This is a genomic window from Streptococcus sp. HMSC066E07, from assembly GCF_001814695.1.
GTDB classification, from domain to species: domain Bacteria; phylum Bacillota; class Bacilli; order Lactobacillales; family Streptococcaceae; genus Streptococcus; species Streptococcus hominis.
In genome coordinates this window covers 1-56,050 of record NZ_KV817455.1, presented here as the reverse complement: position 1 = coordinate 56,050, position 56,050 = coordinate 1, and the positions used below count along the sequence as shown (strand labels likewise).

66 protein-coding genes and 3 pseudogenes are annotated in these 56,050 nt (G+C 37.0%); 32 read left to right on the top strand and 37 right to left on the bottom strand.

The features are described 5' to 3' along the window. Nucleotides 1–842: 842 nt before the first annotated feature. Nucleotides 843–1,226, top strand: coding sequence for a hypothetical protein (locus HMPREF2984_RS06880; RefSeq protein ID WP_004224143.1), 384 nt, complete (start codon nucleotides 843–845; stop codon nucleotides 1,224–1,226). Between the two features lie 103 nt (nucleotides 1,227–1,329). Continuing rightward, entirely contained in the window at nucleotides 1,330–1,683 is a 354-nt protein-coding gene (locus tag HMPREF2984_RS06875) for a hypothetical protein (RefSeq protein WP_004224146.1), read from the top strand. A 125-nt stretch (nucleotides 1,684–1,808) separates the two neighbouring features. Here the strand turns inward: HMPREF2984_RS06875 and HMPREF2984_RS09755 are convergent, their stop codons facing one another. From HMPREF2984_RS09755 to HMPREF2984_RS06825, 12 genes and pseudogenes are all read right to left on the bottom strand, one after another. Continuing rightward, the gene (locus HMPREF2984_RS09755; protein ID WP_180363942.1) at nucleotides 1,809–2,405 is read right to left on the bottom strand and encodes a hypothetical protein; all 597 of its coding nucleotides are present in this window, start codon (nucleotides 2,403–2,405) and stop codon (nucleotides 1,809–1,811) included. Then, a pseudogene (locus HMPREF2984_RS09750) lies at nucleotides 2,377–2,529 on the bottom strand (hypothetical protein); the annotation flags it as partial. The pseudogene HMPREF2984_RS09750 and the gene HMPREF2984_RS09755, both read right to left, overlap by 29 nt. Before the next feature lie 121 nt (nucleotides 2,530–2,650). Further along, the gene (locus tag HMPREF2984_RS06865; RefSeq protein ID WP_004224153.1) at nucleotides 2,651–3,535 is read right to left on the bottom strand and encodes a ketopantoate reductase family protein; all 885 of its coding nucleotides are present in this window, start codon (nucleotides 3,533–3,535) and stop codon (nucleotides 2,651–2,653) included. Between the two features lie 97 nt (nucleotides 3,536–3,632). Next, complete coding sequence (locus tag HMPREF2984_RS09970; RefSeq protein ID WP_080554318.1) at nucleotides 3,633–3,707, bottom strand: hypothetical protein; 75 nt, start codon at nucleotides 3,705–3,707, stop codon at nucleotides 3,633–3,635. Between the two features lie 13 nt (nucleotides 3,708–3,720). Continuing rightward, nucleotides 3,721–3,951: pseudogene (locus HMPREF2984_RS06860) on the bottom strand (DUF3847 domain-containing protein); the annotation flags it as partial. Nucleotides 3,952–4,099: 148 nt separating this feature from the next. Beyond that, entirely contained in the window at nucleotides 4,100–4,918 is an 819-nt protein-coding gene (locus HMPREF2984_RS06855; RefSeq protein ID WP_022525158.1) for a class I SAM-dependent methyltransferase, read from the bottom strand. A gap of 34 nt (nucleotides 4,919–4,952) precedes the next feature. Then, the gene (locus HMPREF2984_RS06850) at nucleotides 4,953–5,420 is read right to left on the bottom strand and encodes a hypothetical protein (RefSeq protein WP_224785088.1); all 468 of its coding nucleotides are present in this window, start codon (nucleotides 5,418–5,420) and stop codon (nucleotides 4,953–4,955) included. A gap of 85 nt (nucleotides 5,421–5,505) precedes the next feature. Next, nucleotides 5,506–6,444 carry an alpha/beta hydrolase gene (locus tag HMPREF2984_RS06845; protein ID WP_003041966.1) on the bottom strand — a complete coding sequence of 313 codons (939 nt, stop codon included), beginning with the start codon at nucleotides 6,442–6,444 and terminating at the stop codon, nucleotides 5,506–5,508. A 38-nt stretch (nucleotides 6,445–6,482) separates the two neighbouring features. Next, the gene (locus HMPREF2984_RS06840) at nucleotides 6,483–7,250 is read right to left on the bottom strand and encodes an alpha/beta fold hydrolase (protein ID WP_004224168.1); all 768 of its coding nucleotides are present in this window, start codon (nucleotides 7,248–7,250) and stop codon (nucleotides 6,483–6,485) included. A gap of 30 nt (nucleotides 7,251–7,280) precedes the next feature. Next, nucleotides 7,281–7,898, bottom strand: coding sequence for a class I SAM-dependent methyltransferase (locus tag HMPREF2984_RS06835; RefSeq protein ID WP_004804271.1), 618 nt, complete (start codon nucleotides 7,896–7,898; stop codon nucleotides 7,281–7,283). Nucleotides 7,899–7,927: 29 nt separating this feature from the next. Next, nucleotides 7,928–8,674, bottom strand: coding sequence for an alpha/beta hydrolase (locus tag HMPREF2984_RS06830; protein WP_003041915.1), 747 nt, complete (start codon nucleotides 8,672–8,674; stop codon nucleotides 7,928–7,930). Nucleotides 8,675–8,791: 117 nt separating this feature from the next. Beyond that, nucleotides 8,792–9,547, bottom strand: a complete 756-nt coding sequence (locus HMPREF2984_RS06825) for a P-loop NTPase fold protein (RefSeq protein ID WP_003041884.1) — start codon at nucleotides 9,545–9,547, stop codon at nucleotides 8,792–8,794. Between the two features lie 701 nt (nucleotides 9,548–10,248). Between HMPREF2984_RS06825 and HMPREF2984_RS09470 the strand changes: the two are divergent. Then, a pseudogene (locus tag HMPREF2984_RS09470) lies at nucleotides 10,249–11,557 on the top strand (transposase). An 86-nt stretch (nucleotides 11,558–11,643) separates the two neighbouring features. Here the strand turns inward: HMPREF2984_RS09470 and HMPREF2984_RS06810 are convergent. Next, complete coding sequence (locus tag HMPREF2984_RS06810; protein ID WP_070670859.1) at nucleotides 11,644–12,495, bottom strand: ImmA/IrrE family metallo-endopeptidase; 852 nt, start codon at nucleotides 12,493–12,495, stop codon at nucleotides 11,644–11,646. Nucleotides 12,496–12,501: 6 nt separating this feature from the next. After that, a complete protein-coding gene (locus HMPREF2984_RS06805; protein WP_049533221.1) occupies nucleotides 12,502–12,864 on the bottom strand; it encodes a helix-turn-helix domain-containing protein in 363 nt (120 codons plus the stop codon). 656 nt (nucleotides 12,865–13,520) lie between these two features. On the opposite strand from HMPREF2984_RS06805, the gene HMPREF2984_RS06800 reads away from it, so the two are divergent. The 8 genes from HMPREF2984_RS06800 (at nucleotide 13,521) to HMPREF2984_RS06770 (ending at nucleotide 18,750) form a co-directional block, all read left to right on the top strand. Further along, nucleotides 13,521–14,330 carry a spr1630 family ClpXP-sensitive toxin gene (locus HMPREF2984_RS06800; protein WP_232008244.1) on the top strand — a complete coding sequence of 270 codons (810 nt, stop codon included), beginning with the start codon at nucleotides 13,521–13,523 and terminating at the stop codon, nucleotides 14,328–14,330. A gap of 28 nt (nucleotides 14,331–14,358) precedes the next feature. Then, nucleotides 14,359–15,528, top strand: a complete 1,170-nt coding sequence (locus HMPREF2984_RS06795) for a spr1629 family repressor/antitoxin (RefSeq protein ID WP_049533219.1) — start codon at nucleotides 14,359–14,361, stop codon at nucleotides 15,526–15,528. Beyond that, a complete protein-coding gene (locus tag HMPREF2984_RS09905) occupies nucleotides 15,529–15,657 on the top strand; it encodes a hypothetical protein (RefSeq protein ID WP_257362728.1) in 129 nt (42 codons plus the stop codon). A 105-nt stretch (nucleotides 15,658–15,762) separates the two neighbouring features. Beyond that, nucleotides 15,763–15,999: a hypothetical protein gene (locus HMPREF2984_RS06790; RefSeq protein WP_049533218.1), complete on the top strand. Its 237-nt coding sequence runs from the start codon at nucleotides 15,763–15,765 to the stop codon at nucleotides 15,997–15,999. Further along, nucleotides 15,996–16,223, top strand: a complete 228-nt coding sequence (locus tag HMPREF2984_RS09955; RefSeq protein WP_070670856.1) for a TetR family transcriptional regulator — start codon at nucleotides 15,996–15,998, stop codon at nucleotides 16,221–16,223. Before HMPREF2984_RS06790 ends, HMPREF2984_RS09955 begins: the two co-directional genes overlap by 4 nt. 114 nt (nucleotides 16,224–16,337) lie before the next feature. Continuing rightward, entirely contained in the window at nucleotides 16,338–16,652 is a 315-nt protein-coding gene (locus HMPREF2984_RS06780; RefSeq protein ID WP_049533216.1) for a hypothetical protein, read from the top strand. A 22-nt stretch (nucleotides 16,653–16,674) separates the two neighbouring features. Further along, nucleotides 16,675–17,085 carry a DUF961 family protein gene (locus HMPREF2984_RS06775; protein ID WP_049533215.1) on the top strand — a complete coding sequence of 137 codons (411 nt, stop codon included), beginning with the start codon at nucleotides 16,675–16,677 and terminating at the stop codon, nucleotides 17,083–17,085. A gap of 6 nt (nucleotides 17,086–17,091) precedes the next feature. Further along, nucleotides 17,092–18,750 carry an FtsK/SpoIIIE domain-containing protein gene (locus tag HMPREF2984_RS06770; RefSeq protein ID WP_070670865.1) on the top strand — a complete coding sequence of 553 codons (1,659 nt, stop codon included), beginning with the start codon at nucleotides 17,092–17,094 and terminating at the stop codon, nucleotides 18,748–18,750. Nucleotides 18,751–19,501: 751 nt separating this feature from the next. On the opposite strand, the gene HMPREF2984_RS06765 is transcribed toward HMPREF2984_RS06770, so the two are convergent. From HMPREF2984_RS06765 to HMPREF2984_RS06750, 4 genes are all read right to left on the bottom strand, one after another. Further along, a complete protein-coding gene (locus HMPREF2984_RS06765) occupies nucleotides 19,502–19,870 on the bottom strand; it encodes an EXLDI protein (RefSeq protein ID WP_003042548.1) in 369 nt (122 codons plus the stop codon). A 26-nt stretch (nucleotides 19,871–19,896) separates the two neighbouring features. After that, the gene (locus tag HMPREF2984_RS06760; RefSeq protein WP_049533341.1) at nucleotides 19,897–20,514 is read right to left on the bottom strand and encodes a DNA alkylation repair protein; all 618 of its coding nucleotides are present in this window, start codon (nucleotides 20,512–20,514) and stop codon (nucleotides 19,897–19,899) included. A gap of 64 nt (nucleotides 20,515–20,578) precedes the next feature. Next, nucleotides 20,579–20,701: a hypothetical protein gene (locus HMPREF2984_RS06755; RefSeq protein ID WP_257362727.1), complete on the bottom strand. Its 123-nt coding sequence runs from the start codon at nucleotides 20,699–20,701 to the stop codon at nucleotides 20,579–20,581. Between the two features lie 22 nt (nucleotides 20,702–20,723). Then, on the bottom strand, nucleotides 20,724–21,026 hold the full coding sequence (locus HMPREF2984_RS06750) for a helix-turn-helix domain-containing protein (RefSeq protein ID WP_070670854.1): 303 nt from the start codon (nucleotides 21,024–21,026) through the stop codon (nucleotides 20,724–20,726). 646 nt (nucleotides 21,027–21,672) lie between these two features. Between HMPREF2984_RS06750 and HMPREF2984_RS06745 the strand changes: the two genes are divergently transcribed. The 20 genes from HMPREF2984_RS06745 to xerC all read left to right on the top strand — a co-directional run bounded on the left by HMPREF2984_RS06745 (nucleotide 21,673) and on the right by xerC (nucleotide 36,981). Beyond that, complete coding sequence (locus tag HMPREF2984_RS06745) at nucleotides 21,673–22,665, top strand: replication initiation protein (protein WP_070670852.1); 993 nt, start codon at nucleotides 21,673–21,675, stop codon at nucleotides 22,663–22,665. Then, nucleotides 22,662–22,865, top strand: coding sequence for a DUF3173 family protein (locus HMPREF2984_RS06740; protein WP_000998327.1), 204 nt, complete (start codon nucleotides 22,662–22,664; stop codon nucleotides 22,863–22,865). The genes HMPREF2984_RS06745 and HMPREF2984_RS06740 overlap by 4 nt, the downstream gene beginning before the upstream one ends. Then, nucleotides 22,852–23,991, top strand: a complete 1,140-nt coding sequence (locus tag HMPREF2984_RS06735) for a tyrosine-type recombinase/integrase (RefSeq protein ID WP_070670850.1) — start codon at nucleotides 22,852–22,854, stop codon at nucleotides 23,989–23,991. The genes HMPREF2984_RS06740 and HMPREF2984_RS06735 overlap by 14 nt, the downstream gene beginning before the upstream one ends. A 245-nt stretch (nucleotides 23,992–24,236) precedes the next feature. Continuing rightward, nucleotides 24,237–24,503 (top strand): type II toxin-antitoxin system Phd/YefM family antitoxin, encoded by a 267-nt coding sequence (locus HMPREF2984_RS06730; RefSeq protein WP_049533166.1) that lies wholly within the window; start codon nucleotides 24,237–24,239, stop codon nucleotides 24,501–24,503. Further along, nucleotides 24,496–24,750, top strand: a complete 255-nt coding sequence (locus tag HMPREF2984_RS06725) for a Txe/YoeB family addiction module toxin (RefSeq protein ID WP_049533167.1) — start codon at nucleotides 24,496–24,498, stop codon at nucleotides 24,748–24,750. Before HMPREF2984_RS06730 ends, HMPREF2984_RS06725 begins: the two co-directional genes overlap by 8 nt. Nucleotides 24,751–24,805: 55 nt before the next feature. Continuing rightward, on the top strand, nucleotides 24,806–26,038 hold the full coding sequence (locus HMPREF2984_RS06720) for a replication initiation factor domain-containing protein (RefSeq protein ID WP_059221296.1): 1,233 nt from the start codon (nucleotides 24,806–24,808) through the stop codon (nucleotides 26,036–26,038). Then, nucleotides 26,016–26,402 (top strand): hypothetical protein, encoded by a 387-nt coding sequence (locus HMPREF2984_RS06715; protein WP_070670848.1) that lies wholly within the window; start codon nucleotides 26,016–26,018, stop codon nucleotides 26,400–26,402. The genes HMPREF2984_RS06720 and HMPREF2984_RS06715 overlap by 23 nt, the downstream gene beginning before the upstream one ends. A gap of 19 nt (nucleotides 26,403–26,421) precedes the next feature. Next, nucleotides 26,422–26,658, top strand: coding sequence for a hypothetical protein (locus tag HMPREF2984_RS06710; protein ID WP_000456039.1), 237 nt, complete (start codon nucleotides 26,422–26,424; stop codon nucleotides 26,656–26,658). Next, complete coding sequence (locus HMPREF2984_RS06705) at nucleotides 26,655–27,209, top strand: conjugal transfer protein (protein ID WP_070670847.1); 555 nt, start codon at nucleotides 26,655–26,657, stop codon at nucleotides 27,207–27,209. Before HMPREF2984_RS06710 ends, HMPREF2984_RS06705 begins: the two co-directional genes overlap by 4 nt. A gap of 9 nt (nucleotides 27,210–27,218) precedes the next feature. Continuing rightward, the gene (locus HMPREF2984_RS06700; RefSeq protein WP_070670845.1) at nucleotides 27,219–28,211 is read left to right on the top strand and encodes a conjugal transfer protein; all 993 of its coding nucleotides are present in this window, start codon (nucleotides 27,219–27,221) and stop codon (nucleotides 28,209–28,211) included. A 16-nt stretch (nucleotides 28,212–28,227) separates the two neighbouring features. Further along, on the top strand, nucleotides 28,228–28,455 hold the full coding sequence (locus HMPREF2984_RS06695; RefSeq protein WP_002271001.1) for a hypothetical protein: 228 nt from the start codon (nucleotides 28,228–28,230) through the stop codon (nucleotides 28,453–28,455). Between the two features lies 1 nt (nucleotide 28,456). Beyond that, complete coding sequence (locus HMPREF2984_RS06690) at nucleotides 28,457–28,873, top strand: conjugal transfer protein (protein ID WP_049533172.1); 417 nt, start codon at nucleotides 28,457–28,459, stop codon at nucleotides 28,871–28,873. A gap of 10 nt (nucleotides 28,874–28,883) precedes the next feature. Continuing rightward, complete coding sequence (locus HMPREF2984_RS06685; protein ID WP_049533173.1) at nucleotides 28,884–31,406, top strand: ATP-binding protein; 2,523 nt, start codon at nucleotides 28,884–28,886, stop codon at nucleotides 31,404–31,406. Between the two features lie 12 nt (nucleotides 31,407–31,418). Beyond that, the gene (locus tag HMPREF2984_RS06680; RefSeq protein WP_049533174.1) at nucleotides 31,419–33,350 is read left to right on the top strand and encodes a hypothetical protein; all 1,932 of its coding nucleotides are present in this window, start codon (nucleotides 31,419–31,421) and stop codon (nucleotides 33,348–33,350) included. Beyond that, the gene (locus HMPREF2984_RS06675; protein WP_070670843.1) at nucleotides 33,347–33,574 is read left to right on the top strand and encodes a hypothetical protein; all 228 of its coding nucleotides are present in this window, start codon (nucleotides 33,347–33,349) and stop codon (nucleotides 33,572–33,574) included. The genes HMPREF2984_RS06680 and HMPREF2984_RS06675 overlap by 4 nt, the downstream gene beginning before the upstream one ends. 8 nt (nucleotides 33,575–33,582) lie before the next feature. Continuing rightward, complete coding sequence (locus HMPREF2984_RS06670) at nucleotides 33,583–34,638, top strand: phage tail tip lysozyme (RefSeq protein ID WP_070670842.1); 1,056 nt, start codon at nucleotides 33,583–33,585, stop codon at nucleotides 34,636–34,638. 56 nt (nucleotides 34,639–34,694) lie between these two features. Beyond that, the gene (locus tag HMPREF2984_RS06665) at nucleotides 34,695–35,000 is read left to right on the top strand and encodes a hypothetical protein (RefSeq protein WP_000162871.1); all 306 of its coding nucleotides are present in this window, start codon (nucleotides 34,695–34,697) and stop codon (nucleotides 34,998–35,000) included. Beyond that, a complete protein-coding gene (locus HMPREF2984_RS06660) occupies nucleotides 34,987–35,319 on the top strand; it encodes a type II toxin-antitoxin system PemK/MazF family toxin (protein ID WP_002299685.1) in 333 nt (110 codons plus the stop codon). The genes HMPREF2984_RS06665 and HMPREF2984_RS06660 overlap by 14 nt, the downstream gene beginning before the upstream one ends. Before the next feature lie 111 nt (nucleotides 35,320–35,430). Next, entirely contained in the window at nucleotides 35,431–35,703 is a 273-nt protein-coding gene (locus HMPREF2984_RS06655; protein WP_004224179.1) for a helix-turn-helix domain-containing protein, read from the top strand. A 54-nt stretch (nucleotides 35,704–35,757) separates the two neighbouring features. Further along, a complete protein-coding gene (xerC, locus tag HMPREF2984_RS06650) occupies nucleotides 35,758–36,981 on the top strand; it encodes a site-specific integrase (protein ID WP_062201041.1) in 1,224 nt (407 codons plus the stop codon). A 105-nt stretch (nucleotides 36,982–37,086) separates the two neighbouring features. Here xerC and rpsI read toward each other — a convergent pair whose 3' ends face one another. From rpsI to pnp, 12 genes are all read right to left on the bottom strand, one after another. Then, on the bottom strand, nucleotides 37,087–37,479 hold the full coding sequence (gene rpsI, locus HMPREF2984_RS06645; RefSeq protein WP_003035124.1) for a 30S ribosomal protein S9: 393 nt from the start codon (nucleotides 37,477–37,479) through the stop codon (nucleotides 37,087–37,089). Nucleotides 37,480–37,498: 19 nt separating this feature from the next. Continuing rightward, on the bottom strand, nucleotides 37,499–37,945 hold the full coding sequence (rplM, locus tag HMPREF2984_RS06640) for a 50S ribosomal protein L13 (protein ID WP_003039862.1): 447 nt from the start codon (nucleotides 37,943–37,945) through the stop codon (nucleotides 37,499–37,501). 181 nt (nucleotides 37,946–38,126) lie between these two features. Continuing rightward, nucleotides 38,127–38,996: a DegV family protein gene (locus HMPREF2984_RS06635; RefSeq protein WP_049533177.1), complete on the bottom strand. Its 870-nt coding sequence runs from the start codon at nucleotides 38,994–38,996 to the stop codon at nucleotides 38,127–38,129. After that, nucleotides 38,986–39,510 (bottom strand): NYN domain-containing protein, encoded by a 525-nt coding sequence (locus HMPREF2984_RS06630; RefSeq protein ID WP_004224185.1) that lies wholly within the window; start codon nucleotides 39,508–39,510, stop codon nucleotides 38,986–38,988. The genes HMPREF2984_RS06635 and HMPREF2984_RS06630 overlap by 11 nt, the downstream gene beginning before the upstream one ends. After that, on the bottom strand, nucleotides 39,507–40,235 hold the full coding sequence (gene rlmB / locus HMPREF2984_RS06625) for a 23S rRNA (guanosine(2251)-2'-O)-methyltransferase RlmB (protein WP_022525159.1): 729 nt from the start codon (nucleotides 40,233–40,235) through the stop codon (nucleotides 39,507–39,509). Before rlmB ends, HMPREF2984_RS06630 begins: the two co-directional genes overlap by 4 nt. 144 nt (nucleotides 40,236–40,379) lie before the next feature. Continuing rightward, complete coding sequence (locus HMPREF2984_RS06620; protein WP_022525160.1) at nucleotides 40,380–41,510, bottom strand: ABC transporter ATP-binding protein; 1,131 nt, start codon at nucleotides 41,508–41,510, stop codon at nucleotides 40,380–40,382. A 110-nt stretch (nucleotides 41,511–41,620) separates the two neighbouring features. After that, nucleotides 41,621–42,493, bottom strand: a complete 873-nt coding sequence (locus tag HMPREF2984_RS06615) for a helix-turn-helix domain-containing protein (RefSeq protein ID WP_049533178.1) — start codon at nucleotides 42,491–42,493, stop codon at nucleotides 41,621–41,623. Beyond that, nucleotides 42,480–42,884 carry a Mini-ribonuclease 3 gene (locus tag HMPREF2984_RS06610; RefSeq protein ID WP_049514571.1) on the bottom strand — a complete coding sequence of 135 codons (405 nt, stop codon included), beginning with the start codon at nucleotides 42,882–42,884 and terminating at the stop codon, nucleotides 42,480–42,482. Before HMPREF2984_RS06610 ends, HMPREF2984_RS06615 begins: the two co-directional genes overlap by 14 nt. Then, a complete protein-coding gene (gene cysS / locus HMPREF2984_RS06605; protein ID WP_049533179.1) occupies nucleotides 42,877–44,220 on the bottom strand; it encodes a cysteine--tRNA ligase in 1,344 nt (447 codons plus the stop codon). Before cysS ends, HMPREF2984_RS06610 begins: the two co-directional genes overlap by 8 nt. Before the next feature lie 83 nt (nucleotides 44,221–44,303). Continuing rightward, nucleotides 44,304–45,071 (bottom strand): nucleoside phosphorylase, encoded by a 768-nt coding sequence (locus HMPREF2984_RS06600; RefSeq protein ID WP_049533180.1) that lies wholly within the window; start codon nucleotides 45,069–45,071, stop codon nucleotides 44,304–44,306. A gap of 43 nt (nucleotides 45,072–45,114) precedes the next feature. After that, nucleotides 45,115–45,699, bottom strand: a complete 585-nt coding sequence (gene cysE, locus HMPREF2984_RS06595) for a serine O-acetyltransferase (RefSeq protein ID WP_049533181.1) — start codon at nucleotides 45,697–45,699, stop codon at nucleotides 45,115–45,117. A 49-nt stretch (nucleotides 45,700–45,748) separates the two neighbouring features. Beyond that, a complete protein-coding gene (pnp, locus tag HMPREF2984_RS06590) occupies nucleotides 45,749–47,929 on the bottom strand; it encodes a polyribonucleotide nucleotidyltransferase (RefSeq protein ID WP_049533182.1) in 2,181 nt (726 codons plus the stop codon). Between the two features lie 449 nt (nucleotides 47,930–48,378). On the opposite strand from pnp, the gene pepF reads away from it, so the two are divergent. Next, nucleotides 48,379–50,178: an oligoendopeptidase F gene (gene pepF / locus HMPREF2984_RS06585; protein WP_049533183.1), complete on the top strand. Its 1,800-nt coding sequence runs from the start codon at nucleotides 48,379–48,381 to the stop codon at nucleotides 50,176–50,178. Between the two features lie 76 nt (nucleotides 50,179–50,254). Here pepF and HMPREF2984_RS06580 read toward each other — a convergent pair whose 3' ends face one another. From HMPREF2984_RS06580 to HMPREF2984_RS06550, 7 genes are all read right to left on the bottom strand, one after another. After that, nucleotides 50,255–51,301, bottom strand: coding sequence for an ArsR/SmtB family transcription factor (locus HMPREF2984_RS06580; protein ID WP_049533184.1), 1,047 nt, complete (start codon nucleotides 51,299–51,301; stop codon nucleotides 50,255–50,257). A 65-nt stretch (nucleotides 51,302–51,366) separates the two neighbouring features. After that, complete coding sequence (locus tag HMPREF2984_RS06575) at nucleotides 51,367–52,635, bottom strand: MFS transporter (RefSeq protein ID WP_070670840.1); 1,269 nt, start codon at nucleotides 52,633–52,635, stop codon at nucleotides 51,367–51,369. A gap of 182 nt (nucleotides 52,636–52,817) precedes the next feature. Further along, on the bottom strand, nucleotides 52,818–53,132 hold the full coding sequence (gene trxA / locus HMPREF2984_RS06570; protein WP_070670863.1) for a thioredoxin: 315 nt from the start codon (nucleotides 53,130–53,132) through the stop codon (nucleotides 52,818–52,820). A 15-nt stretch (nucleotides 53,133–53,147) separates the two neighbouring features. Then, nucleotides 53,148–53,369: a DUF4649 family protein gene (locus HMPREF2984_RS06565; RefSeq protein WP_003026254.1), complete on the bottom strand. Its 222-nt coding sequence runs from the start codon at nucleotides 53,367–53,369 to the stop codon at nucleotides 53,148–53,150. Between the two features lie 162 nt (nucleotides 53,370–53,531). Then, the gene (rpsO, locus tag HMPREF2984_RS06560; protein ID WP_003026255.1) at nucleotides 53,532–53,801 is read right to left on the bottom strand and encodes a 30S ribosomal protein S15; all 270 of its coding nucleotides are present in this window, start codon (nucleotides 53,799–53,801) and stop codon (nucleotides 53,532–53,534) included. 134 nt (nucleotides 53,802–53,935) lie between these two features. Then, complete coding sequence (locus HMPREF2984_RS06555) at nucleotides 53,936–54,664, bottom strand: pseudouridine synthase (protein WP_070670839.1); 729 nt, start codon at nucleotides 54,662–54,664, stop codon at nucleotides 53,936–53,938. Then, entirely contained in the window at nucleotides 54,651–55,823 is a 1,173-nt protein-coding gene (locus HMPREF2984_RS06550) for an MFS transporter (protein ID WP_004224639.1), read from the bottom strand. Before HMPREF2984_RS06550 ends, HMPREF2984_RS06555 begins: the two co-directional genes overlap by 14 nt. Nucleotides 55,824–56,050 lie beyond the last annotated feature (227 nt).

Below are 56,050 nucleotides of genomic sequence, written 5' to 3'. Positions count from 1 at the left end.
CTATCATTGTAACACCTTATGAAAAAAATAGCTAAATAAGGTGTTGTTTTCGTACACACCTTTTTAGCCAAAAATCACTCAAAGCAAGACTACTGCTTGATGAAAACAACATTTTTGAAAATAAAAACTTTAAAAAAACTTGATATACTTGACAAATGATAGAAAAAACACCCAATGAGGTAAACATTGAGTGTCTGTAATCGTTGATGTAAAGCTGGTTCTTAACGTTTTGAGAATTGTGATGCTTTACGAGCTTTCTTAAGACCTGGTTGGTGGCACCTACATCTCTTTAAATACTAAAAGCCTTTATTTCTGCACTTTTATCACTATGCACTTTTCACTTTATGTTATATAATTTCAAATAATTTCATTTAAATAAGGTAAATTTCTCAACACTTCAAAAAATAGAATACTGGGCTAGAGGTTATCTTACTAGACAAGATGCCTTTTTTATTTTGATTAAATATAAAGTTGCTTAAAACAAAAAAATTGAGAGTTGGCAGGGCTTTGTCACTTACTTAATAGCATTGAAATTTTAAAAATTGACCAAAAATAATGACAAGACACACTAATTAAAAAATTTAAAGTTCCCAGATAAGAAATTGAGGTTGGGATGTTATACCCAGCCTTGTTTTAATATATTTGGAAAAATAGTTTGACACAGTGATTGGACGAAAGACTTAGGATTGAATAGTTGAAAGAACCTCAGTATCTGTCGCAATACTGCTGAAGGGCAAAGTTTTCTTGGACTGATACTGCTCTGTCTCTTTTATAATTGTGAATACAGATTTTTTAGGGTGATTAATCCTTCCTCCAGTTCTTCTACAGTGTCTGGAGAGCGAATGGCTATACGTATGGTTGATTGCTCTATCAAACTACCCGTAAAGAAACGTTCTGCACATAAAACTTCAATCCCCTCTTGTTTGGCAAGCTTCTCAAAGAACATAGCTAATAATCAAGAGCTATGGAAACAAGAGCTAGCAGCTTATCCATTTCATGAAGATGAATTAAAAATTAATAGAATCATTTTAAAGATAGAAGTTCCTTCCACTATTCAAAAGCGATTGATGAAGAGGGATAACAGTCATTGGGACAAAGATTTGATTGATTCTTTTCAAGCCAGAGAACAAAAGCGAGTAATCGAATTTGCTCGATTAGAAAAGATTCCATTATTCGTTTATGATAATAATTCAAAATTGGAAGAATTAAAACAATTTCTTCTTTAGAATAAAAATAAGCAAGAGTTGTAGCTACTACTTGCTTATTTTTCATATCGTATCATAATTGTAATATTTTTCTAGTATAATATTATAAAAGGAGGTTTGGAAAATGAAAAAATTACTTAGTCTATTACTTTTAGGAATTGCTACTATATTTCTAATATCTTGTTCCAAGCAAAATACTCTTGACGGAGAATATTATAACCAATATGATTATCTAGTACTTGAAATTAAAGGAAATCAAGGAACATATCATGAAAATCACAATCATCCGATAACTAATGTAGATTCTCAAAATAAAACATTTACTTTTTCAGCTTCTGGAAGAGAATATGTTGCATCCTATGATATTAAAAAAGATGGGACTTTAACATTTGATACAGGAAACTTCCTAACAGGAGGAAATAAACAAACAGTTTATAAAAAAAATAGTGAAGCCTATAAGAAAAATATAAAAAAATGACTTAGAGATTTTCTCTAGGTCATTTTCTTGTTATTAAAAGGAGTTTCACATGCCATTTGGCTTCTACTTCTGTCAGTTGTTACAATAAAGGTTCGTGTGGATTAGAAATATACAAATCAAAATCATCAGACAGTTTGAGTATCAACTTTAAAAATAATTCCTTTTCTATCAGCTATGCTTTTAAATCGTTCTCTATTTAGTTCGTAAATTTCGTAGTAATTTTTTCTATTGCCTGTATCAAAATCGAGTGAATTTGTATAAATAGTATTGCCTCTTATCATTCTCATTAATTCCCAATATTGAATGAACTCGTTATCAGGTAGCTCATCAATCAAATGTTTAACATCATCTTCCTTTTCTTTGTATCCATCAAAAGTTCTAGTTATTAGAAAGTATATATAAGGTTTATATTTCTCAGAAGATAATTTTTCTTGATTATGAAGCATTTCATTTGATTCTTTTGTTAACAAAGAAATATCCTTTATATCTTTTTTGCGATTTTGTGAGGAATGCATAGTTTCAACAAGACGAATTTCTTCGATATCTTCATCCAAAAGCAACATACCAAAATCCTTCAATTCGAAGTAATATTTTGGATAAAATAAAAAAATATAATCTATCGTAATTAGCTGTTTAACATCAACTAGTTCTCTCTTTCCTCTTTTAAAAAGTTCATAATTTAATAAATCAGAGAATACTTTCAAAGACTGCCCCTTTTTCATATATCCTTTTATCTCTCTTTTTTCGTTCTTCCTGTTTCTGCTGACTGATGAGCTTTTTCCTTTTGTTTTGTAACTGCTTGATTTCTTCATCTGCCATTAAGATTTTTTCTTCAATGTTTTTCATTTTCTCGTTTCCTCCCTTTCTAATTTTGAGTAAAGAAAAACAGTAAACCTTTTTTTTGATTTACTGTTCCTGTGGTAATTTTTATTAAATTGTTAGTTCTACAAACTGGGATTTTCGTCGCTTATGACCGTTCTTTTATATAACCGTAAAACTGTCTGTGCAATTCTCTCATTTCATCCGGAGCCTTCATTGAATGGCGATACATGAACACATCTCCAAACTTACTTTTAAAAGCAAACGCCAGTCCGATTTTTATTAGATGTTTCGGCAATATGAGAAATATGTAAAATTTCCCTGGACTGAGTTTGCCTTTATGTTTTTTCAACCACTTCATATTCCTGCAGATCTTTTCCGCCGTCTTTGACATTAGAGTCGAATCTGTTCCTGCTTTCTCAGGCTCTTTCGATTCATAATAGGCATCTGCTATCGGAACGACCATTGCCAGATGGCAAAGCTGCCATAAATGCATATCCGAAACGATCTGATAAGGTATACGGGATCTGCGAAATAAATCTGCGAGTTCAGTAATACGTATGGTTCTTTCACCCGATATTTCCCCAAATGTTGTCGGCTGCACAATTGCTGGGGTTAATCCTGCATTAAGAATCCCATTATCTATACTGCCACCGGCTCCGGGAAACCCCGGAATTATCCTACCGCTTCCACATATATCTTCCCATTTCTTGTAATCATCCAGCGAATTTACCATCGTTACAATCGTACCGCTTGTATTATTCCGCAGTTCTTCTAAGGCTTTATACAGTTGATTTTCTCTGACCGTTAGGAAAATGTAATCGAATATATCATCATTCTTAACGGCTTCGACCACTTCGATATCGGCTGTATGTACTTCCCCATTTTTGCTGTATCTCAGCCCGTTTATACGGAGTTCATCAAGCCTTTTTCCTCTGGCATATACAGCTACATCATTATCTTTATTTTCTGAGAGCAATGCAGCATATAATGAGCCGATTACTCCCGCACCGTATATCAATATCTTCATCATTTTTTACTTCTTCAACTTCTGATTTGTTTATCTATATTGACTAATATTATAGCATTTTTTTCGATATTTTTCTACTGTCATATTTCTCTACTCACTACTATTTACCCTTTGAATGTATTACCTTGAATAACTTATCTTGAAATGTTTCCTTGCTCTTTTTGTCAAAATATATCTCTGTTACAAAGGTCTATATCCTCATTGGTAAACATAAGAGGATTTTTAACCACTCTTTCTACTATCAATCCTCTTTATATGAGTCTATGATTTCTTCTTTTTCGTTCCTTTTCGTTTGCAAGTTTTTCTAATTTCTTACCTTGATTTTGTAATTGTTTCAGCTTTACATCGCACTTTTGTCTTTCTTGCTGAAGTTCAAAAATTTGTTCCTGTACTTCCTGTAATGTGTTTTCTTTCTTCATTTTTCATTCCTCCGTTTCAATTTTTCTCAAATAAAAAAACAGTAAACTGTTCCTTTCAATTCACTGTTTTCATATTAGTTGTTAGTTATATAAGCTATAATTTACCTATCGCAGTGTGTACTTCATGATGGCAACCAAAACGATAACATCACACTTTCTCAAATATCAAGATTTTCTGTGATAGTTTGTGAGCAATCGGCAACCAGTTAATAAGCTTAAGCACTGGAAATATAGCAGACATCCCCCTCGTAATATCATCATCCTTTACACTACGGAAACCTCTTGCAATATCCTTAATATCATCAAAGGAATCCGCTCCAAATATAAATTTTGCTCCTGTTTTTTGTATGGACTTTTCAACATTTTCTTTCGCCACCCACCTTTTTGACAGGCACTCCATAAGAACATAAGCATTGTCAAAATTCTCTCGAATAATTCTGAGCATTTGGGCATTGTCTTCCCTTGTCAAGTACATTGACAAGCCCTCAATGATAAACAGAATGTTCCCATCTGCTTTTATTTCTTTTGCCCACGCCGAATCCGTTGCTGAAATACCGATGTTTGAAACTCTGCCGGATTCTGCAAAAATCTGATTCCTTACCTCAGCTGTTTCAGGCAAATCAAGGTTGTACCATGTGACTTTTCCGTTATCCATGCGATAAAATCTCGTGTCAAGTCCACAAGCAATATTTACGACTGTACAGGTTGGATTTTCGTCAATAAACTCTTTTACCAGTTCATCAAATACAAGCGTTCTTGCAATCACGCCATAACTCATAAGGGAATCATTTGTGGCGGCGGTAAAATCGTAATCAATTTTTTCAACCAATTCCACCGCTTTGGCATCATAAAATTTATGTCTTTTGCTCTTGGAATATTGTGCTCTTGCATAAAAACTCTGAAGCATCGTTTCCGCAGCACCATTCAAAATAGGTTTTATTTTTTCTTGCATTTTTATTTCTTCCAAGTATAAACACCTCCTACTAATTTGAATTTAGTTTTTAAAATAATGTGCATATCCATGCAATGACTAACGATCCGATAATCATAAATAACACTTGAATAATGTGTTCCCTTTTGTTATATCCAAAGAGTTTAGGACTAAGCTTATCTACCACTTCCGGATAATAATGTTCAAAAAAACTAAAACCTCGATTGCACAAAAGTATCCAATCAAAAAATACAATATCAAAGGCTTTCAACAAAAGAAGTATCATCAGAAATCTAATGAAAAACTGAATGTAAGTAAAGTTATTTTGAACACCATCCACTGCACCAACGATAATTGAACTCCCCATGAATAGTATTGCAATAATAGCTAATATCCATCCAACTAAACTCTGACCACGAAAGCGTTTTTCCTTTGGTTCAATAACATCAAACACTTCTTTAGGACACGAAGAAAAGAAGTCTTTGTTTTGAATAAATCCAACTCCTGCCCACAGCAATAAGAACAATCCAATCATCATAATAACGGCAAGCAGTATCGTCATATACATAATTATCAATCACCACACAATATCCACTTTTCTTCTGAAAACTACCTGTAGAATATTACAAGAGAAAGCCGTCATTTCTATCTCCCCTTATTACGGCATATATATTTCTTCTTACTTCCTTTGCCTCAGGTAAAAATCCTGCCGCCGCCCAAGCATGCATCATTCTTTCTCCTATGTATGTTTTCATAACCACGCCATCCATTTTAGCTTTTTCTTTTGCCTCCGGCAGCTCTGCTATCAACACTTCATAAGAACCATAAATGATATACATGTCAGGTAGCCCCTTCCATGAGTACTCAATTGGCGATTTCATATATTCCACATTATTTAAATTTATTCTTTGCATTACTTGATCTTGTTCTTTCATGTAGCAAGCCGGAATAATGCAATCAAACTTATCAAGTCTCTCCATCTCTTTCATCTGTTCTTTAGTTGGAGGAATACGAAAGGTCGGAGAGTGCATAATCAATCTTTTTGGCATTGATAATCTCATGTCGTTTTCAAGAATATGCAAACATATATTTTGTGCAAGGCTTGCTCCACTTGATAAACCAAAAAATATAATATCATCTGCATTAAACGCCTTAAGTGCCTCGCTATAAACGTTTAGACCTGCGTCGATAATTTGCAAGCCAGTTGCTTTTGGAAAAAGCGGGTACCATACAATCCAAACTTCAGCCTGACTTTGATTAGCCATATCTTGAGCAAACTCAAAATCACCGGAATCTCCCGGAATGGTATATCCACCACCAAAGAAATATAATACAAGCCTATTTGCCACTTTATTTTTTGGTTTGACGACATAATACAAAGTTCCGCTTGTACACTTTTCTTCAAAATCATAAGATTTATGAAGTTTTTCAAGAGGGAGTTTAGATTTCTGTTTCTTTTCTTGTTTAGCAAAACATTCATCCGGATTTTTTATTACTTTTTTCATCATAGGTTTTACAGTATGACGAAATAAAAATTCCGTTAATTTATATTTAACACTCACAATGCATACCTCCTTAATTCCAAAAATGGCAAATTATTTTATTTCTTAACTTCCATTAAATCTCTGAATTGATTAGCCATTTTCACAGGATAAAGACTTGCCATGCTGCCATGACCCATGTTTTCAAATTTAATAAACTCAGTATTTGGAAAATAAGTTTTCATATATTTGATATCCCATGCACGGGCTTTAGACTCTTTATCACCATACCAATATTGAATACGATCGCTATGTTCTGACACGTTCTTTGGCATAACATAGTTGTTGCAAGATTCAAATGTTCTCCATATCGTTTTATAACTAATAAAATTAAGGACTTTAGCAACATACTTCAATTCCTCTTCGCTGTATTCATCTGTAGAAAATGATTTTTCAAGAAGCTTTAACCCTCCAATTTTACCTATAGAAATCATAAGAAAATCTCTTATGGCAATCATTCTTGTAACAATCCAAGGAAGCTGATATGGTGTTATTGCTCCATCGCAAATAATGTTCCTTATTTTAATTCCGTGATTGGAGAACATTTTTAAAGCGATAGAACCGCCCATAGAGCAACCATACAAAAGATCAACTTTCTCAATTTTATGTTCTTTCAGCCATCCTAATAAATTATCGGCAATTTCTTCTACACTTGTAAAATTTTCGTTTGGATTCTCCTCATCATATCCGGGAAGTGCAGGAACAATAATATGATACTCTTCTTTAAGTATAGATAAAATGTATTCAAAATAGTCCCACATGACTAATGAAGGATGAATCAACACAATTATTTTATTTTTATCAGCTCCAAACTCATGTATGTTCACTAACTCTCCTCCAAAATCCCAATTTTAATATTACTTTTTATAAGCAATCATAACGCCGATGGGTGCAAGCCCTCCATGTATCAAATTCATTTCAACTACCGAAAATCCATGCTTCTCAATAAAATCTTTAAATTGTTTTTTATTCCATTCTTGATACATCTTAAATCCCACAACGGACATTATCCATTTTTTGAATTTACTTTGGGTCCCTTCTTTCCATAGAAAAGTAGGAGCAGACAAAATGCCATTAGGTTTTAATACTCTGTATATTTCTCTCATTGCCTCATCCGGCTCCGGCATAATATGAAGTGCATTAGCAATTACAACGCAATTAAATTCACCATCAGAAAAAGATAATGAGGTTGCGTCAGCTACCTCAAAGGTAAGGTTTTCGTTTTCTCCACGCTTCCTTGCTTCTAAAATCATCTGTTCCGAAAAATCTGTCCCAATCCAATTTTTAGCATATTTTGAAAGATTAAATGATAACTGACCTGAACCGCAAGCAAGTTCAAGTACGTTCATATTTCTATTCAAGTAAGGACGAATATACTCACAAACATTATCATAAACTCCTTTATCCTTCTTCATAAAAGGAGCGTACAGCTTGGCGAATTTATTCCAAAACTTTTTATTGCTTTTATCATTCACTGCTAACACCCTCTTTTCAACAATATGTTTTAATCAATCTCAGCTTTTATCATTTTGCAATACTCTTCTACATTCGTTGTTATCTTTGTACAATGGTTTTGTCCCTTCCATATTCTTAACGCTGCATATGGATACTCTTTTGAAATAGCTCTCTTTGCATATTTTAAATTAACTTCTTTGGATCCATAACAGAATATGCACCTCTTTTGTTCTGCTTCTGATAACTTCGGAAGATCTACAAATGCACAATCATGGCAGATATTTTTAATGCTTTGTTTATCTATTCTGATTAGATTTTCAGTCATCATTCGTCCCTTTGTTTCTCCATATATGCTTATAATTTTTCTATTAGCTGAGTCACTATTTTTAATCGCTTTTTTCCGTTCATATAGAAAAATATTTCTTATAATAAACTCTAAAATACTCGCATTTTGACATAAACTACAGCCCTCAAATAAGGCTTTAACTATCTTTATATCCTTATGCTTTAATAATTCCAATAACACTACTCCACCTATTGATGCTCCAAAAGCAAGAGAAACTTCAGCAATATCATTTTCTTTAAAATAATTGTATAAATTCTCACTTTCTTGTTTTACCGACAAATACTTCCTATCTATCAATTTACCATGAGCAGACAGATCCGGAATAATGTATCTATACTCATTTCCAATATTATCGGCAATTAACTTTTTCATTCCCTCAGCAGAAGAAAGCATCGGATGTATGAGTAAAACTATTTTTTCTTTATCTTTATTTATGTCAATATATTCCATTTTGAACACCTCACAAACGGAAGTTAGTCTACATTAACTAATAATATTTTATCATTTTTAAGCCATTTTTTCTATATCGGCTTTTCATGTTGCTTAACAGTATTTTGCAAAGAAAGGTTAAGCACCTTTTTCGATACTTAACCTTTCTTCTTTACGAATTAGAGATGTGATTAGCTGATAAAATTCATCAATAATTTTTTGTAAAAACTTTCCGCTTTCATCATCACTTTTAGCAATCTTTTGATAGTCTCCTACAAATATTATTGGAAGTTTTCCATGTAGTATGTTAAATAATTTATAGGCTTCATTCTGTCTATCAGTCGTGATTCTATCAAAATCATCAATTACAAGCACCTTATTATTTGACAAAAATTTTGGCAAAAGACATATATACATTGAATCAGATTTTACTTTTAAAAGTTGATAAACCGTAACTATTAAAGCAATTATAGTGCTAAGTATGATGAGAAAATTGTGAAAATAAATTGGTAGACCTAAAAAGATTAATAAGTCCTTTAAATAACTTAGTAATCCTAAATTTATAGCAGGAGTCATTAAGACACTAGTAACTACTGCAATCACAATTAAAAATCTAAGTAGATAATATAAAAATGGATGTAAGAGACTAAAAGCTATCGCAGTCACACTTCTCTCATCATGTGCTTCCCAAAGCTTTAAGTAAATAAATTTAGTGCTTTTTGCTTGCCCTTCCACTTTTTTTAGGAAAGTTGTTTTGCCACTCCCCCATACACCATTTAGAAAAAAAGTTTGAAAGATATCCTCTTCTGTATTTTGCAATTTTTGTAAAATAATCTTAGAAAATGTTTCTTCAGCAACTTTTGTTGAAACTTTATCAAATCTGATTTCTTTCATATCGAACTCCTATTTTAAGTATCGCTTTGTTAATATTAGTATATCATATACTTTTTAATCAAAGAAAAAAAGAAACAGCTAGTAACAATATATTGACTGTTTCAAGGAGACTATGAAAAAGAAAAGTTTTAGCATTATTTATAATATATAGGTGTGGGCTTAAATAAGTCCTAACCTACCCAAACGGCTAGTTTGTTGTCCTATATACTGAGAGGTCCTGACGTTTTTATTCCCAGATTCTAAGGCATTTGAAACTGGAAGTAATGAAAAAGATAGTTAGTATCCTTCTATTTGGCTTAGCAACCATATTCTTAATACCATGCTCAAAACAAAAAAGCCTTGATGGGGATTATTATTGGATTAGTGATAATCGAAATGAAAAGATTATGACAGTGGAACTGTTGAGAGTAATGGGGATTCACTATCACTTTAAATACAGATAAGAAAACTTTTAAACTTCTTTTGGAACAACTGAAAACTATTCTTATAAAGATGGTGTTTTTACAGCTAATTTAACGGGAGTTAAAAGAGAATACTATAAAAAAGATAGTAACGCCTACAAAAAGGCTCTGAAAAAGTGGCTCTATAATTTCTGTAGTGGGTAAATCTACTACGGAGATTATGGAGCTTTTTCAGTGTATCAAAAAAGCTCCATAAGACTTATAATGAAAAGCGACTAAACAACTCATTAGGAAGACCTTATGGAACAACTTAAGAATACCACAGAACTCATCGGATTAAAAGACAAAAATATCAAAATCAAGACGGTTTTTAAGGTCGATACCCACATCACGATTGAGGCTAGCCTAGACTATCAGCCTCCACTCTGCCCTCACTGCAAAAGTCAGATGAGCAAGTATGACTTTCAACGAGCCTCTACCATCCCAATCCTTGATGTCCAAGGCATGCCAACAGTTCTCAAACTCAAGAAGCGACGCTTTCAATGTAAGGGCTGTCGTCGTGTAACAGTTTCTGAGACCAGCTTAGTCAAGAAGCATTGCCAAATCTCAAAGCCTGTCCGCCAGAAAATCACACAATACCATACCGAAAAGTTAACTAATACTGCCATCGCTAAGAGACTCCACCTTTCAGTATCTCTTGTCCAACGTCAACTGGAAGCTTTCACCTTCAAGGAAGACTTTACTCGTCTTCCTGAGGTTCTATCAGTAGATGAATTTTCTCGAAACAAGGGACAACTAGCTTTCATTGCTCAAGATTTTGAGACCAGAAAGATTGTCACTCTCCTTGAAAACAACCGACAAACCACCATCAAAAACTACTTTTATCGCTATCCTAGAACTGTTCGTGAGGCGGTTAAAGCCGTTACTGTGGACATGTCTGGGGCTTACATTCCAATCCTAAGACCCTTCGCTCTCCTATTTTTAGGCTCAGGCTGAAACAGTCTCTCCCCAGACTGTTTCACTCCCCAAAGCTAAAATCGTGCTTGACCGCTTCCATATCGTCCAACACCTTGGCAGGGCTATGATGGCGACCAGAATTGCCATGGTGAAGACCTTTGACAAGCATTCTCTCCCTTATCGAGCCATGAAGAATCACTGGAGAATCCTGCAAAAGGACAGTCGCAAACTCTCTGACAAACGCTTTTATTCACGAACCTTTAGGCAAACCTTGACTCCAAAAGAAATTGTTAAGAAAATTCTAGATTTATCGGAGGAGCTCCGCTATTACTATGAGCTGTATCAACTCTTATTATTCCATTTTCAAGAGAAGAATACCGACCATTTTATGGCACTGATTGACGACAACCTTCCCTTTGTCAATCCTATATTTACCGCTGTCTTTAAGACCTTCAAGAAATACAAATCCTACATCGCAAACGCCCTGGAGCTCCCTTATTCTAACGCCAAGCTAGAAGCCACTAACAAACTCATCAAGGACATTAAGCGTCAAGCTTTCGGCTTTCGAAACTTCAAGAACTTTAAAACAAAAATTCTCATCGCTTTGAACATCAAAATAGAGAGAACCAATCTGATTCTCTCTAGATGTTAGTGATAAGTCACCCACTACAGTTGACAATGAGCCGAAAAAGTATGGTTACGACAGATAGAAAAAATGACTTAGAGATTTTCTCTAGGTCATTTTCTTGTTGTTAGAAGGAGTTTTGCATGTCGTTTAGCTGCTACTTCTGTCAGTTGTTTAGGATTCCAAGCATAGTTAATGGACTGTCCTTTGTCATACAAACCCCAAACCTTAAATTTTGGATAACATTGTTTTACCAAAGAGATGAATTGAGTATCTGCTAGCTCTGGTAAGTCAATATCTGAAATGAAATTTGATTGATTTATTAAATAGTTGAACTTATCTAGTGCACTAGGTTCAAATTCATTGTAATCAGAGATGATATAGTCTTTGACTTGGTCAAAGTAACCGATGATGTGTTTGTTTTTTCTGGTTAGGTAATCTTCTACAATTTGTTTTGCAGATAGTCTATTGATGTCTAATTCAAAATTTAAGAAGTCTGTCAAACGAGTTTTGAGAGCTTGAGCAGAAACTTGTAGTGCTACTTCTACCTCTTGAAAAGCCATTTGCTGGTAAAAAATCTTAGTCAGAAGCACAATATCAGGCATTAAAAGAAAAGCTGAGTAAAAATTAGCCTCTCTTTCTTGTAGAGAATCATCATGAAAATCAGTGAATACTCGCCCACTGTGATGTAATAAGATGTGCCCTAATTCATGACATTTTGTAAAATTTTGACGAGTAATAGAATCACTATCTTGATAGGAAATCGTTAAAACACCATCATTGATATTAAAACCTGCTATATCTATTCGGATATGGTGAGGAATAACAAGTATATTTTTCTTGTCAACTTCATAATTGAAGTAATCCTGAAAAGTATAATAAAGAGGATGTACTTTATTTAATTTCATGAATGGATAAAGTGTTTGTTTGACACGATTCCAAACATTAAAGTAAATTCTTTGCACGAAACATCAGTCTTTCTTTTCTTTATTCATAGCCTTAATGGCTTTTTCTCTCTCTAACAGAAACTCCCTCAAATCTTCCTCTAAGATTTTCTTTTCTTCATCAGATAAATTTTTAGAAGTTTTCCGATACAAAACTTCAAATGTTGATAAATCAATCTCATCTGAATTTTTGTAGTCAGATTTACCTAAAAGATAATCCGTAGAGACATTATAAAATTCTGCAATTTTAGGATATTTATCTGGAGTTGGTTTTTTTTCGCCTTTTTCCCAATTTGAATAAGTGGGTTGTGATACTCCAAATTGTCGCGAAACATCATTTTGCGTTAGATTAGCTTCTAAACGCAGAGCTTTTAAGCGTTCGGGAAACATTTTATACCTCTTTAAAAATTTTTAATTTTTTTACAAAAAACTCTTGACAAATATAGCTAAAGGGTATATTATATAAATATAGCTGTTAGCTATATAACAATTTTGCTAGATTTCCCTAAAAAGTGAAATTAACTTCAATAAAGAATAGACAAGGCAATTTAGCAAAATAGTTGAATTTGTCCTTTGAAAATTGAATAAAAAAGTGCGTCAGACAACCTCACTCAAGCTTAGCTGACCAACACACAATAATCATTTAACAACTATTATTGTACAGGTTTTATCGCAAAAAGTCAAGGAGGTTGGAGTAGATGAACACAAAAATCCTTTGGAGTTATCTCACGCACTCGGCTTTTTGCCCCTCTTGACCGGATAACAAAGGGGAACTGCTGGCGCTGGTGGCGTCGGAAATGCTGACAGGTAAGATACGTTCTGCTGGGGTAAGCATAGGCGGTTAATCGTGGCTATAGTGAAGTGAGATGACTATAATAACAGAGATTAGTCAAGTACAGCTATAGGACGGTGATAACAACACTGAGTGTGCGATGATATGAGCACGCCCTAAACAGGATTTCCTGTTTAGAAGAGTAGAAAATTGAAATTCAAAGTCACATCAATCAATAAACTTTAATTTTTTCCTCTATATTTGTAATTTTCTTTTGAAATATGGTATAATAAAGAAAATTACATTGAGAGGTGATGAAATGACACAAGAGGATATTTTATCTGAAGAACAGTGCCAACTACTTGTTGATGCTCTCCTTAAAGGAAACGAAGAATTTTGCGAAGAAATGAAAGCAAAAGAAAAAACAGAGCCGATTTACTCTGCTGCTAAAAATGGACGAGGAAATAAAATTGATAGTCGTCTTATCAAAACTTTTGCGAATCAAAAAATCAGCTTCATACAAGATTACAGTATAAAAAAAGCTGGATATAATTGGGACTACGGTGAGTATATTTGTGAAACACCTTTTGGTCGATTCTTATTTGTCATTAAATCTGACAAGGCATTAAAAAGAGCCTTTCCTAAGTCCAATAGTGATGAAAATCTTTCTGAGGATGAGGATAAAAAATATTTTGAAAATTATTTGGGAATTAACCAAAAAATAATTCGTCAAAGCAAAGAGCCTGTTGAAGGTTTATTTGAGATTCCGATTCCTCTTTTTGAAGAAGATAGAAATTCTGAAATCTTGTTAATCCCAGATGAAGTTGCTCATGAGGATATCGATTTCTTTTTTGTTCTGACTTATAAAACATCTGGCGAAGAGATAACAAGTATTGAGCTGACATTCCCTAATCCCGTTTCAAATGACCTACGATTAGCACAAGACTTATCAAGATACATTCAAACAAGTCAAATTAATGGTAACAATAGTCAAAACCCTATCAATACTACTTCTCCTCAAGAAAAAGATGAGGACATAGAAAACTTTGACGAAGGAGTGATTGAAACGAAGAAAAGTAAGTAAAAAATAAAACGTAAAGGGGGATTCACTCGTGTTTAACGGTGATATATTAAAACAATTACGCCTTTTATATGGCATGACAAGAAAGGAGCTGGCGGCTAAATTAGATATAACTGAGCAAGCAGTTTGGCAATTCGAAAAAAATGAAATCTCTCCTAAAACATCAGTTAGACTTAAAATGACCAATTTATTTGGAGTACGTTCAGACTATTTTTCACAAGTAAGTTCCAATTCAAATTTTGACATGACATCCGTAGCTTTCAGAAATGAGGCAGAAAGCACACGAAAAGCCACAGATATACAAGAAGCTTATCTAAATGCGTTGGATTCTCTTACCGTATTTCTTGAAAGTATGGTGATGATTCCTAATCAAAAAATTATAGATTTAGTAAACATTCTTTCTCAAAAAGAACCAGACAAGAATAATCTAGAAGAATTGGCGCTGTTTACTAAAGAGTTTCTAGGTATCTCTGACGATAATAGTGACCTTCTCTATCAATTGGAAAAGTCTGGTATTTATATTTTTGAAAGAAAAATGGCTAACAATGAAGACGCCTATAGTATCTGGTCTAACACAAATAGACCATTTATTATTTTAGGAACTGGGAAGACTGCCGTGAGACGAAATTTTGATTTAGCTCACGAATTAGGACACCTTCTCCTACATCGAAATATTGATTTTAGCACCTTGTCTAGAGATGAGTTTTTAGAGAAGGAATCGGAAGCCAATAACTTTGCTTCTTACTTTTTACTTCCACGAGAAAACTTTATTCAAGACATGGCTAATCTTGTTGGAAAGCGGGTAAGCAATCCCGATAACTATATTGACTTAAAACGGAAGTATACTGTTTCCATACAAGCACTGGAATACCGTGCCTTTAAGTTGGGCTTAGTTAGCCCTTCACAACATGGATATTTTTACAGATTGATTAACAAAAATAATTATAAAACATTTGAAAAACTTGATGACGAAATCATTGTAAAAAGACCATCTAAAGTCAGAAGCATGTTAAACACGATTTTGTTAAATATCTTGACGTTGGAGAGCCTATCTAGTGCTTTAAAGGTTGATAGCCGTTTCTTAGCTCATCTGTTATCGGTGCAGCCACAATTTTTTGATAAATATAAAAAAACGATTAGCGACGAAGATAAGTTTGATAACATTATCCGTCTGAATGATGTGTCTAGGGGGTCTATTTAAATGCCCAACAATAACAACTATAACCCGAAAATCTTAGACGCCTTGGCTGAAGCTAAACGGATTTCTCGAGATAAAATGGTTGTTTCTTATGGCAGCTTGACAGAGTTGAAGAAAGCTCTTGAAACTTAATAATGCTAGTATAGACAGTTCTTAATGGAGCTGTCTTTTTTATTTTCTACTCCTCTAAGCTGATAAAGCTACTTAACACATTCTAAAAGAAAGTGAGGTAACACTATGACCTATTATGAACAAAGTTTTCAGAGATTATATGAGAACTTTGTTTTTTCTTTGAAAATCTATCCGGATAACCATTATCAAAAGGTCTTATGTTATCAAGTGCTAGAAAAAATGGATAAGTTGTTTCACGACTACCAAAAACTAGGCTTGCCAACGGTTCAGTTAGTACAATGGAAAAATCACTACAAATTTAAAATTCAACAGTATTACATTATGAATGGAGGTACAACATGAATTATTTTGAAAAACGATTCCAACAAATCTATGAGAAGTTTCTTTTCTCCCTTAAAATTTATCACACGAATCCTACACACTGTGAAACGTGCTACCGAGACTGTCTAAACGAAATGGACAGTCTTTTTTTACGCCATGATACCCATGACAAATTTGCTAAAGAGCTTTTGAATTGTAAAAAGACTTTTCAATTTAAAGTTAAAAAAGCTTATTTTAGAATGTAAGGAGGACAGTATGACCAGAGTAAGAGCACCTGCAGATTAGAAGAGATAAGTTTATTTTTTTGACCTAGACAAGTCATAAAACGGTCTAAACAAATAGAAATTGAGGTAAACCTAATGGAAATTACAAAAGTATTCGTTGACCAAAACCAAGTCTTAGGAAATGAGGTCTTTGTCTCAGGTATGGAAGAAGTCCGTGCCAATGATTATAACCCTGTCTCTTATCGTATCTTTGAAATTTCAAGTCGAAAAGAGCCTTCTGCCTTTCTTATTGTAGAAGGCTTTAAAATGTCAGATATCCCTGAAGGGCGTCAAAAAGTCGTCTTCCCTCGTGGGATTGCTATTGAACGCCGTAACTTCCGCTTTGGAGGCAAACGTAAACATGAAAATGTCATTGTGGCGGAAGAAATGCGTACGGTAAAGTCTAAATAAGAAATAGAATAGGAGAAATACTATGACTGTAAAATTTGCTGCTGATGTGATTGAAACTTTTGATACTGCAAAAACGCTTGGAACACTTAATTTTCTTGAAGCTCTTCCTAGTATGAAATGGGAAGATTCCCTTGAAGAAGGAACGGGTGAAGAAAAGCGTCGTGAAACAGATGAAGTGGACTATGTAGATGTGAAGCTCTACTCTTCTGCTGTAAACGGGGATATTACCGTAACGGTTCCACCTGAAGCCAAAGTGGCTCAAATGACCGCTGAAAAGAACTACAATGAGGAAGTAACGCTTGTAGCTCCTACAGCTCGCTTCTGGTCAAATTCAGAAACCATTAACAATCGCCGTGTCCTAACAAGTGGGGTTAAACTACGGGCTAAAGATGTGATGCTAGTGGGGAAGCCTGAACCTAAAAAGGAAGGATAATTGTCTATGAAGCTGTTCACCTATCGGGGAATTCGTGTTCGGAAGTTTCATGAGAAAATCAAACGGCTAACCTTTGCTCTCTTTCTGCTGCCCTTTCTCCTTGGAGGGGGCTTTTTAGCTTACCTGTACCAAGACCAGCTTCAAAATCAGTTTCAACGTGACCCGCTAACCTACGGGATTCTTTTTGGTGGAAGTGTATTAGGATTGTTACTACTAGACGGCTTGGTACAAGTGTTTTGTTACCGAAAATTTCTTTTCTTTAGCCGTTTAGATAGTTTACGGATTCTTTCCCACTTTTTGCTGGATAATAACTTGTATAAGGTCAAGAAAATTAAATCAAATCATCATACAAGAGAACGGATTCTATTACCCAAAGTGTATTTGAAGCGTGACCGTTTTAGTATCACCGTTTCACTCCACCTTCAAGGTAGCCGATTCCAAGACCGCTTTATCGCCCTTGAAAAGCCTCTTGAAATTATGTTTGACGGGGACTTTATGAATAAGCAATTTACCAAAGGCTACGTGTCCTACACCATTGCCATTGACCAATTTTCAGGTCGCTTATCTATCTTTGATGTTAAGATGACCGAAAAAGGCATTTACCTGATGAAAGATGTCTATTGGGACTTCAATAAACATCCACACTTGCTGATTGGCGGTGGAACTGGTGGTGGGAAAACGGTTCTTTTGATGATTTTGATTTGGGTCTTGGCACAAATTGGTTATGTGGAAATTCTTGACCCGAAACGCTCTGATTTTGTCGGGTTGAAACAGATTCCTGTCTTTAAAGGGCGGGTTTACTGGGATAAACAAGAAATGTTAGCTTGTTTAAAGCGTGCCGAGCAAGAAATGGATAAACGCTATGATTACATGACCAGTCGCCCTGATTATCAGGCAGGGAAAAAGTATTATGCTTATGGGCTAAAACCTCGTTTTATCGTCATTGATGAGTTGGCAGCCTTAGCTGCTAAATTAGAGCGAGATTATCAATCATCTGGAGACTTTATAGAATACCTAACAGAATTGATTTTAAAAGGTCGCCAATCTGGGGTAATCATGATTGTTGCTATGCAACGTCCTGATGGGGAATATCTCAAAACCTCTTTACGTGACCAATTTATGAAACGGATTTCCGTTGGTCATTTAGAAGATGTTGGTAATAAAATGATGTTTGGAGACGCTAACGCTAATAAAGTCTTCAAAAAGATTGATGAAATTGACGGTGAGGAAGTTTCCGGTCGTGGTTATATTGCAAACGGCGGAGAAGTGGCTAGAGAATTTTATTCACCTATTGTTCCCCTTGAGGAAGGATTTTCTTTCTTTGAAGAATATAAGAAGCTAGCTGTCTTAGATGACCCATTATTAGAGACAACAGAAACTACGCAAACGTCATCATCTGACCTGTCCGTTGAACAAACAGAATCTTCCCTCCTTCCTCTGAATGACTTTGCCAAGGAAGCAGATGTACCCATTTCAACCTTACGAAACCTTGTGAAATACATAGAAGAACAGGACTATACATTCGTAAGAAGGGACAACCGTATTCTGCTAGATGAAGCAGATATTGCTTTGTTGGAGGAAATTGTGATAGAGAAAGAACAGGCTGACTTGCCTTATAAGCAAGTTGTCCTTCAGCACTTTGAAACCCCTTCTGAGCCAGCGTAGGCACGAAGGTCAAGGTCAGGGCAAGGCCCGTCCGACCTGCCCGACCGAGCTGACAAGCGGGCGTTTTGGGGCGTGCCTTAGGCACGCCCCAAAAGGGCTTAACCTCCCATTTCTAATTCCGAGAATTGATTTGAAATGAAAAAGAATGCTAATAAATCAACATTCCTTTGATGTTAATTTTGAAAGAAGTAATTTATTTTGTATGTTTAGCTACCAAAAAGCTACCAAAAATTTTCCATCTATACGATTTATTTTATACAATCTTTCTGTGATATAATAGTTAGTAATAACTAATTACTTTGTAACATAGGGGGATTTAATGGGTTCAACTAAAGGTCAGGTAGCAAATTCCACTTCTCATACCACCTCTCTGTTTAATTTTTTGCATAAGAAAAAGCGACTAAGATTTCTATTTCTTAATCGCCTTATATCTTCAATATTCAGTTTATTTTAGTATAGAGAAAGACTTCTTTTCCTACCCTACAATATCCATACAAGTTTTATAGGTTTCATCTCATAAAAACTTGTACCTTGCTAAGTTCAACCAAACTGGGAGTTATATTTTACTTACAAAATAGTATGAAAAACTATACGAATAAGTAGAATTAAAATTGCACCTACTACACATACAGCAATTACTTTTTAAAAATTTCTTTTTTCTTGTTTAGTCATATAATTATACCATTTCATAAACGGATACCTCCAAAATTCCAAATTTACTTAATCTAATAAATAGGGAGTTCAAGATGTACTAAATATCCAGTACTTCTACTATTTCTCCATTTTTTTCTTTAAACATAATTTTTTTGACTACTTCTTCTCCTAAATATTTTGTAAACTTAGTCAATTCTGTTGATACTTCAAATACTATATTATGTTTTATATCACTTAATTCAAAACTCGAATCATATCTTGTTTTATCTGACCAATAGTTCCAATTTATATCTGTCCTTTCATAATAAACATAGTTTCCTTTTGGAGTTACAAATACTCTTTTATTTATTAACTTCTTTTCATCTTCGGATTTAAATATTTCAGAATACAGCTTCATCCCTTTAAATACTTTGTAATTGCTAATTTTATCATTTGAAATATTTAATTTAATTTCTTCATACTTCATAGAAAACCTCCACAAATTCAAATTTGTCATACAATCAATTTACTTGCCAATTTGTAAACCTGTTGTATCTTTTTACTTTCTAATTTCCAGCTATCAAGCTCAATTTTAATCAACTCTGGAAATTTCTTACTAATGTCCCTTAAAGCATTTCCAACAGATTTTCTCACATATTCGCTTGCATCTTCTTTTAAGTTTGCAATTCTTTCAATAGCTTCATTCGGATTATCTTTGAAATATGGTCTACTTGTCCATATTCTTAACCCCTCTGTAACTGCTCTCCTTGTATTAGGATTATTGTTTTTTAACCATTCATCAATTATTGGGAGTGCTTTTTCATATCCTATTTTCTTGCAAAATTCATCAAATGCCTTTGCCAATACTTCCTGAACTCTCCAATTGTCATCCTTGGAAACTTCATCTCTCATAAATGCTAAAATATCAGCTTGTTCTGATAAATATCCAAAAAGAAATACACCGTACATTCTTACTTGATAGGTATCAGATTTATATGCTAAAAATGCCAAATTCTTAGCATATTCATTATCATTAGCTTTATAATCAGTTAAGGCTCTTTTCTCTTCCTCTTTGAAACCATTTTCTATCAAAGAAAACTCTTTTTCTAAACTCGCAATATATTCTTTCAAGTTGCCTCGCCTCCTCATAAAATATCTATTTTCCTACAACGCTTTAATCTTCTCATTTATCAATTCAATAAACAGATTGGAGCAAATCAAGCCAAAATGACTGACTGTCTTGTCTTTCATTGCCACGGTTTTCCCAGCGTTTAATAAATGCTTTAGCTTGCTTTTTTTGTTCTCGGATGTTATTCACTTTTAATTCTCCAACCAATGCATTATTTTGACTTGTTTATTAAGAAGTCCTGTAAAAGACTAATAATTTGGTTTTTATCTTCCTCTGTTAATTCATGCTCTCTCAATAAACTAACTATCTCCTCAAGGCCATCATCTCGTCCTTTAAGAATCTCAAAAGAAGTATTTAAGATTTCAGCTAGTTTCTCTACTGTTTCATCTTTTGGATTTCTCCCACCGCTTTCCCACCTAGCATATTGTGCTTGAGCCACCCCAAGTTTTTCAGCAACTTCTATTTGAGTAAGTCCAGCATCTAGACGGGCTTTTTTTATATTATCTTTTAACATTTTAAGATTCCTTTCGCTTCCCTATTGACTTATAACCAAAATGGATGTATTATATTCATATAACCAAAATGGTTATATTGAAACAAAGCATACAAAATAGGCAATACTAGTTAGCTTATGAATATGCAAAAACACGCCAGAAAGCTCTGCAAAGCGTTCTGAGGCTTTCGTTTAAAACCAACACAATTATACCAAAATGGTAATACAAAGTCCATAAGAAGTGAGATATGGCTAGATTGAGAATACTATGACAACTACACATTACACAATAAAAGATAATAACATTAGCAATACTCATTCATTCTATTCACCTAGTTTAGGAACATCTATTCTAGTAAATGATGATGTATTTAATGACATTCGAAACGAAGAAATTGAGCTCCGAGCTCTTGAGTTGCTTTCGAGTTTTCTAGACAAGTATTTTAGTTAGTTTAAATTGGGGATTGGGAGACAAGTGCAAGGGCGCAAGCCGAAGGCAAAGCGCCCGAGACACGAAGTTCTCCCAATCTCCCACTTAAAAGGTGGCGTTTCTAACAGCCAGCAAAAAGATACACTTAAGGCAACGTCCTAAGTAACGAGTCATCGGCAAAACTCAATATCATCAACGAGTTTCGCATATTTCAGACATGGAAAGGAGGCGTTACAGTTGAAAAATACTATTCAATCTCTACTAAAATATCAAAGTAAAGTAGATTTATCAAAACTAGAAAAATCAGTTTATATCAGCATTGATAGATTAACAGTAATCTTTGATAGTGCCAATCAGTCACTTAGACGAATATTTCGTGAATTAAGAAAATCAATTGACAGTAATATTCAAGAATTTCACATACAAGAAAATCTAGGAGAAGGCTATTTTACTCTTTATAAAATGATTGATGAAGATAGTATCAATCTTATTTTCTTTCAACTAGCGACTTATGGTGGCTACGAGGTTATACGATTAGACTTCAACCCAAACTCTCTGAAAGAATTTGAGGCTCTACAAGTTTGGAGACAGATTATGAACTACGCTCGATTAAATCGCTTAGAAATTAGACTATCACGGTTAGATCTTGCGTTTGATATCTTTAACAGACCAGAAATAGTCTTTTTACAACATATCAAAGGTGGAGTTAGCCATAAAATATTCTATGGTAGAGGAGGAAACATAGAAAGTAAATATTGGGGTGCTAGTGGTAGCAACGTTCAAGTACGTTTGTATGATAAGAATATAGAGGTATTAAGTCATAAAAGAGCTGATAAATTAAATATAAAGAGTAAGCCTTTTTGGTGGCGGTTAGAATTCCAACTTCGGACAAAGGCTATAAACAAAGAAACCATTTCAGAGATTTCTAAACGATTGGAGAATTTCAGCTTTTTTAGTCTTTCAAGTGTTCCAGATGATAGCAAAGCATTTGCTTATATCTTTCTCCATGAGCCAGCACTCTTACCCGAATTATTCCCCTATCTGAAACCTAACACTATAAGAGTAAAAAAGACTAGACTTAGAAAACACCTAAAAGCATTTGATAGTAGCTCATTTTCTTTAGAGCTTCAAGATGCACTTAAAGAACAAACCCCACGATTAAATAATGAACTAAAGCAATTAATAGGAGAATTCCTAGAATTTACTAGTAAAGGAGAAATTGACTTATGAACGATAAATTAACTATGACAGTACAAGAAATTATGGACTTAGGTTTTTCAAAATGGACTGCTTATAATATTCTACGACAAGCAAAACATATTATGGTCGAGCGTGGTTTTGATTTCTATAACAATAAAGGACTTGGAACTGTTCCAGTATCAGTTGTAGCAGAAATACTTGGATTGGAGGAACTTCATGTCAAAAACTAGGTATACTGGTGTTACTAAAGATGATAAAACTGGAAAATATACTTATTATTTCAAAGCTGGGGTAGACCTAGCTACTGGTAAACCATATCAAGAACGTAGACGTGGTTTTCAAACTGCAAAAGAAGCCTTTGAAGCACGAACTAGGGCATTGAATAAGGTACAACAAAAAGGAAGCATCAAGCATACTCAATGGACTTTTAAACAATTTATGGAAGAAGTATTTATGCCCAATTATTACGCCACTACGAGTCCGGATCTTGAACGAAGACGTCAAGTTATATTTGATGAATTTATTCAATACTTTGGCAAGAAAAAGCCTAGAGAAATTACGACTTATGATGTAATAAATTATAGAAATAATTTATTAGAGAGATATTCAAATTCATATGCAAGAAACAAAATGACATTACTCAATCAAGTTTTAAAAACCGCAAAAAAATATGGTTTGATTTTTCATGAAGTCCCTACGAGTAATATTAGTCCTATTCCAATCACAAAAAAACATATAGATTTTTGGACAAAAGACGAATTTCAAAAAGTGATACACTCCCTTGATAAAGAAAGCTATTTTGAGCACTTTGTTTACACACTCTTTTGGCTTTATTATTTTACTGGAATGCGTGTAAATGAGGCGACTGCTCTTTATTGGGAAGATGTGGACTTTGAAAAGAAAACTCTAACCATCAATCACAACTTACAGTACATCAATCGTGAAAATTGGGTACGCCGTAACATGCTAAAAACTGAAAGTTCTAGGCGTACCATTGGACTTGATGATAATACTCTAAACGTGCTTAAAGAGTGGAAAGAACGGCAGGCAAAAGTCGATAAAATACCATTCATTCTGTCACTTGATGGAAATCCATATTGTAAACGTAGTATTAGAGACCAGATTATAAAATACGCTAAGCGTGCTGGTGTTAAATACATTCAACCAAAAGGTTTAAGACACTCCCACGCATCATTACTCATTAATGAGTACAATGTAAATGCCCTATATATTCAAAGACGATTAGGTCATTCTGATGTCAAAACTACACTTAGTATTTATAGCCATCTATACCCAAATGCCGATTCCGAATTAACAGATAAACTCAATCTCATATCAAGTGATTTTATCGATTAAATCTCTTTGGCTACCAAAATAGCTACTAAGAGACAGAATTATTACCCAAAACCCTTATTCCAAAGGGCTTTTTTTCATATTTTCCCACTATTTCTAATAGGGGGGTTAAAACTAACACAAGCCCTTAAAAGGCTGTTCTTATCCCAATGACTAGCCTAGCTAGTATGAACACAAAAAAACAAATACTTGTACAATTTCTTGTCAAGTGTTATAATAAGAATAGTCTTAAAGTGAGGTGATATAAAATGGAAGCTGTCGTCTATTCAAATTTTAGAAACAATTTAAAGAATTACATGAAAAAAGTCAACGATGAATATGAGCCTCTAATGGTTGTCAATAAAAATCCTGATGAAAATATTGTGGTCTTATCTAAGGAAAACTGGGATAGTATTCAAGAAACCATTCGTCTAATGAATAATGATTATCTTTCAGACAAGATTCTATCAGGAATGGAACAAGTCAAGCAAAAGAAAGTCATTCAACACCCATTATTAGAGGTGGAAGATGTTTAACTTTACAGAACAAGCTTGGAAAGATTATGTTTCTTGGCAACAAGAAGATAAAAAGATACTCAAACGTATCAATCGTTTAATAGAGGATATCAAACGAAATCCTTTTGAAGGGATTGGAAAGCCTGAACCCTTAAAATATCGTTATTCCGGTGCTTGGTCTCGTAGAATTACAGATGAACACCGATTAGTCTATATGGTGGAAGAAGATGAGATTTATTTCTTATCCTTTCGAGACCACTATAAATAAAAGCAGTCATTATCCATTGGCTGCTTTTTTGTTTGCTGAAAGGAGATTGTGATTAGTGTTAACCAACATAGATTTAAAGCGTATCAGGCTTGAGTTAGGATTTACCCAGCGCAAAATGGCAGCGATGATGGGTTATAGTTACTACAATTACCGAAACATTGAACAAGGTCAACGAAAGATGACCAAGGAATTTGAACAAACACTCTTTCACTTTCTGAATCGCAAATCAGAAACCAAACTAGAAAGTACGGTAGACTGGTTAAAAATTCGGTTTAAAACACTTGATTTTAAAGCTGTCATCACACACGTTCTAAAATTAAAACCAGCGGATTTTTTTCACGAAGAAAAAAGCCTATACGGATATTCAGATATGGTAACTTATGGTTCGATTCGGGTGCTTTATTCCCATTCTGAAAAGAAGGCAGAAGCTGGAACGCTGATTGACTTAACAGGAGGTGGTTGTCGTGAACTTGAATTGTTATTAAAACAACAAGGTCGGAATTGGTTTTCTTTTCTTCATGATGTCTTTCTCTTTGCGGAACAAGAACGAAAAGATAGACCCTTGGAGGACTTTTTAGCCTTCCCACGCTTTGATATTGCCCTTGATGAATTGTACAAAAAGTCAGGCAATCTTGACTTATTTGATATTAAAAATCGGATTTTTGACAATAAAATCATCATGCGTAAACTCCGCACCTTTACCGCTATTGAGGGCTTGAAAAAAGTTGAAAATCGCTTTGTCAATCAAGGTGTGACCTTAAACTTTGGCAGTCGTCAATCCAGTCTCATGATTCGCTTTTATCAAAAGGATTATGAACAAGCCCTCTTAAAAGATGTTTCTGTTGACTATATCCATGAAGCTTATAATTATAAAAACCGTTATGAGATTGAACTACATGATACCAAGGCGTTTGATATTTTAAAAGAATGGTATACGCTGGAAACAGACTTGACCAAAATAGGCGCTCGGATTTTAAATAACTATTTTGAAGTGAAAGATTGGAACGGCAACTATGATAGTGAATGGGATAACCTGCTTGGCACACAAGCGGGTTTTAAATTTGTCACACGTCCCCGTCAAATTAACTATGCAAGGACAAAACATTGGGTCACAAAACAAGTCTCTAGTGCTTTGAAATTGTTGAAAATCGTTGATATGGTCTATCAGACAGATGAGCTGTCAGAAATCATTTCTGAAGCCTATCTAAGTAACAATCATACGAAACTAGCAGAAGAAATTTGTGAACGAAACGGAGTTGATTTTAATGTCATTGTCGGACAGATATAAACCTATAAATATCCCCGATAAATTCAATCGTCCTCTTCAAACAAAGACCTTCCCAGTCGGTTATGAAGAACTCTACCTATCGTTTTACGATTTTGAATTGGTCAAAGATTTGATTGATTATTGGGGGCTTTTATATTATCAACCTAAGAAAGATTCTGAATTAAAATATGCGGAACAATTTAGAAAGCAATCCTTTAAAGATGAAAATCACCGACAAAATGCGATTAAAAAGGCAACTAGACAAGAGGCTAGGCAGCCTTTTTTTGAGGAGTTAAAAACAAAACCCTTAAAAAAGATGAGCCAAAATGCTCACTGGGTGGCAGAGATGCTCCTACAGACGGGCTATGCTCAATTGGTATTATAAAAATGAAAGGAAAAATGGAATGGAATATAAAGTTGAATTGAATAGTCTGGATAATTTCAGGGCTTGGTCAGGTGCACGCAATACACTAGCAACTGTCCGTGAACGGGGAGATATGGACAGACTAACCTCACTTGGTGAAGATATTTTTTCAGGAAGTATCCCCACAGAAACAGAAATCAATGATTGGCTTTGGTTTGATTCTGATGACATCTATCGATTCCTTGGCTATCATGATTTGGTAGAAGATGACGTATGAAGGTTGTAAAGAAAATTTACGAGGGAATCTCCTGCTTTCCTGATAAAAACGAATTCTGGAATCTCTACATTGTCCTAATGAAGGAAAAAGAGTTTTTTTTAGACGCTTTTGCACGGGAAACTGCTAACCTTGATTACCCCGCCTACTACCAACACGCTTATTTCACACTGGATGGTCAAGTGTTAGACTTCAATCAACACATGACGACACAACTTGTCACTCTTTTTAGACAGGTTATCTTAGAAAATCAAACAACATTTATGGAGGAACTGATAATGGCAACACAAAATACACTCGAAAAGAAAGTTAGAGCGGTCTCATTGGAGCTAGGAGAATTGATGAAAGCCCATGATGATAAAGAAGCTTGGAAAAAAGCAGGTGAATTGCACGGGCTTCTTAAAAAAGAAGAGGCAAAACAACTTCCTGAAGCGCTGGTTGAAAGTCTTCACGCTGAATTGCGGGGTTACTATTATGTTAATAGTGAACTTAATAAACTTCATAAACAACTTTACGCCAAAGGAAATAAATTGATTGAACTAGCCAATCAGTAAGGAGCACTTATGAATACAGTAAAACTTATCTATCATCACTTGAAAACTTATTTTGGAAACTTCACCAAACGCCCTAAAAAGAAAGGAAAACCCACATTAACCCTTGCCAATAAAAAAACAGTCAATCTTGCCGTTCTGTCAGGATTGGCTTTTATTTTGCTGGTGGGGCTACTAGGAGGCATTCGTGCGATGACAATGTCTAGTAAAGTCACCAATCTTGAAAAACTGATGGCTTCTAAGCAAGCTACTTCTTCTCCCTCTTCTGCTCCCCAAACAATAGATAATCGCCTGCAATATTATCTGAATGATTTTGTAGAGTGCTATTTCACTATTCCCGCGGATTCAGACGGTCAAACTAAACAAGCTAAGCAATTAAAGAGCTTCTACGGTTCAGAGCCTGATATTCAAGCACAAGGTCAAGTCAAAAATCCTAGCCAATTGAGCTGGTCACGCCTGCTAACGGTTACGGATAATGTGGCAACGTATGAAGTGCATTATAAACAGACTGTAAAAAATGGGGACAAGACAGAAGAAAAAGAATTGGTGATGGGGTTTAATATCCCTTATGCCAAAACAAAAACAGGCTACTACGTTACGGGCTTACCTTGGTTTTCAAGTTTATCGACCAATCAGGCAGATAAGAAAAGTACCGATACAGAGGTCAAACTCAATCAGTCAGATAGAATTTCAGAGAAAACAAAGAAGAAACTGGATAAGTTTCTCAATGTTTTCTTTACCAACTATACTACTGACCAAGACAACTTGGACTTAGTGGCTCACAATGTAACGGTTGTAAAAAATGCTACGTTTAAAACCTTAGATTTTAGTTACTACAAAGCCACCGATAAAGCAGTTATGGCCTATGTTCAAGTAACATTTGAAGTTGCAGGCTCGACACATGCTGAAAACTTCACCTTGACCTTATCAGAAAAAGGCAAGTCTTATTATGTGGAGAAAGTCAGCCATACAATCCCTGCTAATTACGCAAATACAAAAGAATAAAAGGAGAGTTTAATCAATGAGTTCATCTAATTTACAAACATGGTTACAAGGAGATGGCTTCTGGTTCATTACCTTTGGAGCGATTATTCTTATCATTCTAGCTTGGAGAAATAGCTCTTGGGGGCGTCTGTTTTCAACCCTTATTTTCTATACTGTTATTGCATCTTTAACAGGAGGTGGAAAACAGTTGCTCCATGTCCTTGGCTGGTTCCTCCGTCTCTTTGGAATTGAAACGGGGTTGTGATATGGAAGAAGAACGATTGTATGATTATGCTAGAGGGATAAACGCTCCCTACTGGATTCAAGAAGTTAAAACACAAAAAGGAAAACGCATTTGGTATTTTGCGACACCCATGCAACTTTCCTTTTTTGTGGTCTTTGCCCTCATCTTGATTTTGATGTTGACGGCGTTTAGCTCACTTCTTCTTCCGTTAAACAAATTAACGCATTCCATTTCATGTTATCTTTATTGGTATATCCCTTATAAACTCGCTAAGTTCTATACAGAATATGAACCACAAGGAAAGAAAATGCACGTTTTCTTATGGGATTACATCTGCTATCTTATAGATTTTCGTCTCAATCATAAAGCGATTTATCATGAAGATAGAATGAAAATGATGGATGAAGAAGAAATCGTTTTTGAAAAAACAGATTTATAAAGGAGGTCTAATGGTTTTAAAACTAGTCTATCCGATTCTTAAAACACAGGATAATATAGCTTTAACAACAGATAAAACGGTGATGAGTTTTTATCGTATTCCCAACACTCCCATCACCATTACTGATAAAGCTAAGAAACAAAAACACAAGCTGACAACTGCTCAGCTAATAAAAAAACTGGTTAAAAACAAGTCCTTTGAAGTCTCCTTGATTCCAAAGGACTATTTGCTAGAAGAAAAGATGAAAGACTTTTCTCATGCCTTGTCCCCCGATAGTCAAGCATTGGGGGAAGAACTGTTGCAGTATTCGACAGACAAATTGACACAAGAAATGGAAATTCCCTATCAGTTTGACTGGTTGATTGGTGTCAATCTTTTAAAAGATGACCAGAACACCACCGTTCAGGATATGGCGGTTGAGCGCTTCTCTGAAGTCTCTGAAATGATTGCTAATAGCATGGGCTTTCAATATGAGATTCCTGAAGATTGGGCGCAAGATTATCTGGTGAGTGAAACGACTATCTATCAAACCCTTTCTGCTCTTCGGGCACAACGTTTGACCAATGAAGAGCTCTTTTACTATCAACGCATGCAATACTTGCGCTATATCCCTCATCTAAAGCAAGAAGTCACCGCCAATCGGGCGCTCTTTAATGTGACAGATACCGTCTTAAGACCAATGGCAGGGGGCTTTATGAAGTTAGACAGCCCCTATAGCTCTTCTTTTCTCACCATACTTCCGATTGCTAAAACACCCATTATTTTTAATGGTTTTCATCTGGGAGAATTTACCCAACGCTTTAATTTCCCTGTAGAACTACGGATTAAAGCAGAATTTATCGAAAAGAACTCTTTAAAAGGACGAATGGCACGTTCTAATATTCGTTACCGCAACATTATGAATGAAGCCGAAAGTACTGATACCGTCCAACAAGATGAAATTATTCTGGGGGCAATGTCCCTCAAAGACTTGATGAAAAAGGTTGGTGGGAAAGAAGAAGTCATTGAATATGGAGCTTATCTCATTATTGCTGCTTCTAGCCTATCCCAATTACGACGTCGCCGTCAGGTAGTCTTAAGTTACTTTGAGGATATGCACGTAGAAGTGAGTGAAGCTAGTCATGATACGCCGTATCTCTTCCAGTCTCTCCTTTATGGTCAACCGCTTGAAAATAAGACCAGAACGTGGACACACTATGTCACTCCAAGAGGCTTTGCGGAGCTAATGCCGTTTACCAATACAGCTTCAGGAAACCATATTGGCTGGCATATTGGACGGGTGGATAATTGGACAGGTCGGTGGGAAAGTATTGAAAAGGCACAAGAAGCGTCTAAAAATATGGTGCTCTTTAATGCGACCGTTGGAAATAAAGAAGGGATTGCAGGAAAACTCACAAAGAATCCACATATCCTGATTACTGGCGCAACGGGTGAAGGAAAATCCTTTTTGGCAGAACTTATCTTTCTTCTAACCTCTCTTCAAGATGTGAAATGCTTGTATGTTGACCCGAAACGCTCTATCCGGAAACACTTTGAAGCAATTGCTCATCACCCAGACTTTGAAAAACGATTCCCACTTTTTGCTGAACATATCAAACAGATAAACTTTGTCACTTTGGATAGTAAGGTGAAATCCAATCATGGAGCTCTTGACCCAATTGTCATGTTGGATAAAGATGACGCTGTTTCGGTTTCAAAAAATATGCTCAATTATCTTATTTTCTCTAACAAGCGAATGAAGGTCACAATGAAGCAAATGACCGCTATTTCTAGAGCGATTAACAAAGTGGTAGCTCAAAGACAAGCGGGAGAAACCGTTGGGTTAAAACACGTCCTCAAAGAGCTCACCAATAATCCAGATGGCACTATCTTTGAAGTAGGAGACTATCTAACATCTATTGTAGAAAATTCCATTTTGGAATTGGCTTTTTCAGACGGTAACGTAGAAGGATTGTCTTATGATAAACGAGTGACTGTTTTAGAAGTAGCAGACTTATCCTTACCAGATAGTAAAGATAATCAACAAGATGTCACCCCAGACGATAAAGAAATCAATTCTACGGCTCTGATGTTTGCCTTGGGAGCTTTCTGTACACGCTTTGGAGAACTCAATCGTTATGAAGATACGATTGAATTTTTTGATGAAGCGTGGGTTCTAATGAAGTCGGCAGAAGGACGAGCTGTTATCCAATCCATGCGCCGTGTTGGACGCTTCTTTAACAATGTCCTTTGTCTGATTACCCAATCCGTCCATGACGCTGAAGGAGATGATGATACCACAGGTTTTGGGACACTCTTTGCCTTTAGAGAAGACAATGAACTTTCTGATATTTTAGAACACGTTGGACTAACGGACAATGAAGAAAATCTGGAATGGATTAAAAATATGATTTCAGGTCAATGCCTCTATAAAGATGTTTACGGCAATCTCAATATGATTTCCATTTATAACATTTTTGATAGTATTGACCCACTTCTAAAACCAATGAAAACTACTGTTTCTTCCAATCTTGAAAATAAATACGCATCTTAAGGAGGTGAGCTTGTGCAAGAAGCATTTGAAAAATTAAAAGGCATGGATATTTTTTCTTTAAAATCTTATACAGTACAAACTGGATTTTTGGATATTAGCGGAATCTGGGTGATGTTCAACGAAATCTTTGTCAACTTTCCCTTTTTCCTTCTTAACCTCATTGTTGGTTTCTTCTCCTTGATGATTCGGATTTTAGAAAATGTCCGTCTTTACGACACTTACAAGCAATACGTCTTCAATGGGGCTCAATCCATTTGGCGTGGCTTTACAGGAGCTACTTCTGGTGTGGCTCAGTCATCATTAGTCTTTCTGATTCTCCTTTGCCTAGCTTTTTATCTTTTTTATCAGTTCCTCATTTCTAAAGGCAATTTCTCTCAAAGATTGCTTCATGTCCTTCTGGTTCTCTTTTTAGGCTTTGGTTGGTTTGGGACAGTTGCTGGAACTTCTGGTGGATTGTATCTGCTCAATACAGTAGACAATGTCGCTAGTACTACGATTCATCACATTTCTAATGTCTCTGTCTCCTACGGAAAAAATCAGTCTTTAAAAATAGGGTCTTCCGTAGCTGATTCTTATATCGCAGAAACCTCTTATAAAGCCTATCTCTTTGTCAATACAGGACAAGAAAACGGGAAATACAAAGACCGTCAAACAGGAAAAGAAGAACCGTTTGAGGATTCAAAAGTTCTAGGAAGCTTGGATAAATCAGGCAAGTTTAAAGCCGTTTCTACCGCAGATAGAAATGATTACTTAAAAATGGGAGACGGAGCTAACGATGATAAAGAGAAAAACCGTTGGGTATCAGCCATTCCTGACTATATCCCTGTCAAGTTCTTCTATATCCTTTTTAAAATGGTAGAAGCAATTGTCATCGCCATTCCTATTGTCTTAATTCAGTTGCTCAATGTCCTTGCACAAGCCCTTGTCCTTATCATGATTCTTCTTTTTCCTATTGCCCTTTTGGTTTCCTTTATTCCCAAAATGCAAGATATTCTTTTTGGAGTTTTTAAGGTCATGTTTGGTGGTCTTGCTTTCCCAGCCATTACAAGCCTGTTAACTTTGGCTTTACTTTACCTTGAAAAAATCATTGAAAACTTAGTAAGTAGTGGCTTTGATAAGGTTATTGGAGATTTTTCTTCCTTGTCTACTTTTAGCGCTCTCTTTGAACTAATCGTCTCTGTTTGTGCTAAAGGAGTGATTTATTGGTTGCTTTGGAAATACAAAGGAGAATTGATTGAATTGTTACTCGGTTCACGAGCAAAGATTACGTTTGATGAGATAGATACCAAAGTCAAAGAAACCGTGACAAATGGACAGGAAACTATGAAGCAGCTACCTACAAAAGCCACTAACGCCTTTGAAATGGCTCAAACATCTGGAAACTTTTTCCTTGCTGGAGCGGGATTTGGAGCGGGACTATTCATGAATGCTGGTAAACAGATGAAAACTCTTTTTTCAAATCCCCATCCGACTTCAGAAAAAACAGAAAGTTCAACACCTTCAGAAAATGACGAGGAGGAAACACCCGCTACTTCTTCCTTTGAAGAAACAGGCGTTCCCGACGAGGTAACAACACCATTTCAAGAGCCAGATATGCCAATGGAGACTTTTGAATCTGCTATTCAGGAAGAAGACACAAGCGTTCAACCTTTTGACACAGAACCTTCTCCGCTAATGGATACAAAGCAAAGCAGAGAACAGAAAGAGTTTGAAGAGCGCCGTCAAAATCGCCTCTCTTGGAGACAAAAACATCACATCAATAAACTTGAAAAGGAATTAGAACCTTATAAAGATGATGAAGCATTATACCAAGCGCAAGGTTCAAATGCCTTTATCAGGAACTATCGTAAAACCTTGCCAAAAGACGATAAATTAAAAGTCAATATCAACCGTAAACATCAGATAATAGAGGAATTAGCACGATTGAGAGGAGGAAAGGAATGATGAATACACGCATTTATTCTAAAAGAGGTTTTGAACAGACGGTGAACAATGCGGTTGCCCTTGCCTATGGAAGGAGAAAGCCTTCTATTGACTTTCTCCTTTTATTTTCAGTAAAAGAGGCTGAGAAAGAGCAACTGTTAGCAACTATTAAAGAAAATCCTCTCATTTTAACGGCTCAATGGCGATTTGAAACAGTAATGATGACAGTCTATGTGAAGACTTAGGAGGAAAGATGAAGAAAAGATTAGTAATCGTCAGTAGTTTAAGTATTCTCCTTTTACCTTTATTCTTGGTTGTCATTATCATAGGAGCTTTTGCGGGTAGTGCATCTTCTAATGGACAAGCCAAAGGATTACAAACGAAACTAACCGCTAAAGAGGTGGCTCAAAAAGCTAATATTTCAGAAGAACGAGCTAGTGATGTCATCAAAATTCTCAACTATGAACTCTCACAAGAACAATTTACTATCGCAGGAGCTTCTGGAAGTTTAGCGGTTGCAGAGCGCGAAAGTGGCTTTGACCCTAAAGCCGTCAATACAGGTGGTGGCGTAGCTGGTTATTTCCAATGGTCGGGTTGGTCTTCTACTATCAATGGCAATCGCTGGTCAAAGGCAAAACAAAAGAAATTAGATTCTGATATTGAACTAGACCTCTTGTCTACAGAGCTAAACGGCTCTTATAGCAAAGTCAAAACAGAAATGCAAAAAGCGACTGACCCTGAAGAGGCAGCCCTTTATTGGTCAGAACATTATGAAGGGGTCGCTTTATCAGACGGTCAAACCAAAGCTAGTGACCTGAAGAAGAATGCGAGAAAATGGTATAACCTCTTCAAAGACACTTTAACAGGTGATACAACTAATGCCAAAACACGATACGGTGGAGGCGTAACTTCTGATGGAGTGCCTGCTGGATATAGCCTTACAAAGGCAATCAACACTTCTAACTATACTTCTGCAACTTATCCTTGGGGACAATGTACGTGGTTTGTCTATAATCGAGCCAAAGAGGTAGGCGTTAACTTTGACCCTTATATGGGCAATGGTGGGGATTGGAAGCAGAAAGCAGGCTACCAAACCACACATACACCAACTGAACATAGCGCTCTTAGCTTCTCTCCTGGACAAGCTGGCGCAGACCCAACTTACGGACACATTGCGTTTGTGGAGCAGGTCAAATCAGACGGGTCTATTCTCATTTCAGAAGCCAACGCCAAAGGACTTGGAGTTGTTTCTTACCGCACATTTGATAAAGCAACAGCTAACCAATTTACATACGTGATTGGGAAGTAAAAATTTGACAAAAAACTACATTTGTCGTACAATTGAAGCACAAAAGAGGTGATTGTATGACTAAAAAAATGTTTCAAAAGCGAGTAGATTCAGAATTACTAGATGAAGTATCGGTACTATACAAATCCTTAGGAACTTCTGTAGGTGACGCTTTCGTGATGTTCTTACAAAAATCAAAGGAGGTGAATGGATTGCCATTTGATTTAAGAAAACAAGTCCATGCTATTTCTGATAATCCTTTAGAAAGACTAGCTTTGGCAAACTCAAATGTTATCAAAGTGACTGCTTCTAATCCAGAAGCAATCGCAGATTTCTTTGATGAAGACTATCCAGAATACGAGGAAAGACATGGACAACTATAACCCATATGATATTCTGGTAGCAACTATCGCTTTTAGTGATGGGACAGGAGCTAAAAGACGTCCTGCTCTAGTCATTGCAAATAATGAAGAAGTTATCAGAACCTACCGTATCACTAGTCAGTATTCCCGTAAATCATCTTATATCCGTTCAAAATACTTTGAAATAAAAGAATGGGAAGAGGCAGGATTAGTGAAACCATCTTGGATTGATACCGTTCAACTTTATGATTTAGACGTAGAACTTGTTCAAGTTCGCTTAATCGGAAAGTTAACAGAAAATGACCAACAGAGATTTGAAAAATTTTTAAGAGAAAATTAAGATTATACGATTATATTATAAATAATCCTAAAACTTTTCTTTTTCATAATCTCCTTAAGGTAAGGGCTTTATAGCTCTTGCTTTTTTTATTGCCTAAAAGGGGGGAAAACTATGCAAGTTATTTTACCAGAAGAACAAACAAAAGAAATTCAACTTTTTGTTGCAAATCTTATTAAAAATGAGATTGAAACCGTTAAAGAAGATTCAGGACAAATTAGTCCTTTTTTAAATAAAAAGCAGACCTGTCAGTATCTGGGAATTTCAAATAACACGCTGGATATCTGGATAAGAAAGGGAATGCCACATATTCGGATTGGAAAAACAATTCGATTTGATAAAGATAGTATCCGTAGATGGATGATACAACTGGAAAATCACTTTTGATTTCATTATAATAAAGTCAGGGTAATTTTCTAGCTCAGTAAAAAGGAGATTACTATGACAATTACAAAAACTTCAAATGGTTCTTATCGTTTAAAACTCTATGTTCCAACAGAAGCTAGACCTTCTTTGGGAATTTCAGGACATTACTACGATAAGCGTTTTAAAACAAAAAAGGAGGCTAAAGAAGCTGAATTACAAATTTTAATAGATATTAACACTATCCAAAAAGGGGGTGCATTACCACATCAAGCAATCAATGGCGATATTCTCTTCAAAGATTTTTATCATAATGTCTGGTGGGAAGCCTATAAAGCAGGTCAAACGACTTCAACAAATAAACCACCCACTCTTCCAACAGTTAACAATACAGAAACTGTTTTTAGATTACATATTTTACCAATATTTGGAAATTATTCCATTAAATTTTTAAATCAGAATAAAACGGTTGTTTTAAATTTGATGACTGCTAAAGCAAATGAATATGCCAATTTCAAGGTCATACGTAGTTATGTTAATTCTATTTTTGACTGGGCAGAGGAATTAGAATATATTGAAATGAATCGCCTATCTAAAACAATCAGTCGTATTAAGGCTACTAAAAAAATCAAATTACAAGAAGCTAAGCGTGATGAAGATTTATACCTTACTTTAAGTGAGTTACGGGAATGGTTTGAAATGTTCCAAGAGGACCTAGAAAACAAAAAATTGTCGCTTAAAGACTATGTTTTATTTTTTACAACTTTTATCTTAAACGACCGTAAATCGGAAAGCTATGCTTTACAGTGGAAACATATCTCCTTAGATATATCTGAAATTGGTTTAATTCAAGCCTTGGATAAATATAAGAAGCCTAAGTCTACTAAAGGAGAAAAGAAAACAATTTTTACTATTCCTCAAGAGTTAACTGTTCTCTTATATCAATGGAAAATTCAACAAAAAGCAGAATTAGCAAAATTTGGTATCATTCAAACTCCAGAACAATATGTCTTTACTTATATTGACACTAAAGGCAATGTGAATAGCCCTCTGCATGCAGATTACCTTAATAACAAGATGAAATCTGTAGAACGTCGCCATAAAAATCTTAGACATGCCACTCCTCACATGTTAAGGCATACTGGTGCTACTTTAGCTAAGAAGGCAGGAATGTCTCTGGAATCCATTTCAGAAGCTTTGACACATAGTGATTTGAGTACAACAAAGATTTATGTTAATACTTCAAATGTTGTTCCACTTAGTGCTGGCGAAACTGCTTACAGAGAGCTCAAAAATAAATAAGGTAAAAATAAGGTGAATTTTGAGGTGAGTTTTTCAAAAAGTGCACGAAAAAACACCCAATGAGGTAAACATTGAGTGTCTGTAATCGTTGCTGTAAAGCTGTTCTTAACGTTTTGAGAACTGACTAGCTTTACGTGCTTTCTTAAGACCTGGTTTCTTACGTTCTACCATACGGGCATCACGTGTAAGGAGACCAGCGCGTTTGAGTGAGTCGCGGAAGTCTGGGTCTACTTGGAGGAGGGCACGGGCGATACCGTGACGGATAGCTCCTGCTTGACCAGCGTAGCCACCACCGAGAACGTTTACGAGAACATCGTATTGACCAACAGTTGAAGTAACTGCGAATGGTTGGTTGATGACAAGGCGAAGATCCGCATGTGGGATATATTCTTCAACATCTTTTTTGTTTACAGTAATTTTACCAGTTCCTGGAACAAGGCGAACGCGTGCAACAGCGTTTTTACGGCGTCCAGTACCTGCATATTGTGCTTGTGACATAGCTTATTTGTTCCTTTCCTTAGATAAGTCCTGAAATATCAAGAACTTCTGGTTGTTGTGCAGCGTGAGTGTGTTCAGCGCCTACGAATACTTTCAACTTCATACCTTGAGCACGGCCAAGAGTATTGTGTGGAAGCATACCTTTAACTGATTTCTCAATCAAACGAACAGCATTTTTAGAACGAAGTTCACCAGCAGTGATTGATTTCAATCCACCTGGATACATTGAGTGTGTATAGTAGACTTTATCAGTTGCTTTTTTACCAGTTAATTTTATTTTTTCAGCATTGATAACGATCACAAAGTCACCTGTATCAGTGTGAGGTGTGAAAGTTGGTTTATTTTTTCCACGAAGTACGCTTGCTACAACGGCAGAAAGGCGTCCAAGAGGTACATCAGTAGCATCTACCACGTACCATTTACGTTCAACTTCACCTGGCTTAGCCATGTATGTTGTTTTGTTCATGATTTCTCCTATATGAATATCGTTTTTGTTTACAAGGCGGATGTTCCGGTCCGCAAGTTATTTGGAAGGTTCCGGGGCCCTACAAATGGGGTAAACAATACCGTTTACTATCATACCAAATTTTAGGGGTAAAAGTCAATATATTTGATAAATTATTTATGAAAGAACGGTTTCATTTCGCTTAATCTTGATTTTCATGGGCAATACTAAATAATCCTAAGGTCCCAGGGCCTGTATGAGTGGAAATGACTGGTCCTAATGGTAAAATTAAAACTTCATTGACCTGTTCGGAGGCAAGAAGCTGATCTTTGAGAGTTTGTGCCACTTCTTGACTGTCTAATCCTGCATAGGCAATTACCACGCGTGGATCGGAAATGCCTTCCAAGGTCATGCGCACCACTTCAGCATGAGCCTTTTTCTTCCCACGGACTTTAGCCACAGAATCCAGCCTACCATCGGATTTCACAGCAATAATCGGCTTAATATTGACTAAACTTCCCATGAGAGCTGCGGTCTTTGAAATTCGTCCGCCCCGCATGAGGTGATTTAGGTCATCTACTAGAAAATACGTTTTCACTTTTGGCACTAAAGATTTTATTAAGGCTACTACTTGTTCCAAACTTTGACCGGCAGCTTTCGCTTCCACCGCTTTCATCACCAGAATACCTTCTCCCATAGATGCCGCCTTGGTATCAATAATCCGGATAACCGCTTCTGGAAAATCTTCCAAAACCATATCCCGTGCCATAACCGCACTCTGATAAGTTCCTGACAAGACTGAAGCAAACGCAATATAAAGAACTGGCATACCAATTTCAGCGTAACCACGAAATATATCTTCAAACTGACCGACATTGATTTGGCTGGTTGTTGGTTGACTCCCTGCTTCCATTTTAGAGAGGAGCTGCTCACTCGTTAGCTTCTTCTCTCCGACTGTTTCATAAGTTATTCCGTCCAACTGAATAGTCAAACCAAGGATTTGAACATCATTTTCCAAAGCCCAGCTTTCTGGAAGGTCTGCGGTTGAATCCGTTAAAATTTTAAAAGTCATCTTTCTTTTTCTCCATCATTTTCTGTAAATCGCGCAAGGTTGGATTGTCCATAGGACGCAAAGGTGGTTTTCCCATTTGAAGCTGTTGGCTCATTTGATTCAGATCCGACTTTGTAACAGCTACTCGCTTTTCTAGTTCACGAGCCGATACACGTAAAGCCCCTTGTGCGAAGACAGTCCATTGCTCATTTAAGTCGCTCGTTGCCACAGATACTTGATTTATAGGGTTGTTGAGTTCAGCTGCCAAACGCTCAATGTAATCGTCTGCTGTTTCTTCTTCCTCAGTGAACACAACCGTAACATTGAATTCATCATAAGTCTGGCGAATTCCCGGCATATACTGAGCATCAAAAACACAGATAATTTCTAGCTTTTCAAAACTAGCATAATTGCTGAGTCTGTTGAGCAGAATAGTTCGTGCTGCGTCTAATTCCCCTTTGTTAAAGAGAGAACGAGTCTCCTGCCAAAATGCTACCATATTGTAGCCATCTACTAATAAAATTTTCCGTTTCATAGGCGATTTCTAAATACTTCATACATGAGAATAGCCGCCGCCACACTAGCGTTAAGGCTCTGCACATGTCCATTCATAGGAATGGTAATCATTTCATCAACTTGCTTTTTAATATTAGCAGAAATGCCCTTGCCTTCATTGCCGATAATCAGAGCCAGTTTACCTGCCGTATTCCACTTAGTCGAAGGGGTGCCATTCATATCTGTGCCAAAAATCCAAAAACCTGCATGTTTTAGTTTATCCAGAGCTTGGCTGAGATTAGTCACACGAGCAATGGGAATATGCTCCACCGCACCAGTAGAGGTCTTTGCGACGACCGGCGTAACACCAACCGCCCGATGCTTAGGAATAATGACGCCTGTAACATTTGTCGCGTCAGCTGTCCGCAGAATCGAGCCCAAATTATGTGGGTCTGTTAGACCATCTAAAATGAGCAGCAGAGGATTCTCTTCTCGCTCCGCCATTTTCAACATCGCTTCAAAGTCTGTATAGGCAAATTCTGAAACACGCAAGACAAAACCTTGATGAACGGCACCGTCTGTCATTTCTTGCAGTGTTTTTTTGCTTGTCCAAGAAATAGAAACCTTTTTTTCTGCTGCCAAATCTTTCATCTTAGCAACATTTTTCCCACGTAGGTCATCTTGAATATAGAGTTTATTCCCAGTATTGGCCATGAGAGCTTCCGTCACAGCATGTACACCGTAGACAATATCGTTATTTTCCATAACTTTAGTATAACATAAATTTTAAAATGCTTCTTCTTATTTATAAATCACCTTATAGTTAACTTCTATAAAAAAACGCAGGAGTCTTGCATAAAACAAGGCATCCTGCATTTTCTTATTAATTTATTCTAGAGGCGTTGTAAATTAGTAAACTGTCTTTTCTGTTTCTGGATCAAAGAAGTGTGCTTTGTTCAAGTCAAAGCCAAGGTCAATGCCTGCTCCAGCTTTGAGGTAATCGCGAGCATCTACTTTGGCAATAAATTCATTGTCTGCAACTTGGCAATACAAGTGGGATTCAGAGCCAAGTAATTCAGATACAGAGATTTTAGCATGAACTACTGAATCTGGGAATGTTTCAAGGAAAGCACCTTCTGTATTGATGTCTTCTGGACGAATACCAAAGATGAGTTTCTTGCCTTCATATCCTTTTTCACGAAGTACCTTCAAGGCACCTTCTGGTACTTTCAAAGAAAGGTCTTGTGCGACGATTTCATCACCTTTCAAGGTAACATTTATGAAGTTCATAGCTGGGCTTCCGATGAAGCCTGCGACAAATTTATTGACTGGATTTTTGTAAACTTCTTGTGGGGTACCGATTTGTTCTACACGTCCGATTGTACCTGTACCTGAAGGGTTTTTCGTTGCAGACATGATAACGATACGGTCAGCCAAGGTCATCGCTTCTGTTTGGTCGTGAGTAACATAGATAGTTGTTGCTCCGATACGACGGTGAATTTTAGCGATTTCTGCACGCATGGATACCCGCAATTTCGCATCCAAGTTAGAAAGTGGTTCGTCCATAAGGAATACCTTTGCATCACGGACAATGGCACGTCCCATGGCTACACGTTGACGTTGACCACCTGAAAGGTCAGCTGGTTTACGATCCAAGAATTCTTTCAAACCAAGAATATCCGCTGCTTCATTTACACGTTTTTCAATATCATCCTTGCTGTATTTACGAAGTTTCAAACCAAAAGCCATATTGTCATGCACGGTCATGTGTGGATACAAAGCATAGTTCTGGAAAACCATAGCAATATCACGGTCTTTTGGTGCCACATCGTTCACCACGCGTCCGTCAATTGAACATTCACCTTCCGTGATGTCTTCAAGACCAGCAATCATACGAAGCGTAGTAGATTTCCCACATCCTGAAGGACCTACGAAAACGATAAATTCTTTATCTTTAATATTCAAGTTGAAATCTTCTACAGAGTAGTGTTCGCTGTTTGGATATTTTTTGTAAATGTTTTTTAAATTTAATTCTACCATAAAATGGAACTCCTTTGATGTTATGATTTTATTATATATGAAAACGCTTCATTATCCTATGGCAAAGTGAACAAAATAAAAAAAATGTTTTGTGCAGGGTGCACAAAACATTACACTAAATCATTGATGACAATTTGGTAACACAAAGTCAAATCTGTCAGGTCTTTTAGCTGTAAGCCCGTCAATTCTTCCCATTTATCAATGTGATACTGTAAAGTATTCCGATGAATATACAACTGTTGGGCAGCTTTTGTCACAACTGCCGTGTTTTCCCACAAAGCTGCAATAATATCAACGAGCTGATCTTGACTTTCAATCAATTGATGAAGTTTTTTCGTTAAAATTGGCAATATGAAATCCTTTTGACCAATCCCCCACAAAAAGAGTTGAGAAAAAGAATGCACATTGGAATGTTGAACCTGCTCCCACCATTTGACGAAAAGAGCATGTTCCGCTTGAAAAAGTTCTGAATAACTTTCTTCAAAAATTAGAGGCCAAATTTGCCCGATTTGAATCGTCAGAGTTAAGCTAAAGTCATATTCGATAGCCGATAAAGTATCACGAAGCACATCTTTTACAGGAACTAACCGCGTTTGATCCAGCACAAAGATGTAATCCTGAGAGGATAGCTGAAAATCTGCTATTCTATTGGGCAGTATGGTTCGCATCATTTCCAACCAAGACCCAATCGTTTCATTTTCATAATGGAATAAATGACAATGAACGAACTGTATCTTTTGAACATTTTGTGGCATTTTACCACGATTATGAACCAAATAATCATACCAAGGTCCACCATCAAATGCAGACTCTTTCTCAAGCAGTAAAGAAATAAGCTCTTGCTCTCGCTTTGTCAAACTGCTCTTCTTAAATAACAACCATTGATTACTTGAAATGGGAATTGCCACTTCATTTTCGTTTGCATTTGGATTGGATTGAAGCCTCCCTTGAGGGAACCATTTTAAAAAATCAGTTTTTATCATGCTGTGCGCCCTCCACTCTCACAATACACCAATCAATCAGCTCTTCTAAACGCTTGATTTGATCGGTCATGTGTAAATATCCCAGAACAGCTTCAAAACCTGTCGACATGCGATAGGTCACAATATCAGCATTTTTAGCTTTTGTATGGCTATTGGCATTGCGTCCACGCTTGTAAATATCTTCTTCCTTTTCGGTCAGAATTTTTTCTTCCAACATTTGAGAAATGAGGTTAGCTTGCGCGCGAGCTGACACATACTTAGTTGCTTCTCTGTGTAGCTGGTTCGGCTTGGTTAATCCTTGAAAAATCAAGTGACGGCGGACATAAGTTGAGTAGATAGCATCGCCTTCAAAAGCCAAGGCAATACCATTTATGAGATTGACATCAATCACGCATCCACCTCACTCCGTCCTTGGTATCTAAAAGCTTAATCCCTTTAGCTGCCAATTCATCACGGATTTTATCAGCTGTTGCAAAGTCCTTGGCAACACGCGCAGCTTGGCGCTGCTCAATCAAGGCTTCAATATCCGCATCCAGTACTTCTGCTGTAAAGACAATACTAAAAACTTGCAGAAGCTCAGCAAAAGCGCTTTTCACCTCTTGATTGTAGTGACCGGAATTAATCCACTTAGCTAGTTCGAAAACGACTGTAATGCCATTTGCTGCATTGAAATCTTCATCCATAGCAGTGGTGAATTTATCCAGAAAAACCTGCAAGTCTGTCAGATCGACCGTTCCCGTAAAGGGTTGCTCGTAAGTATTTTTCAGATATTTCAGATTTACTTCCGCATCGTGAACGGCTTTTTCTGTAAAATTGATAGGCTTGCGGTAGTGCTGAGTCGCAAAAAAGAAACGCAAGACTTGTCCGTCAATGGTTTTAAGGGCATCGTGGACGGTAATGAAGTTACCCAGAGACTTAGACATCTTGACATCATCAACATTGACAAAGCCATTGTGCATCCAGTAGTTGGCAAAAGTCTTTCCAGTTTTAGCCTCTGATTGAGCGATTTCATTAGTATGGTGCGGAAATTCTAAATCAGCTCCACCGCCATGAATATCAATCGTATCTCCCAGAATTTCTGTCGCCATGACGGAACATTCGATATGCCAGCCTGGACGACCAGGTCCCCAAGGGCTATCCCAGAAGATTTCACCGGGCTTAGCAGCCTTCCAAAGAGCAAAGTCAACAGGATTTTCCTTGCGGGCCGTTTCTTTATCTGTCCGACCAGAAGCTCCAAGCTCTAAGTCTGCTAGGGTTTTATTGGCTAACTTAGCGTAATTAGGGGACTTTTCAACCCGAAAGTAAACATCCCCTTCTGACTCATAGGCAAATCCTTTGTCCACCAAGACTTGTACAAAATCAATGATGTCCGTCATATAATCCACTACGCGCGGGTGCCGGGTCGCTGGTTGAACCCCCAGCGCCGTCACATCTTCCCGAAAAGCAGCAATGTACTTGTCTGCCACTTCCTGAGGTGTGATCCCCTCTTCTTTAGCTCGATTGATAATTTTATCATCCACATCGGTGAAATTGGATATATAGTTGACTTCAAAGCCTTGATACTCAAAATAACGGCGAATCGTATCAAAAGCTACTGTTGAGCGAGCATTGCCGACATGGATATAGTTATAAACGGTCGGCCCGCAGACATACATGCGGATCTTGCCCTCCTCAATGGGCACAAATTCACGTAGGCTGCGAGTCATAGTATCATAGATTTTGATCATATTTTACGATACTGAGAGTGACTGGAAAGTAGATAAAATCAACTGCAGAAGCAGTCATCTAGTGTCAAACTTTCTGTTTCTACTCAGTTCCTTTCTAGTTCCTTTGCTATTGTCAAAGCGATCGTGAAAAAAGTCATGGCATCAGCCGTCCGCTCTTCACGGCGGGCATCCCAGATTTTATTGTGGTGATCCACATAATCTGCTGTATAGAAGAACTGATAAACCTGAGCTTTACGAAATTGACTCCAAGCCATAATAGCAGAAGCTTCCATATCTACTACTTGGGCTCCCGCTGTTAGACGGCGTTTAACTTTATCAGGTGTTTCCCGATAAAAAGCATCTGTCGTCCAAGACTTGGTTCGGATATGCTCGATATCGTGCTTACCAAAGATAGCTTCCAGCTCAACCAACAGGGATTCGTCATAGGCGATTTCATCACCCGGCGGGGCATAGTGATAGCTAGTCCCTTCATCTCGCAAAGCAGCAGCAGGCAAGATAATCTTGTCCGCCTCAATCAAACGATCCAAAACGCCACAGGAACCTAAAATGACGAAATTCTTGAAACCTCTAGCTGCCAACTCCTCTAGCTGACCGACTACCATCGGAGCTCCAATAAGTGCCGTCATGACCGCCACTCGATTTCCATCACATTTATATATATACCAAGGAAATTGACCGTTAAGATTTTTTAAATAGCCTCCCAGATAGACTTCTTCTGATTCAATCAAGCCTTGCAAAATTTCCCCGTTAAAGGACAAGATGATAGTTTTACAAACCTCTCCCTTATCAATAATCTGCCTATCTGTTGGTTCGATAACCCCAACTACATCTTCAAATTCTTCTAATAGCACGCTATATACACCTTCTTTTGAGCCTACATTCAACCATCTCTCACTACAATTTAGATGAGTAATAACTTTCTTCGCGGATTTCTTCTAAATTCTTGATCGTTGGAGCATCTTTTTGCCCGTGAACTCGGACAATTTTAGCTGGAATCCCAACAACAGTCACATCACTTGGCACGTCTGCTACCACAACCGCACCCGCTCCGACTTTGGCATTTTCACCAATTTCAATCGGACCAATTAGCTGCGCATGAGCTGAAATAAGCGCACCTTGACGAACCGTCGGATGACGTTTCCCACAATCTTTCCCTGTACCTCCAAGAGTGACACCATGATAGAGCATCACTCCTTTTTCTACAATGGCCGTCTCGCCAATCACTAAACCACTCCCGTGGTCAATAAAGACACCTGAAGCAATCTGTGCCCCCGGATGAATCTCAATCTGAGTCCAAAATCGCCAAAATTGGCTATGCATCCGAGCTAAAAGTTTACATCCATGATTCCACAGAAAGTGAGAAAGTCGGTGAGCAGCCAAAGCCTTAATCCCAGGATAAGTCAACAGCACCTCAAGTGAGGAGCGAGCTGCCGGATCATTTTCTTTTACAATACCTATCGTCTCTTTCCACCAACCCATGATGACTCCTTTCTAGCTTTAGACTGAAGGCAAACACTTAGCAACCTCTCTAGTCTTGCGCCCTTTCTTCTTGAACAGCTTTGTGCTCTTTATGTGTTTTATGATGATGTTTTTTTGCTTTCTCTTCTTTAGGAGGACGTGGTAGAAGAGCTTTCATAGAAGCGTCCACACGACCTTTTTCATCAATCTTAATAACTTTGACATCTACTTCATCACCAAGTTGCACCAAATCTTCAACCTTATTGGTACGCGTCCAAGCCATTTCAGAGATGTGCACCAAGGCGTCTGTCTTGTCAAAGAGATTGACAAAAGCACCGAATTTCTCAATCCGAACAACTTTTGCATGATAAACTTCATCTACTTTTGCTTCACGCACAAGCGCTGAAATGATTTCTTTGGCACGGTTAATCGCATCTTGATCGCTAGAGTAAATAGAAACATTTCCTTCTTCGTCAATGTCAATCTTGACACCTGTTTCTGCGATAATCTTGTCAATCGTTTCACCGCCTTTACCGATGACAATCTTAATTTTATCAACATCAATCTTGATTGTATCGATTTTTGGAGCGGTTGGAGCGAGTTCTGGACGAGGAGCTGGAATTGTACGCTCAATCAAGTCTAAAATTTCAAAACGCGCTTTCTTAGCTTGAGCAAGTGCTTCTTGCAGGATTTCAGCGGTAATTCCTTCAATTTTGATATCCATTTGAAGAGCAGTAATCCCTTCACGTGTACCAGCCACCTTAAAATCCATATCTCCAAAATGATCTTCCAAACCTTGAATATCTGTTAAAATTGTATAATTGCTGCCATCAGAAATGAGCCCCATGGCAATTCCGGCTACTGGTGCCTTAATTGGTACCCCACCAGCCATAAGCGCCAGCGTCCCAGCACAAATTGAGGCCTGTGAAGAGGAACCGTTTGATTCGAGGACTTCTGCTACCAAGCGGATAGCATAAGGAAACTCTTCCAAACTTGGTAATACTTGCGCAAGCGCACGTTCGCCAAGGGCTCCATGACCGATTTCACGACGACCTGGTGCACCATAACGACCAGTTTCTCCTACGGAGTATTGTGGGAAGTTGTAGTGGTGCATAAAGCGTTTCTTATATTCTGGATCCAAACCGTCAACGATTTGTGTCTCCCCCATTGGCGCAAGCGTTAAAACTGACAATGCTTGAGTTTGACCGCGAGTAAAGAGACCAGATCCATGCACACGTGGTAGGTAGTCAATTTCAGCATCCAATGGACGAATTTCATCTACCTTACGACCATCCGGACGAACTTTATCCTCGGTAATCAAGCGACGTACTTCTGCATGCTCCATTTGCTCTAAAATTTCAGCTACATCACGCATGATACGGTCAAATTCTTCATGGTCAGCATATTTTTCTTCGTAAAGGGCTATAACTTCGTCTTTAACAGCTTGAGTTGCGGCTTCACGCGCTAATTTTTCTTCTACCTGAACGGCTTTTTGAAGGTCAGCATTATAGCCTGCTACAATTTCTGTTTGCAATTCTTCATCCACATGAAGAAGCTCAACTTCTGCTTTTTCTTTTCCGACTGCTGCCACGATTTCTTCTTGGAAAGCAATCAATTCCTTAACTGCTTCGTGACCTTTCAGAAGGGCTTCCAACATCAGCTCTTCTGACAATTCTTTGGCACCAGACTCAACCATGTTAATTGCTTCTTTGGTTCCTGCAACAGTTAATTCCAGTAAAGAAACTTCTTTTTGATCTTGACTTGGATTGATAACCAATTCTCCATTGACATAGCCAACTTGCACGCCAGCAATTGGACCGTTAAAAGGAATATCTGAGATTGATAACGCGAGAGATGAACCAAACATAGCTGCCATAGGTGCTGAAGCATCCGCATCATAAGAAAGAACGGTATTGATAACCTGAACTTCATTGCGGAAACCTTCCGCAAACATGGGACGAATGGGACGGTCAATCAAGCGAGCTGTCAAAGTCGCATCCGTTGAAGGACGACCTTCACGCTTGTTAAATCCACCAGGGTATTTCCCAGCTGCATACATCTTTTCTTCATAATTGACTTGAAGTGGGAAAAAATCACCAGTCGCCATTTTCTTTGACATGACGGCTGCTGTCAAAACAGTGCTTTCACCATAGCGCACCACTACGCTGCCGTTTGCCTGTTTTGCCACTTGACCTGTTTCAACTACCAAGTCTTTACCAGCAAAAGTAGTTTTAAATACTTGCTTTGTCATATATATTCCTCGTTGAGCTTATACTCAATTTCTAATTTTTTTATACGTCTTGCCTACAAAGATCAAGATACAAAGCATTAAAATTGATTTGGTACTTAGTACCTAATACATTTACACTAATCGCTAAATGCCTTGCTAAGTCAAAGCCTCTTGCCAAATAGTATTGATTTAACAAGTTCCTGTCGCAAATCTCGTTAAACGCTCACAATGTTCATCTGCTATACTTTTGAAATAAACAAGGATTGTCTCCAATAAGCCTTTAAATCCTCATCTTTGTATCAAGCACGTATAAACCTTATTTTATCATATTTTCAACTAAAAGAAAAAGCCTTAAAACAGCTTTTTACCAAGAAATTTTGAGAATTTAGCGATAATTTTTGAAATGCTGTCTATTTATTGCGTTTTTCTGCTATACTAGAAGAAAGTTAATGATAAGGAGAAATGGATTTATGGTTGAACAAAAACAACGTTCTGAATTTCCAGAAAATGAACTGTGGGACTTAACAGCCCTCTATCAAGACCGAGAGGATTTCTTGCGTGCGATTGAAAAAACGCGCGAGGATATCAATCAGTTCACACGTGATTATAAGGACAACCTTCATACTTTCGAGGATTTTGAAAAAGCCTTCGCTGAGTTGGAGCAAATCTACATTCAAAGAAGCCATATTGGCAACTACAGCTTTATGCCGCAAACAACGGATTACGGTGATGAAAGCTTTGCACAGATTGCGCAAGCTGGTACAGATTTTGAAACAGAAGCCAGCGTTGCGCTTAGCTTCTTTGACGCAACTTTGGTAAATGCCGATGAAAAAGTACTCGACCGTCTCGGACAACTACCGCATTTGACTGCTGCAATTCGTCAAGCAAAAATTCAAAAAGCTCACTATTTAGGTGCTGATGTCGAAAAGGCTCTGACAAATCTTAGTGAAGTTTTTTACAGCCCACAAGACATTTACACCAAAATGAGGGCAGGTGATTTTGCCATGGAGAATTTTGAAGTAGACGGAAAAGTTTATAAGAATAGCTTTATCAGCTACGAAAATTTCTACCAAAATCACGAAAATGCTCAAGTCCGTGAAAAGTCTTTCCGTTCTTTCTCAGCTGGACTTCGTAAACATCAGCATACCGCTGCTGCAGCTTATCTGGCTCAAGTAAAATCTGAAAAACTGATTGCTGATATGCGGGGATATGACTCTGTCTTTGACTATCTTTTGGCTGAGCAAGAGGTAGACCGTTCTATGTTTGACCGGCAGATTGACCTCATCATGACTGAATTTGCACCTGTTGCACAAAAGTTCCTCAAACACGTTGCTAAAATCAACGGTCTTGAAAAAATGACCTTTGCAGATTGGAAATTGGACTTGGACAGCGCACTCAATCCTGATGTCACTATTGATGACGCTTACGACTTAGTGATGAAATCAGTTGCTCCGCTTGGAGAAGAATACACGCGCGAAATTGCCAATTATCAAAAAGAACGTTGGGTGGATTTTGCAGCTAATGCCGGTAAGGACTCCGGTGGTTATGCGACCGACCCTTATCGTGTGCACCCTTATGTGCTCATGAGTTGGACGGGTCGTATGAGTGATGTATATACTCTGATTCATGAAATTGGTCACTCTGGTCAATTTATCTTCTCAGACAACAGCCAAAGCTACTTTAACACCCACATGTCAACTTATTATGTAGAAGCTCCTTCTACTTTTAATGAGTTGCTGCTTAGCGACTATTTAGAGCATCAATTTGACAATCCACGCCAAAAACGTTTTGCTCTTGCGCATCGCTTAACTGACACCTACTTCCATAACTTCATCACTCACCTCCTAGAAGCCGCTTTCCAACGTCGGGTTTACAATCTGATTGAAGCAGGCGAAACCTTTGGTGCCAATAAGCTCAATAGCATTATGAAAGAAGTTCTGACCGAATTCTGGGGTGATGCGGTGGAAATTGATGACGATGCTGCACTCACTTGGATGCGGCAAAGTCATTATTACATGGGACTATATAGTTATACCTATTCCGCAGGTCTCGTCATCTCGACTGCTGGCTATCTCCATTTGAAAAATAATGAAAATGGCGCTCGCGATTGGCTCAACTTCCTCAAATCTGGCGGAAGCAAAACGCCTCTTGAATCAGCTCGCATCATTGGTGCAGATATCTCTACTGATAAACCACTCCGTGATACCATTCAATTCTTGTCAGACACAGTTGATCAGATTATTGAATATAGCAAAGAATTGGAAGAATAACAGAAACTATTCAAAAATCCGCTTAGAAATTCTAAGTGGATTTTTTCGTCTGTAACTAATCCAAAAATCTTTCTGTTCACTTTTCTTCCAAGCCAAAGTCACTAGTCAGCTTGGCAATGATTTCTCTAAGTAAACTTTTATTTACATCATATTTCACATCTTTATGGTCACGATTAAAAAGTAGGAGTTTTGCATTGATGAGCTTTTGAGTATGAAAAGAAACCGCTGCTCCAGTAATATCTAACTCTTCAGCAATCCGTTTGCTCTTAGCATACGGTTTAGCTAATTCTACCATAACATTATAGCGTGTGCTATCACTAAGTACCTTGAGAACTGCGGCAAACGTATCCATATCCAGTTCTTTTCCACTTTTAAGTAGTTGATCAATGCGGCAAGAAACGATAAAATAATGACTCTCTTTCGGTTCTGTTTCACTGAAGTAAGATGCAAACTGCACCACCCATGGACTGACAACATAAAGCCTAATAAATTGATTTTCTTTAAAATTCCAATCAAAATGAGATAGACTAGCAGACTCTGCAATGGTATCCTCCAATGAAAAGGATGCCGCATAAGCTCTACGTTCGGCAGCACTTTTTTCCAAGTAAGGCTGGTAAAGCGGAATAAGTTCCCGAGACAATTCTATTAACTCTTTCATAGCTTCAAGTGGCTTCCGATAAAATTGACTGAAATACCACTTAGTTTCTGATTTAATAGATGATGCTTCTAAATAATCCCAAAAATCTCCACTTTTAGCCATGTGCTCAGGACCTGTGTTTAAGAGACCTTTTAACTGTTCTCTTATCGCTTCGGCATCTAGCTGCAAACAGTAGGCATGTACCGCTTCAACAGATTTGGGCGTCAGCCCCTTATCTACCATCTCCAAATAGCAACTTTGTAGCAAGGTGATTCCATAACCAGTCAAATAATAAGTTTCCATTTGTTCCTTATAAGGTTGAAACAAAAGGCGAAGCTCCTCCATCACAGGAAGAACATCTTTAAAAAGCTCACGCTCTTTGCCGCTAAAACTTTCGATAGTCTCTCTTCTATCCTGTATCAGAGTAGATAGAGAAAACTGCTCCATTAAATCACTTGCTTGTTCTGAATACTGTACTTCCACCATTATCTTTACTCCTTCTTTAGTGTTATCTTATCAAATTCATCCTAACAAGTAAACTGTTTAGAAAGCTATTGCATCACGTGTTTAGCATTTTTTCTGGGCACTTTCAGTGTATAAAAGAATAAAATCGATGATAATATTAAAAATAAGAAAGCAATCTGGGCTGATGACAAGAACGTTACCAAAACTGCTACCAACATTTGACAAAGAACTAAACCCAATGTGGAAAAACTACTAATCCCCGCACTGATTGTCGCCAAACGCTCCTCAGGAAGCGACGAAATGACAAAAGCATCCATCTTCGGCTGAAAAATGCCTACGATAACCATTGTCAAAAAATTAACCAAGAAAATAATATAAATACTGTGGAGTAAAAAACCAATAAAGAGAGCAGGAGGCATGAATACGGAAATCTTCAGCAAAAACTCCATACTTACTTTTTTTAATAAGGTCGTTACCAAAACACTCCCCAAAATATTTCCTATCAAAGTTACAACTGTAACGGTTGCTATAGTTGTGGCTGGATTGATAAATGCAAAACTGGGATTTTCTTTCATATTTAGGAGGAGCAGTGCATTCTCTGCTGCAAACACAGCATTTAAACCAGCAATAGTGAAAATAGAAGTCTTTAAGATGGAGATATTCTGAACAGTTTGATAAGATTGCTGCAAACTATTCCATGTATTTTTAATAAAATGTCTCTCTTCCTCACGATTCTCAACAGAAGAATGAATTGGATTATCTTTGAGCAGATTATTTAAACTGGGACGAAGTATCAGCATTATCAAAGCACTAACTACAAAAGTTCCAGCATTAAAAAATGCGAGGTGTTGATAACTCATCAGCCCAGCTAAAATTGCTCCACTGGATTGAAAGAGAATCTTTAGGATAGAGCTTGCTCCTTGACGAAAGGCATACATGGCTTCACGATTTTCCATTGGAATAATACGAAGGCTGAGTGGTATGTGCAAAGCATCTTCATATTGACCAGCTAGGTCAGATAAAAGATTGACCAATACAGCTAAAATCACTACCCATAAAGCTGGCTGAAAGCCCATAGCCAGACCAATGAGCAGATACAGCCCTGTCCGAAACAGAAGCGTCGCCAAAATCGTATCTACTTTCTTCTTAGTACGATCGCCCCACATGCCCATGAAAATCATCGTCAGAAAAGGCAAACTTTCAGATAAAGTCACTAAAGAGATTGCAAATTTTGCTTTTGGCAATAGCAGAACATAATTCATTAAAGCCAAATAATAGAGTACATCTCCAAAATTAGACAACATATCCGAGATGAAAGTTCCCATAAACAGTTTATTTTGCAATATTCGTTTCATTTTATATCCGCTTTCTTTTTGTTAAGCAATCACTTAATTTTTATTAAATATAATTATACACTTAATTTTAAATAAGTCAATACTTTATTTTAAGTTTTATTATGAATCTCTTTTTTTAAGTATCTGACTAAAAGTTTTCAGGCACCTAAAAATCCGCTTAAAAACTAAGCGGATTTTATGCTTTATCCTAATTCTGCCACAATTTGCTTGATTTGTGCTGCTGTATGTACCCCAGCGACTTGTTTTACAACTTGACCGTTCTTTTTAAATAAGAGAGTCGGAATACTCATAATGCCGAATTGCCGTGCAGTCGTTGGATTTTCATCAACGTCTATCTTCACAATTTTCAATTCATCTTCTGGAATTTCTGCAGAAAGTTGTTCCAAAATAGGAGCTTGCATGCGACAAGATCCACACCAAGTTGCCCAAAAGTCAATAAGAACAAGACCGTCCTTTGTTTCTGCTTCAAACGTTGCATCAGTAATAGCTTTTGTCATCATTTTACCTCACTTTTATTTGTATTGATTTAAATCTTGCTTCATTAGATAAAAGAAAACATCGCCGTAAGTCCCTTGGTAATCCAATTCGTGTCCATTAACAAGCAGCTTTTGAACCGGGTAATAATCTGCTACATTAATCAAGCAGGCTTGCTGCGATTGCTCAAATTCTTGATAGCTTTCAAACGTTATAACCCTCTCTTGCTTACTAGCATCCAAATAAGTGATTTCAATCATGGTCATTCTCCTTTTTATTATTCAATTACATTTGTAATTATTTTTATAAATACATTGTATCAATAGCTGTTACAACAGTCAAGGGATATGCTTACTCTGCCACATTTCTATTTCTAATGGTAGAAAAAAAGCTCTCATTTTCATGAGAGACTTTTAATTGAATTAACGACGAAGTCCGAGTGAGTTGATCAATTCACGGTAACGGTTAACATCGTTCTTACGCAAGTATGCAAGAAGGTTACGACGACGACCGATTTTTTTCATCAATCCACGGTAAGTAGCGTGGTCTTTTTTGTGTACCTTGATATGTTCGTTGAGGTGGTTAATTTCCCAAGTAAGAACAGCTACTTGTACTTCAACTGAACCTGTGTCACCTTCGTGACGTGCATATTGTGCAATGATTTCATTTTTTTTCTCTTTTGAGATTGCCATGATAGACTCCTTTTCTTTACGCTTCATCCGAGTGTTAGGCTTGGCCCACCTAATACCAAGAAAAAGTTATTTGTCTTTAACGACATTCTTATTCTACCAAGAAGGAAAGGTTTTGTCAAATGGGACATTCCGGCTTAGAGTTCTACACCAAAAATAGTGAGTTTTTCTAATTCTTCTTTTGTCAAACGGCGGAAAGTGACTAATTCCAAACGCTCATCCAGCATAAGCGGTCCCATAGAAAGGCGTTCCAAATCTGTTACCGTTTTTCCGCAAGCCTGAACCATTCGCTTCACCTGGTGAAATTTTCCTTCAGAAATTATAATCTCCACCAGAGAAGTTTGCTGCTCTTCATTCACTTCTAATATGGTCAATTTTGCAGGCTGACAGGTAAAGTCCTTGAGCTCTATTCCTGCTTCAAAATGCTCCACATCTTTTTCAGTTATAATCCCATCTACCTTTGCACGATAAACTTTTGCTACATGCTTTTTAGGAGACAACATCGCATGTGCCAAAGCACCATTATTGGTTAATAACAAAAGTCCGTGAGTGTCAATATCAAGTCGTCCAACTGGAAAAACTTCTTTCTGGCGTGCACTTTCATCTAACAAATCCAAAACTATTTGATGGTTAGCATCTTCAGTAGCTGAAATGACTCCTTTCGGCTTATTTAAAAGATAATATACAAATTTTTCATAGTCCAATACTCGCTTATTGACTGAAATTTCGTCCTGATTTTCATCTATTTGAATTTTCGCAGATGTTTCTATTTTTCCATTAACCAAAACTTGCTTCTTTTTCAATAGGCGTTTGACTTCTGTTCGTGAACCAAGCCCCATTTCTACTAAAAACTTATCTAATCGCATCTTTTTCCTCATTTTGTTGATGAGTGACAAAAGCAGCTAAAATGGATACTGCTATCATGAGAACCCCTAGTACACTAAAAATAAAGGTTGGAACAGAAGAAATGCTTCCAATCAAGGATAGGACGAATGTTGATACTGAAGCACCACTACTGCAACCCAAGACAACAATCGCTATTGCGCGATTGACCAAATGGGCAGGAATTTTCTCTGATACAATATGAAATACAGCTGTTAGAGATACGCTATAAGCAAAACCAGCCAACAGAGCACTTAAACTTAAGAACCAAATGTGGCTCGAAAAACCAATCATCACTTGACTGAAACCAAAAACAATTCCCGTTACTGTCAATAAGCGATTTTTCAACATACTCACTAAGCTGGCAAAGCTAACGCCAGCTAGAATCCCGACAAGCTGCATACAGCTGAGAATTAAGCTCGCTGTTTCAGCACTTCCCATTTTATTCTGTAAGACAAGACTTGGAATACGTAAATTGATAGCGACATTGGTACACACAATCATTCCAGCTATAAAAGCCAACAATATGCTTAAATGCACTTGTTTTGTGGTCATTTTCTGAGCAGACTTGAGATGCTCATGTTTATCGACTTTGCTTTTTTCATAAGGAACAAACAAAAGATATAGTGCTAAAATAATAAAGCCAACTGTATAAACCAGAAAAGTAGTTGTCCAACCAAAACGCAAGAGTTGCCCGACCGCTAAAGTCAACAAAGCCATCCCTACAACTTCTGCTGACCCACGGTAGCCCAACATCTGCACACGCTCTCTCCCTTGGAAGCGCTCACTAATAATCGCAATTGCTCGAGGGTTCATCATACCTAGCCCTAAACCAAAAATAAATCGCGAAGCAAAAACGAGACCATAAGCTTGATTGAAAAATGGGATGAGGCCACAAAGAGAAAATAACAATAGCCCTAGTATAATCATTTGCCGCTCAGATAAAAAACGCTCTAAAATACTATTAAAAAGCAATAAAGACATAATCCCAATAGATGGCAAGGAGACTAATAACTCTACCTGACTAGAAGAATAATTCTTATAAAACTGAAACATTGCCGGTAAGGCGCTGGAAATTGAAAATGCCGTTGTCAACACAAATGATAAAGCCAGAATACTAGCCTTCTCCATGAATCTTTTCATCTTATCTTCTTTCTAAAATCACACTATCCCTATCATACAGTTTTTTATGAAAAGACGCAATCTGATAATCCACAAAGTTAAAGCAAACACCCCCTAAGTTGCTATTTTTATATCAACTTAAGGGGAAACTTTATAGGCTCTATAATTTCTGTAGTGGGTAAAACTACCGCAGAGATTATGGAGCTATTTTTGTGTATACAAAAAGTCCCATATGACCTATAATGAAA

Excerpts from the sequence above, each read along its gene's own strand:
- HMPREF2984_RS06580 (WP_049533184.1), bottom strand. The coding sequence starts at position 51,301 with ATGGTGGAAGTACAGTATTCAGAACAAGCAAGTGATTTAATGGAGCAG.
- HMPREF2984_RS06555 (WP_070670839.1), bottom strand. The coding sequence starts at position 54,664 with ATGCGATTAGATAAGTTTTTAGTAGAAATGGGGCTTGGTTCACGAACA.
- HMPREF2984_RS06665 (WP_000162871.1), top strand. The coding sequence starts at position 34,695 with ATGACTAAAAAAATGTTTCAAAAGCGAGTAGATTCAGAATTACTAGAT.
- HMPREF2984_RS06765 (WP_003042548.1), bottom strand. The coding sequence starts at position 19,870 with ATGAAGTATGAAGAAATTAAATTAAATATTTCAAATGATAAAATTAGC.
- HMPREF2984_RS06875 (WP_004224146.1), top strand. The coding sequence starts at position 1,330 with ATGAAAAAATTACTTAGTCTATTACTTTTAGGAATTGCTACTATATTT.
- xerC (WP_062201041.1), top strand. The coding sequence starts at position 35,758 with ATGACAATTACAAAAACTTCAAATGGTTCTTATCGTTTAAAACTCTAT.
- HMPREF2984_RS06735 (WP_070670850.1), top strand. The coding sequence starts at position 22,852 with ATGTCAAAAACTAGGTATACTGGTGTTACTAAAGATGATAAAACTGGA.
- HMPREF2984_RS06615 (WP_049533178.1), bottom strand. The coding sequence starts at position 42,493 with ATGATAAAAACTGATTTTTTAAAATGGTTCCCTCAAGGGAGGCTTCAA.
- HMPREF2984_RS06805 (WP_049533221.1), bottom strand. The coding sequence starts at position 12,864 with ATGTTTCCCGAACGCTTAAAAGCTCTGCGTTTAGAAGCTAATCTAACG.
- rpsO (WP_003026255.1), bottom strand. The coding sequence starts at position 53,801 with ATGGCAATCTCAAAAGAGAAAAAAAATGAAATCATTGCACAATATGCA.
- HMPREF2984_RS06565 (WP_003026254.1), bottom strand. The coding sequence starts at position 53,369 with ATGATTGAAATCACTTATTTGGATGCTAGTAAGCAAGAGAGGGTTATA.
- rpsI (WP_003035124.1), bottom strand. The coding sequence starts at position 37,479 with ATGTCACAAGCACAATATGCAGGTACTGGACGCCGTAAAAACGCTGTT.
- HMPREF2984_RS06675 (WP_070670843.1), top strand. The coding sequence starts at position 33,347 with ATGATGAATACACGCATTTATTCTAAAAGAGGTTTTGAACAGACGGTG.
- HMPREF2984_RS06725 (WP_049533167.1), top strand. The coding sequence starts at position 24,496 with ATGTTTAACTTTACAGAACAAGCTTGGAAAGATTATGTTTCTTGGCAA.
- HMPREF2984_RS06550 (WP_004224639.1), bottom strand. The coding sequence starts at position 55,823 with ATGAAAAGATTCATGGAGAAGGCTAGTATTCTGGCTTTATCATTTGTG.
- HMPREF2984_RS06825 (WP_003041884.1), bottom strand. The coding sequence starts at position 9,547 with ATGAAAGAAATCAGATTTGATAAAGTTTCAACAAAAGTTGCTGAAGAA.
- HMPREF2984_RS06730 (WP_049533166.1), top strand. The coding sequence starts at position 24,237 with ATGGAAGCTGTCGTCTATTCAAATTTTAGAAACAATTTAAAGAATTAC.
- rplM (WP_003039862.1), bottom strand. The coding sequence starts at position 37,945 with ATGAACAAAACAACATACATGGCTAAGCCAGGTGAAGTTGAACGTAAA.
- cysE (WP_049533181.1), bottom strand. The coding sequence starts at position 45,699 with ATGGGTTGGTGGAAAGAGACGATAGGTATTGTAAAAGAAAATGATCCG.
- HMPREF2984_RS06830 (WP_003041915.1), bottom strand. The coding sequence starts at position 8,674 with ATGGAATATATTGACATAAATAAAGATAAAGAAAAAATAGTTTTACTC.
- trxA (WP_070670863.1), bottom strand. The coding sequence starts at position 53,132 with ATGACAAAAGCTATTACTGATGCAACGTTTGAAGCAGAAACAAAGGAC.
- HMPREF2984_RS06635 (WP_049533177.1), bottom strand. The coding sequence starts at position 38,996 with ATGACTTTTAAAATTTTAACGGATTCAACCGCAGACCTTCCAGAAAGC.
- HMPREF2984_RS09905 (WP_257362728.1), top strand. The coding sequence starts at position 15,529 with ATGCCCAACAATAACAACTATAACCCGAAAATCTTAGACGCCTTGGCT.
- HMPREF2984_RS06630 (WP_004224185.1), bottom strand. The coding sequence starts at position 39,510 with ATGAAACGGAAAATTTTATTAGTAGATGGCTACAATATGGTAGCATTT.
- HMPREF2984_RS06575 (WP_070670840.1), bottom strand. The coding sequence starts at position 52,635 with ATGAAACGAATATTGCAAAATAAACTGTTTATGGGAACTTTCATCTCG.
- HMPREF2984_RS09955 (WP_070670856.1), top strand. The coding sequence starts at position 15,996 with ATGAATTATTTTGAAAAACGATTCCAACAAATCTATGAGAAGTTTCTT.
- HMPREF2984_RS06700 (WP_070670845.1), top strand. The coding sequence starts at position 27,219 with ATGAATACAGTAAAACTTATCTATCATCACTTGAAAACTTATTTTGGA.
- pnp (WP_049533182.1), bottom strand. The coding sequence starts at position 47,929 with ATGACAAAGCAAGTATTTAAAACTACTTTTGCTGGTAAAGACTTGGTA.
- HMPREF2984_RS06715 (WP_070670848.1), top strand. The coding sequence starts at position 26,016 with ATGTCATTGTCGGACAGATATAAACCTATAAATATCCCCGATAAATTC.
- HMPREF2984_RS06660 (WP_002299685.1), top strand. The coding sequence starts at position 34,987 with ATGGACAACTATAACCCATATGATATTCTGGTAGCAACTATCGCTTTT.
- HMPREF2984_RS06750 (WP_070670854.1), bottom strand. The coding sequence starts at position 21,026 with ATGTTAAAAGATAATATAAAAAAAGCCCGTCTAGATGCTGGACTTACT.
- HMPREF2984_RS06865 (WP_004224153.1), bottom strand. The coding sequence starts at position 3,535 with ATGATGAAGATATTGATATACGGTGCGGGAGTAATCGGCTCATTATAT.
- HMPREF2984_RS06655 (WP_004224179.1), top strand. The coding sequence starts at position 35,431 with ATGCAAGTTATTTTACCAGAAGAACAAACAAAAGAAATTCAACTTTTT.
- HMPREF2984_RS06880 (WP_004224143.1), top strand. The coding sequence starts at position 843 with ATGGCTATACGTATGGTTGATTGCTCTATCAAACTACCCGTAAAGAAA.
- HMPREF2984_RS06695 (WP_002271001.1), top strand. The coding sequence starts at position 28,228 with ATGAGTTCATCTAATTTACAAACATGGTTACAAGGAGATGGCTTCTGG.
- HMPREF2984_RS06685 (WP_049533173.1), top strand. The coding sequence starts at position 28,884 with ATGGTTTTAAAACTAGTCTATCCGATTCTTAAAACACAGGATAATATA.
- HMPREF2984_RS06705 (WP_070670847.1), top strand. The coding sequence starts at position 26,655 with ATGAAGGTTGTAAAGAAAATTTACGAGGGAATCTCCTGCTTTCCTGAT.
- HMPREF2984_RS06775 (WP_049533215.1), top strand. The coding sequence starts at position 16,675 with ATGACTGTAAAATTTGCTGCTGATGTGATTGAAACTTTTGATACTGCA.
- HMPREF2984_RS09755 (WP_180363942.1), bottom strand. The coding sequence starts at position 2,405 with ATGAAAAAGGGGCAGTCTTTGAAAGTATTCTCTGATTTATTAAATTAT.
- rlmB (WP_022525159.1), bottom strand. The coding sequence starts at position 40,235 with ATGGAAAATAACGATATTGTCTACGGTGTACATGCTGTGACGGAAGCT.
- cysS (WP_049533179.1), bottom strand. The coding sequence starts at position 44,220 with ATGATCAAAATCTATGATACTATGACTCGCAGCCTACGTGAATTTGTG.
- HMPREF2984_RS06770 (WP_070670865.1), top strand. The coding sequence starts at position 17,092 with ATGAAGCTGTTCACCTATCGGGGAATTCGTGTTCGGAAGTTTCATGAG.
- pepF (WP_049533183.1), top strand. The coding sequence starts at position 48,379 with ATGGTTGAACAAAAACAACGTTCTGAATTTCCAGAAAATGAACTGTGG.
- HMPREF2984_RS06850 (WP_224785088.1), bottom strand. The coding sequence starts at position 5,420 with ATGATGATTGGATTGTTCTTATTGCTGTGGGCAGGAGTTGGATTTATT.
- HMPREF2984_RS06780 (WP_049533216.1), top strand. The coding sequence starts at position 16,338 with ATGGAAATTACAAAAGTATTCGTTGACCAAAACCAAGTCTTAGGAAAT.
- HMPREF2984_RS06690 (WP_049533172.1), top strand. The coding sequence starts at position 28,457 with ATGGAAGAAGAACGATTGTATGATTATGCTAGAGGGATAAACGCTCCC.
- HMPREF2984_RS06670 (WP_070670842.1), top strand. The coding sequence starts at position 33,583 with ATGAAGAAAAGATTAGTAATCGTCAGTAGTTTAAGTATTCTCCTTTTA.
- HMPREF2984_RS06710 (WP_000456039.1), top strand. The coding sequence starts at position 26,422 with ATGGAATATAAAGTTGAATTGAATAGTCTGGATAATTTCAGGGCTTGG.
- HMPREF2984_RS06790 (WP_049533218.1), top strand. The coding sequence starts at position 15,763 with ATGACCTATTATGAACAAAGTTTTCAGAGATTATATGAGAACTTTGTT.
- HMPREF2984_RS06620 (WP_022525160.1), bottom strand. The coding sequence starts at position 41,510 with ATGGTAGAATTAAATTTAAAAAACATTTACAAAAAATATCCAAACAGC.
- HMPREF2984_RS06740 (WP_000998327.1), top strand. The coding sequence starts at position 22,662 with ATGAACGATAAATTAACTATGACAGTACAAGAAATTATGGACTTAGGT.